The 57,671-nt window shown below is 43.4% G+C and carries 38 protein-coding genes, 2 tRNA genes and 2 pseudogenes (1 of these 42 only partly in view); 18 read left to right on the forward strand and 24 right to left on the reverse strand.

All coding sequences use genetic code 11. From position 1 onward, the window contains the following. The 7 genes from HMPREF9007_RS0125045 to HMPREF9007_RS11720 all read right to left on the reverse strand — a co-directional run. On the reverse strand, positions 1-586 hold a 586-nt coding region (locus HMPREF9007_RS0125045; protein ID WP_277754672.1), incomplete at its 3' end, for an AAA family ATPase. A 35-nt stretch (positions 587-621) separates the two neighbouring features. Continuing rightward, positions 622-2,661, reverse strand: coding sequence for a hypothetical protein (locus HMPREF9007_RS11740; protein ID WP_004325642.1), 2,040 nt, complete (start codon positions 2,659-2,661; stop codon positions 622-624). A 14-nt stretch (positions 2,662-2,675) separates the two neighbouring features. Continuing rightward, on the reverse strand, positions 2,676-2,897 hold the full coding sequence (locus HMPREF9007_RS11735; protein ID WP_008761793.1) for a hypothetical protein: 222 nt from the start codon (positions 2,895-2,897) through the stop codon (positions 2,676-2,678). Continuing rightward, positions 2,887-3,087, reverse strand: a complete 201-nt coding sequence (locus tag HMPREF9007_RS11730) for a hypothetical protein (RefSeq protein ID WP_004325641.1) — start codon at positions 3,085-3,087, stop codon at positions 2,887-2,889. The genes HMPREF9007_RS11735 and HMPREF9007_RS11730 overlap by 11 nt, the downstream gene beginning before the upstream one ends. Before the next feature lie 28 nt (positions 3,088-3,115). Then, a tRNA-OTHER gene (locus HMPREF9007_RS0125050) sits at positions 3,116-3,198 on the reverse strand. 7 nt (positions 3,199-3,205) lie between these two features. Continuing rightward, positions 3,206-3,400: a hypothetical protein gene (locus HMPREF9007_RS11725; RefSeq protein ID WP_008761794.1), complete on the reverse strand. Its 195-nt coding sequence runs from the start codon at positions 3,398-3,400 to the stop codon at positions 3,206-3,208. Continuing rightward, complete coding sequence (locus HMPREF9007_RS11720) at positions 3,400-3,612, reverse strand: hypothetical protein (protein ID WP_004325639.1); 213 nt, start codon at positions 3,610-3,612, stop codon at positions 3,400-3,402. The genes HMPREF9007_RS11725 and HMPREF9007_RS11720 overlap by 1 nt, the downstream gene beginning before the upstream one ends. Positions 3,613-3,740: 128 nt before the next feature. Between HMPREF9007_RS11720 and HMPREF9007_RS11715 the strand changes: the two genes are divergently transcribed. Beyond that, positions 3,741-4,277: a hypothetical protein gene (locus HMPREF9007_RS11715; protein ID WP_004325638.1), complete on the forward strand. Its 537-nt coding sequence runs from the start codon at positions 3,741-3,743 to the stop codon at positions 4,275-4,277. A 411-nt stretch (positions 4,278-4,688) separates the two neighbouring features. On the opposite strand, the gene HMPREF9007_RS11710 is transcribed toward HMPREF9007_RS11715, so the two are convergent. Next, positions 4,689-4,901, reverse strand: a complete 213-nt coding sequence (locus HMPREF9007_RS11710) for a hypothetical protein (RefSeq protein WP_004325635.1) — start codon at positions 4,899-4,901, stop codon at positions 4,689-4,691. 913 nt (positions 4,902-5,814) lie between these two features. On the opposite strand from HMPREF9007_RS11710, the pseudogene xyl3A reads away from it, so the two are divergent. Then, a pseudogene (xyl3A, locus tag HMPREF9007_RS11705) lies at positions 5,815-8,405 on the forward strand (xylan 1,4-beta-xylosidase). 296 nt (positions 8,406-8,701) lie between these two features. On the opposite strand, the gene HMPREF9007_RS11700 reads toward xyl3A, so the two are convergent. The 5 genes from HMPREF9007_RS11700 to HMPREF9007_RS11680 all read right to left on the reverse strand — a co-directional run bounded on the left by HMPREF9007_RS11700 (position 8,702) and on the right by HMPREF9007_RS11680 (position 18,334). After that, entirely contained in the window at positions 8,702-9,892 is a 1,191-nt protein-coding gene (locus HMPREF9007_RS11700; protein WP_008761795.1) for a hypothetical protein, read from the reverse strand. A 36-nt stretch (positions 9,893-9,928) separates the two neighbouring features. Further along, complete coding sequence (locus HMPREF9007_RS11695; protein WP_032850418.1) at positions 9,929-10,807, reverse strand: M15 family metallopeptidase; 879 nt, start codon at positions 10,805-10,807, stop codon at positions 9,929-9,931. 286 nt (positions 10,808-11,093) lie between these two features. Then, entirely contained in the window at positions 11,094-13,997 is a 2,904-nt protein-coding gene (locus HMPREF9007_RS11690) for a DUF6493 family protein (RefSeq protein WP_008761797.1), read from the reverse strand. Positions 13,998-14,144: 147 nt separating this feature from the next. After that, positions 14,145-16,991 carry a DUF6493 family protein gene (locus HMPREF9007_RS11685; RefSeq protein WP_008761798.1) on the reverse strand — a complete coding sequence of 949 codons (2,847 nt, stop codon included), beginning with the start codon at positions 16,989-16,991 and terminating at the stop codon, positions 14,145-14,147. Next, positions 16,979-18,334, reverse strand: a complete 1,356-nt coding sequence (locus tag HMPREF9007_RS11680) for an SWIM zinc finger family protein (protein ID WP_008761799.1) — start codon at positions 18,332-18,334, stop codon at positions 16,979-16,981. The genes HMPREF9007_RS11685 and HMPREF9007_RS11680 overlap by 13 nt, the downstream gene beginning before the upstream one ends. 1,187 nt (positions 18,335-19,521) lie before the next feature. Here HMPREF9007_RS11680 and HMPREF9007_RS11675 point away from each other — a divergent pair. The 7 genes from HMPREF9007_RS11675 (at position 19,522) to HMPREF9007_RS11645 (ending at position 28,467) form a co-directional block, all read left to right on the forward strand. After that, positions 19,522-21,021, forward strand: coding sequence for a phage integrase SAM-like domain-containing protein (locus HMPREF9007_RS11675; protein ID WP_008761800.1), 1,500 nt, complete (start codon positions 19,522-19,524; stop codon positions 21,019-21,021). Positions 21,022-21,197: 176 nt separating this feature from the next. Then, positions 21,198-22,490: an ATP-binding protein gene (locus HMPREF9007_RS11670; RefSeq protein ID WP_032850419.1), complete on the forward strand. Its 1,293-nt coding sequence runs from the start codon at positions 21,198-21,200 to the stop codon at positions 22,488-22,490. A gap of 32 nt (positions 22,491-22,522) precedes the next feature. Continuing rightward, positions 22,523-23,920, forward strand: coding sequence for a DUF6043 family protein (locus HMPREF9007_RS11665; RefSeq protein WP_277754673.1), 1,398 nt, complete (start codon positions 22,523-22,525; stop codon positions 23,918-23,920). A gap of 141 nt (positions 23,921-24,061) precedes the next feature. After that, a complete protein-coding gene (locus tag HMPREF9007_RS11660; protein ID WP_008761803.1) occupies positions 24,062-24,367 on the forward strand; it encodes a helix-turn-helix domain-containing protein in 306 nt (101 codons plus the stop codon). A 16-nt stretch (positions 24,368-24,383) separates the two neighbouring features. After that, positions 24,384-25,577: a primase-helicase family protein gene (locus HMPREF9007_RS11655; protein ID WP_032850463.1), complete on the forward strand. Its 1,194-nt coding sequence runs from the start codon at positions 24,384-24,386 to the stop codon at positions 25,575-25,577. A gap of 172 nt (positions 25,578-25,749) precedes the next feature. After that, entirely contained in the window at positions 25,750-26,586 is an 837-nt protein-coding gene (locus HMPREF9007_RS11650; protein ID WP_277754674.1) for a toprim domain-containing protein, read from the forward strand. A 351-nt stretch (positions 26,587-26,937) separates the two neighbouring features. Further along, entirely contained in the window at positions 26,938-28,467 is a 1,530-nt protein-coding gene (locus HMPREF9007_RS11645; protein WP_008761806.1) for a mobilization protein, read from the forward strand. Positions 28,468-29,399: 932 nt separating this feature from the next. On the opposite strand, the gene HMPREF9007_RS11640 is transcribed toward HMPREF9007_RS11645, so the two are convergent. The 8 genes and pseudogenes from HMPREF9007_RS11640 to HMPREF9007_RS11610 form a co-directional block, all read right to left on the reverse strand. Further along, positions 29,400-31,154 carry a RagB/SusD family nutrient uptake outer membrane protein gene (locus HMPREF9007_RS11640; protein ID WP_032850421.1) on the reverse strand — a complete coding sequence of 585 codons (1,755 nt, stop codon included), beginning with the start codon at positions 31,152-31,154 and terminating at the stop codon, positions 29,400-29,402. A 23-nt stretch (positions 31,155-31,177) separates the two neighbouring features. Further along, on the reverse strand, positions 31,178-34,450 hold the full coding sequence (locus tag HMPREF9007_RS11635; protein WP_008761808.1) for a TonB-dependent receptor: 3,273 nt from the start codon (positions 34,448-34,450) through the stop codon (positions 31,178-31,180). 188 nt (positions 34,451-34,638) lie between these two features. After that, a pseudogene (locus tag HMPREF9007_RS0125060) lies at positions 34,639-34,881 on the reverse strand (hypothetical protein); the annotation flags it as partial. Between the two features lie 334 nt (positions 34,882-35,215). After that, positions 35,216-35,289: transfer RNA gene (locus HMPREF9007_RS11630), tRNA-Ile, on the reverse strand. A gap of 93 nt (positions 35,290-35,382) precedes the next feature. After that, on the reverse strand, positions 35,383-35,694 hold the full coding sequence (locus HMPREF9007_RS11625; RefSeq protein ID WP_008761809.1) for a DUF4491 family protein: 312 nt from the start codon (positions 35,692-35,694) through the stop codon (positions 35,383-35,385). A gap of 4 nt (positions 35,695-35,698) precedes the next feature. Continuing rightward, positions 35,699-36,163, reverse strand: coding sequence for an Lrp/AsnC ligand binding domain-containing protein (locus HMPREF9007_RS11620; RefSeq protein ID WP_005928359.1), 465 nt, complete (start codon positions 36,161-36,163; stop codon positions 35,699-35,701). Between the two features lie 160 nt (positions 36,164-36,323). Next, positions 36,324-37,199 (reverse strand): FKBP-type peptidyl-prolyl cis-trans isomerase, encoded by an 876-nt coding sequence (locus tag HMPREF9007_RS11615; protein WP_008761810.1) that lies wholly within the window; start codon positions 37,197-37,199, stop codon positions 36,324-36,326. A gap of 20 nt (positions 37,200-37,219) precedes the next feature. Beyond that, entirely contained in the window at positions 37,220-37,804 is a 585-nt protein-coding gene (locus tag HMPREF9007_RS11610) for an FKBP-type peptidyl-prolyl cis-trans isomerase (protein WP_008761811.1), read from the reverse strand. A 471-nt stretch (positions 37,805-38,275) separates the two neighbouring features. Between HMPREF9007_RS11610 and HMPREF9007_RS11605 the strand changes: the two genes are divergently transcribed. Then, entirely contained in the window at positions 38,276-38,980 is a 705-nt protein-coding gene (locus HMPREF9007_RS11605) for an NAD-dependent deacylase (protein WP_008761812.1), read from the forward strand. Here the strand turns inward: HMPREF9007_RS11605 and HMPREF9007_RS11600 are convergent. The 3 genes from HMPREF9007_RS11600 to HMPREF9007_RS11590 form a co-directional block, all read right to left on the reverse strand. Next, entirely contained in the window at positions 38,964-39,182 is a 219-nt protein-coding gene (locus HMPREF9007_RS11600) for a hypothetical protein (RefSeq protein ID WP_008761813.1), read from the reverse strand. The genes HMPREF9007_RS11605 and HMPREF9007_RS11600 overlap by 17 nt on opposite strands. Positions 39,183-39,196: 14 nt before the next feature. Further along, a complete protein-coding gene (locus tag HMPREF9007_RS11595; RefSeq protein ID WP_008761814.1) occupies positions 39,197-39,547 on the reverse strand; it encodes an AraC family transcriptional regulator in 351 nt (116 codons plus the stop codon). Between the two features lie 72 nt (positions 39,548-39,619). Beyond that, positions 39,620-40,393, reverse strand: coding sequence for a class I SAM-dependent methyltransferase (locus HMPREF9007_RS11590; protein ID WP_008761815.1), 774 nt, complete (start codon positions 40,391-40,393; stop codon positions 39,620-39,622). A 425-nt stretch (positions 40,394-40,818) separates the two neighbouring features. Here HMPREF9007_RS11590 and HMPREF9007_RS11585 point away from each other — a divergent pair, with 425 nt between their 5' ends. The 8 genes from HMPREF9007_RS11585 to HMPREF9007_RS11550 all read left to right on the forward strand — a co-directional run. After that, entirely contained in the window at positions 40,819-44,859 is a 4,041-nt protein-coding gene (locus tag HMPREF9007_RS11585; protein WP_008761816.1) for an ATP-binding protein, read from the forward strand. A gap of 370 nt (positions 44,860-45,229) precedes the next feature. Continuing rightward, positions 45,230-46,660, forward strand: a complete 1,431-nt coding sequence (locus HMPREF9007_RS11580; RefSeq protein WP_008761818.1) for an alpha-L-fucosidase — start codon at positions 45,230-45,232, stop codon at positions 46,658-46,660. A 19-nt stretch (positions 46,661-46,679) separates the two neighbouring features. After that, on the forward strand, positions 46,680-48,788 hold the full coding sequence (locus HMPREF9007_RS11575; RefSeq protein ID WP_008761819.1) for a glycoside hydrolase family 2 TIM barrel-domain containing protein: 2,109 nt from the start codon (positions 46,680-46,682) through the stop codon (positions 48,786-48,788). A gap of 126 nt (positions 48,789-48,914) precedes the next feature. Next, entirely contained in the window at positions 48,915-52,073 is a 3,159-nt protein-coding gene (locus HMPREF9007_RS11570; protein ID WP_008761820.1) for a TonB-dependent receptor, read from the forward strand. Positions 52,074-52,084: 11 nt separating this feature from the next. Beyond that, the gene (locus HMPREF9007_RS11565; RefSeq protein ID WP_008761821.1) at positions 52,085-54,031 is read left to right on the forward strand and encodes a RagB/SusD family nutrient uptake outer membrane protein; all 1,947 of its coding nucleotides are present in this window, start codon (positions 52,085-52,087) and stop codon (positions 54,029-54,031) included. A 23-nt stretch (positions 54,032-54,054) separates the two neighbouring features. Next, positions 54,055-55,302: a DUF5126 domain-containing protein gene (locus HMPREF9007_RS11560; protein WP_008761822.1), complete on the forward strand. Its 1,248-nt coding sequence runs from the start codon at positions 54,055-54,057 to the stop codon at positions 55,300-55,302. Positions 55,303-55,325: 23 nt separating this feature from the next. Then, positions 55,326-55,997, forward strand: a complete 672-nt coding sequence (locus HMPREF9007_RS11555) for a DUF4998 domain-containing protein (protein ID WP_008761823.1) — start codon at positions 55,326-55,328, stop codon at positions 55,995-55,997. A gap of 139 nt (positions 55,998-56,136) precedes the next feature. Further along, positions 56,137-57,671 carry the 5' portion of a polysaccharide lyase 8 family protein gene (locus tag HMPREF9007_RS11550; protein WP_008761824.1) on the forward strand. Its footprint extends 625 nt past the window's final position, so only the first 1,535 of its 2,160 coding nucleotides appear in the window; it begins with the start codon at positions 56,137-56,139; the stop codon falls past the right edge of the window.

Below are 57,671 nucleotides of genomic sequence, written 5' to 3' on the forward strand. Positions count from 1 at the left end.
TCTCCTCCAGTTTGTTGTACAGGCTGATGAAGTAGTGGAACACCGGTTCGGTCAGCTTGTCCGCCTCGTCGAACACCAGCAGGGGCGCGTCCATCTGGATGATATCATCCAAAATAAGTCCCCACACCTCACGGATATTATACCCTTCAGTCCGGATCCCGACCGTGCGGGCTATCTCGCGGACAAAGTCACCTTTCTTCATGTCCTCGGAGCAGAGAATATAGAAAACCTCCTTATGCTCATGAAGGTAAACACGGGCGGTGGTACTCTTGCCACAACCGGCCTCACCAGTCACCCATGTGACATTGCGCCAGCGCTGCGCATCGGAGAGCACAGCCGTGATCTCCTGGTAAGCGCCAGTCTCCACGATCTGCCAACCGGTAGCGCTTACACCACCGACCTGCGAGGCGACATTACGGAACATCTCGTCACTGATATTCTCATAACGCCCGTTCAGGATATTGCTCACAGTACCCACACTGACTCCCTTCAGACTACCCGCGGCCTTCGTCTGGCTCGGATACTTCGCCACGTAAGCCCGGAGGCTCTCACTGATGGCGTTCTTCTCTTTCATTGTAATTTCCATAATCAATATTTTTTATCTTGTTATAAATCTGTTCCTTATAATTTCCCGACCACCTTGCGGATGCTCACTTCCTTCTTCTCAAAGCTGTCCCATGTCACGTTGCTGATGACTTTCATGTCACGGCCTATGGAAGGACGGGGCGGCTGGCTGTATTTTCTCGTGCGGCGGTCAATCTGGCGTTGCGCCTCCTTTCCGAGACCTTTCAGGTCAGGAGTACGCAAACCGTTCTGTTCCGGTGCGACACCATGCTCATACTCGATATCTTTGGCGACGACCTGACGGTTTATACGCTCATTGACGACGGCCTCCTGCTGGGTGCGGATGAAACGTTTTTCGGCTTCCGTCTGCTCCTGCTGGGCACGGTGGATCATCAGCGGGAACGAGGCCACACACTCGAAACGCATCGCACCGCCCTTGTCCTTGTAAAGCAACCGTACGCTGCTCATGTCATAGGGATCGTACTGGACATAGAACTTCTTGTAGGTATTACGCCGGCGCCATTCCAGGTCAGGCTCACCGGGAGCGGAGAAAACCTCGTAAGGGTATTTCTTTCCCTGTACCGTGATCTCGATACCGCTGGCGGTGAACAGCGACGGTTTATCGGTTGTGTACCAGAACATCTCCACCATATCAGGAACGCTGACCGGATCGGTGCCCTCGTTCACGCTGGTATTGTACATCTCAATACGGGGGATGCCAGTGGCCGGGTGCTTCATTGAGTTCCACTGCTCACGGGCAGCGGCATACTGTTCCTTCAGTTCCTCCAATGTGGGAAGGGAGTCGATATTCGCATTGATGAATTCCAAATTCGGACAGCTTGTCTCTCTCTTTGCCGTAATGTTCTGCCCGGTGAAACCGAAACGTTTCTTCAATACCTGGCTCTGGAAGCGGTAAAAGATGTTCTCGATCGTCTTAGATTCGCCATTATACGGAGCTGTCGGGCGGTGGATACGGCTGATCTTCGAGAAAAGCCCCAGCGCCGCGTTCTTCTTGTGGCCGCCCTGGTTGTCGCACACGATCTCGTAGGGTTTGTGCCGGCTCGTCTGGATAGCCATGCGGAAAGCATGGTACTGGGCGATATAGTCCTCGTTGTCGCTGATGTAATAGCCAAGAAGCACCTCGCTGTAGGCGTCCACCACCTCGTACACGCTTGTAGTGCACTTGTTTCCGTTCTCATCACGGTAGTAGAGGTTCAGCTTCGTGCCGTCGCCATACCAGAGGCTGTCACGACGGCCCGGAAGGATGGTCCGGTGCTTGCGGTCATAACGCTGGTGCGCCTTCATTTCCCCATAGACCGCATCATACCACAGAGGTTCGACACGTGGGCTGTTGAACCATTCGCGGAGGCTACGGGGACTCTTCAGAGGCTTCCAGCCACGTTCCGGAGCGACACGGTTGTACTCCTCGAAGATCTCCATGTCAGTATAAACCGGAACGCGGCTGCGTTTCAATGCTACAAGGTAACGCCCGCCGTCCTCCTCGATCTTCAGCGTGTTGCTGTTGCCGTATTTACCGCTCACAAGCACACCGTAGTTGTCGGGACGGAACTTGTTTATCAGGGCTTTCAAACGCCCCACACTGCCCGGAAGGCTGTGCCCGTACACCGGACGCCATTCCTCACTCGTGACAAGCAGAAGCTCCCAAAGGTTACGGCGGAAACCGGTCAGCTTGTTATTGGATGAACTCAAGCGTTTGAACTCTTCCATCAGCGCGTTCAGTACCGAGGCATTCCAAGTGTATTCCTTCTTCACATCTACGGGAAGAGCGACCATCTCACCGTTCTTGTCGTAGCGGTACTCCTCAAAAAAGCGTTCGGCCTTCTCGTCTTTCTTCACTATGTTACGAATCATTTCCTGTCTCATTTGTTTCTCGGGTTCGCCATGACGCTCAACCCAACGTTTCTTGTATTTCTCGGGAAGGGAGGAATAGGCATACAAGGCGTGGCCGCCTTCACCACCGCCACGGGAAACGACGTCAAGTTTATCCCGGGACAACTGGCTGTTCAAAGTACCTTTGGGCATTATATCCAGTAACTCCGTGTAAGTTACACACAATATATTATCAAAGTATTCCATCTCCCGTTCTGTTATTAGTCCTCCAAATCATTCAAAGGGACTTGCCTCTTCATCAGCCGCGCCGAAGCCCCGAAGTTCAGCACCACGAGAAGCTCCAGCAGCGGGTGGTCAAAGACCAGGGAAAGCAGGATCCCGAAACTCAGACAGAAGTAAAGCACGCAAAGACGCTGCTTCCAGTTCAAGTGTATAAACCAGCGCAGCTGGTCACCGAACAATGCTATCAACTCATTTTTCATCGCTTTCCTTCTTCTGAGGGTTACCACCTACCTTGGTTCCACCGCGCTCGATAGCGAGCTTGCGGATGGAACGGGCCAACTTGCTGTTCTTGCGGAATGCAAGGGAGTGGGAAACCATTTCCCGGGAACAACCCAGTAAACCGGCTATTTTACCCACCTCGCTGTATTCTACGACTATTCTCTCTTTCATAATTCGCTGATAAGTTAAATTATTGTAGCGGGCGGTCACGGACTCGAACCGCGGACCATAGCCTCTCCCTTGCGGGAATTTGGCGTGTTCTACCAACTGAACTAACCGCCCCGGAAATCTATCGGAGTTCTTGTATGGCATCCTCCGGAACACATATCACAGTCCAAACCTGGCCATCTTTCATATAATCGACATTATATTCCCGCACGAACGTACAAATGTTATAGTCCCAGTCGCGGATTACACCATCAATGACTTCACCGTTCCTCTTGGTGATTCTCACACTTTGTCCCTTTTTAAATTTTGCTTCCATTATATCTTCGTTTTAAGTATATCAATATCAATTACATCCAACACGTTAGATGTTCTTAGGCTATTCACGATAAGGGTGGCTAATACTATACTGTTTTCTGCCATCCACCTCTTTGCTTGCCTGACAGCCACTTCTTTGCTGTACCCATCCGGAATAAAAGCCCCCAGGTCATTATAACTCCGATCTGTCAATTCAAAATAATACCGTTTCATAACCTTCTATTTTTCTTCTTTTTATATTTCTCATTGTCACCTCAAGCCTTTTTTGTAGCTTTGGGGCGGTGTTCACACTTTGAACACGTTGCAAATATACAAACATGTTTTCAATAAACAAAAATAAAATGGGAGAAAGTGAAAACATTTTTTCAATAAAACATTTACCAGCCGTAAATGAAAGAGTAAAACAGTTGGTCGATTTCTATGCTAATGGCAGCGTAAAGCGCTTTAGCGAGATGATTCATCTATCAAGTTCTCAAAAACTTAATAGAGTATTTAATCTGGATAAAAGGAATAATGAATATCCAGAGGTTAGTAGTGACATCCTCCTCTCAATTGCAAACATGTTTGCAGATATAAATACAGAATGGCTTCTAACTGGTAGGGGAGAGATGACAAAAACGAACCGACCAACATCGACAGAACACATACAAACAAACTGTGTTTCTAAAAATAAAGATAATGAAAAACCCGGTGATAACCAAGGTCTTTCTCCTGAAATATTCGACAAACTTCTATCTACTATAAAAGAACAGCAGATAACAATAAAAGAACAGGCAGAAGAAATAGGAATACTCAAACAAACAATCGTACAACTCAAACAGGAAAGCGCGGGGCGTGTTTCAGATGCAAGCAATTCTACAGTTGCCGATGCCGTCTAAGATGCGTTTTGTGGGGTAAAGGGGGTGAAAAGTAGTAAAATGCTGATTTTTAAAGCAATGAATTAAAATATAGGGGAGTAAATATATATTATCAAAATTACATTCACTCCCCTCAATAATCTGAAACAAGCAAAAAACACGGTACGAAAATAGCGTTTATACATACCATTCACAAAAAAAAACAGCAAAAATGAATAAGCAAACGAATAAGCTATCGAAACGTTTCGTTTTTGTAATGGCTAAAATGAATAACCTAATGAATAAGCAAGTGAATAACCTCTCCATTTTTCCAACCGTTCAAACCATTCAAATAAAAAGTAACTTCCTATGATATACTATTTGAATGTGGATCGACACGAATACAACAAAAAAAGCCGCAAAAAGCGGCTTTATGGACGTTTTAAGGCTGTTTCAGCCCTTTCTGGTAGTCTTTATCAGGTGTGACTGGATAATCATCGCACATTTCGTGTATTTTACGGCTCCATCGGTCAAACCGGCATGTAACAGGCTGCTTTTGGTGATGCCGACCTGGCCTTCGGTCAAAGTATCAAATATGGCAGAAATACTGCCGAAATAGAAGTTCTTCTTCTCATAAATCAGGTGCACATGGATAACTTTAGTCATAATATATGGCATTTATTTTATTGCAAATATACCAAATATATCGTATATGGAATAATTTAGATAAAATAAAAGTGGAAATACGTCATGCACTCCCCTACTCTACTTGCATAAACCGGTCCGTTTGACTATCTTTGTACATGAGAGCTGATCAGAAAAGGCTTATGAAGAACAATCGGTGATAGCACTCCCGAAATCTCCCCTATCCCACCTTCAATGTAAAGCATTTCATTTGAACGGCGTTCAAACGGGGCTCAAATGTAAGCCCAATGTAAAGCGATGTAAACGCTTCGTTTTTGCAGCCCATTCTCCCCTACTCCACCCTAACACTTTGACAACCAAAGCAATCAGCCATTTTCAGGCCGACCACATATTGACACGCTTCGTTTTTCCCCCCTTAAAAGATAAGGTGAAACGAGGCTGGGAGATTCTATTGTCGCTTCTTTCATTTTAGTTATAAAAATAAGACATTCCTTCTTTCTCATTATTTAATAGTGTCGGAATAGACTTATCCTCTTTCTTGCTGTTCTTAGCAGGCTGTTACTTTATCTGTATTTTCAATAGCCTCTTTTCTTTTCAGATAGACTTTCTGAAGTAGTCAGATTATTAATGATGTAATAGAAACTCATGTACTTTTGGCTATAATCAAGTTTTGAGACTGACAGTAATAAGCTTTGATTCGCAAAAAATATTTAGTAATAAAAATAGTTGGAAAAAAGTTTGGTATGGCAGCTTTTTTTGCACTACATTTATCATTCATCGCTGTTTCAAGTTAGGCGTTTCCATTTGAACAGATAAATCCGACAGCATTCCCCGATCATAGTTATTGTATTTGAAAACAATGATTAGAATGTAGTTTTTCGATGTGGAATTGCAAGGTAACATAATAAATAAAGCTTTAATTAATTTGGACAAAATGAAAAAAGTACTGTTAACTTTAAGTTTGAGTATCGTTGCGTCGATGGGCAGTTTCGCGCAGAATGAACCCTATAAGAATCCGAAACTTGCTCCGGAAGAGCGTGCGGAAGACTTAATAGGGAGATTAACCTTGAAAGAAAAAGTAGGATTGATGAAAAACTCTTCTTTTGCGGTAGAACGGCTAGGGGTTGCTCCCTATAATTGGTGGAGCGAGGCTTTGCATGGTGTTGCCCGCAATGGACTGGCTACAGTGTTTCCGATAACTATGGGTATGGCATCTACCTTTGATGATGAAGCAATTGAAAGAGTGTATGTTGCCGTCAGTGATGAAGGACGTGCTAAATTCCACGATGCACATCGCCGTAACCGCTATGGATATGGAAATGAAGGGCTTACTTTCTGGAATCCGAATGTGAATATTTTCCGTGATCCGCGTTGGGGAAGGGGACAGGAGACTTTCGGCGAAGACCCTTATCTGACCACCCGTATGGGAGTAGCTGTAGTAAAGGGAATGCAGGGACCGGCAGATGCCGAATATGACAAGGCTCATGCGTGTGTCAAGCATTATGCAGTGCATAGTGGTCCTGAGGCGAAACGTCACTCTTTTGATGTAGAAGATCTCTCTCCCCGTGATTTATGGGAGACGTACCTTCCGGCTTTCAAGGCTTTGGTGCAGGAGGCAGACGTGAAGGAAGTGATGTGCGCTTATCAACGTCTGGAAGGAGAGCCCTGTTGTGGTAGCAACCGGTTGTTAACGCAAATATTGAGGGATGAATGGGGCTATAAACATTTGGTTGTAAGTGATTGCGGTGCTATTGATGATTTCTTTGTGAAAGGCCGCCATGAGACACATAAAGATGCTGCGGATGCCAGTGCTTCTGCTGTGATCAATGGAACTGACCTTGAATGTGGTTCGATATATTCGCATTTGGAGGAAGCTGTGAAGCAGGGATTAATTACAGAAGAACGTATAGACACAAGTTTGCGCCGTTTGTTGAAAGCCCGTTTTGCTTTGGGCGAGATGGATCCGGACTCTATCGTTCCCTGGAGCAAAATTAGTATAGATACTGTGGATTGTGATTTGCACAAACAGATGGCGTTGGATCTGGCACGTAAATCTATGGTATTGCTTCACAATAATGGTGTGCTTCCATTGGCAAAAACAGGGGCACGTATCGCAGTGATGGGACCGAATGCGGTTGATTCGGTGATGCAATGGGGAAACTACGAAGGAGTACCTTCGCATACCTATACCATTTTGGAGGGAATACGCAATAAGGTTGGTTACGTTCCTTACGAAAAAGGATGTGAATTATTGGAGAATCAGGTTTTTGATTCTTACTTCAATGAGATTTCCAACAAGGGATATCATGGTTTAACCGCCACTTACTGGAATAATATGAACATGAGCGGTGATGTGGCTGCTACGGAGCAATACACTTCTCCGATTAATCTGAGTAACGGTGGTCATACGGTATTTGCTACAGGAGTCGGATTATACAATTTCACAGCAATATATGAAGGTACTTTCTGTCCGAAAAAGGATGGTAATTATACATTAATTATTGAGGAGATGATGGTTATCGGGTATATGTGAATGGCAGTAAGGTAATTGATTATTGGGGAGAACATGCCAGTGCAAAAAGAGAATATACATTGAAAGCTACAGCAGGGCAGGACTATAAAATAAAAATAGAGTATATGCAGGCAGGTGCAGAGGCTTTGTTGAAGTTTGATTTAGGTATTTATCGGCAGATCCCTGCTACAACAGTTGTTGATAAAGTAAAAGACACGGATATTGTCATTTTTGTAGGTGGTATTTCGCCGGATCTGGAAGGAGAAGAAAAGCATTTTGTTAATTGTCCCGGATTTGCTGGCGGTGACCGTACTTCAATTGAACTACCGCAAGTGCAGCGTGATATCCTGAAAGCATTGAAGAAAGCGGGTAAGAAGGTGGTGTTTGTCAACTGTTCCGGATCGGCGGTTGCATTGGTTCCTGAGATGGAGTCTTGTGATGCTATCTTGCAGGCATGGTATCCTGGGCAGGCTGGCGGACTGGCTGTGGCGGACGTTCTGTTCGGAGATTTTAATCCGAGTGGAAAGCTACCCGTTACTTTTTATAAGAATACGGACCAGTTGCCGGATTTTGAAGATTACAGTATGAAGAACCGTACCTATAGATATATGACGGAAGTTCCTTTGTTTCCTTTTGGATACGGATTGAGTTATACTACTTTCGATATTTCTAAAGGACGTTTGAATAAGAAAATTATATCTGCCGGACAGGATTTGAATTTTAAAGTCAATGTGAAGAATACAGGGAAGTATGATGGAGCTGAAGTTATTCAGGTGTATGTCCGCAAAGTAGATGATGCGGAAGGGCCGATAAAGAGTTTGCGCGCTTTCCGTCGGGTACCGCTGAAGGCGGGAGAGACTTGTGTTGTATCTATTGATCTTTTGCCAACTACATTTGAGTTCTTTGATCCGACTACAAATACTATGCGTATTATGCCCGGAAAATATGAAATCATGTATGGCAATAGTTCGGATATACCTTCGGGGAATAAATTGAGTGTAACACTTCGGTAATAATATTACTCATTAATGGGGGTGTCAAAAGTCAGTAGCAATAGCTTGTGTATTCACCTACCACCTCTCCCTGCAGGTACTCCTCCTTCCCGAAGGAGGAGATTTAAGATACTGCCGACTTTTTTGTCAGCCCCAGTTTCGTTACTTTTGACTTTTTACACTCTCATTTATTTTTCGGGAAATTCAGTCTGGGATTTTAAGGACAGCTGAGTGATCCTTATCCTTTTTTATCGTTCCTGTTTCATATACTGATGTAATGGTGCAGGAAGGGGCTGTGTTGTAATGCTATTACAGACTCAGGCTTTCTCACAGCGGATCAGTACTTTTTGTCCGTTGTTTAAGGTGCTGGCAAACAGATAGGTATCTCCACCTTCCGACAATTTGATTCGTTTACGGAGTTCGGCAACCGTAGCCGGAAAGTTACGTACTGTGATATTTGCTTTTTTCAAGTCTCCGAGACTTTCTTTTAGTTCTTTTTTATTAAGGCTGCACTGGCTGGTGATGTGGAAGGCTCTGCCGGGGAAGTTTTCAATTAACGCATCAGAAGTATAAAGATGACTGTTAGGATGCAGCTTTTTAACAGGAAATGCGGAGGCGATGCTGCGGAAAGCTCCGGCTTTCAGGAGTGAAGCGTTCGGCTCATAGAGATAATTTTCCAGTGTGTCGGTATAGTTGCATTCGCTGCACTGCTCCTGTTCGCGGGTGAATACGAAATGCTGTTCTTCCTGCGTCCCCCTGGTAGGGAGGTTTACGCAATGGATGGATATTTCTTCTGCCGATGCTTGTCCGAGTATCAGTAGTAACTCTTTGCATTCATTATTGGCAGATATGATGTGGACTTCCTGTACGTGTTGTAACTCTTTCAATGCCAATGACAAGTCCAGCATGGGCGAGAGTTTGACCATGACCTGTCCTGCTTTGTTCAGTAAGAGTTCTTCCAGTTCGGCTACATCGGGCTCACAGTCCGAGATGGCAACCGTCTTTCCTCCGTGCTCGTTGCGGCGGGCAGGATCGAGGAAGATGCAGTCTACCGGAGACATGGCTTGCAGATAACTCACTCCGTCCTCGTTCTTTACGTTGATATGGTTTAAGTTCAGGATGGGAAAGTTGTGTGCTGCTATCTCGCAGAGTTCCTGCTGACGTTCTACGTAGGTGGCGGATTTGAATTTGGCAGCAAGGAAAGCGCAGTCTATTCCGAATCCTCCGGTCAGGTCTGTCAGGGAGTTACCTTTTAAAAGGGTTGCTTTGTAGCGGGCGGTGACTTCTGACGAACATTGCTCCAGTGACAGGTGCTTCGGGTACCATATATCATCCGTATCTCTCCATGATGGAATCTTTTCGGCGGCAACCTGCCTTCCTGCTATCTGTGTGATGGCGGTCGGCATATCTACGTTCGGGTATTTCCGGGCTTGCAGGGCCAGAGCACGTACATCATCCGTCTGATGTTCGCGGATAAAGAGCTGGGTTTCGGGGGAGATTTGCATCATAGGTTGTTTATATTCGGCGTTATATGGTGGACTTGTTTATGGTATTACGTTGTATTTCTTCCGGGCTTCTTCTCGGCTGCAGAAGTTGAAATGCCACCATTCGCTGGGCAATGCACGGAATCCGGCGGCTTTCATTACTTTCCTCAATAATATCCGGTTCTGACGTTCCGTTTCGGTGATTTTTCCGTTGCGTATCAGTTCGCCTTCTTCGGTGATGTGCGCTTCTACTCCAAGATGATCGACCTTTGTGCCCATAGGCAACGGTCGCCCCAGCGAGTCCTGAATGCTGATGTCTACCGCCAGGCCGTAATTATGAAGTCCGCCTCCACGGTTGGGGTTGGAGATATATCTGTATTTGGAAGTTCCTTTGACCACATCCCACATTTTTCTCTGTACGGACATCGGACGTGCAGCGTCGTAAATAATGAGACTGTAAGATGGATGCAGTGCCTTCAGTGCTTCTTGTGCTTTTAAGAGGGCATATGCCGCATGAGGATGCAGATAGGCTTCGGACAGGTCGTCATAAAGAATTTCTCCGGTGAAGTTATCCGCTTTTGTGTACATTAGGCTGATGGCGATGCTGTTGTCCAGCTCCGCTATATTTATTAGCCCCAGAGAATCCATGTAAAGAGCCATCGGGCTTTTCTGATGTTTTGGAATCAGTGTGCTGGCGGATTCATTTTTCTGCGAGGGGGATGTATAAATAGAATCTGCATCAATGGAGTCCGCATGAGCAAGGGATGTACAGTCGGATGCTGTACCTTCGGGGCTTGTATCTCCGGGTCCTGCGCACATAGAGTCTGTGCACGTTGTTTCGGTCTCTGCAGATGTCTTTGTCTCCTTATGCCCTGATGCACAGGAATACCCTGCCAGCAGAAAGCAAAAGACAGATAAACTATATTTCAGCATCATCATTACTCCTTTGGGTTTTGTGTGCCAAAGATACTTCTTTTTGAATTTAGCACCAATAAAAAGCCTTTTTTACGCTGTTTGTTGGATCTATATATCCTGCGCGTTGGACATATATGCCCTGCGTATTGGATATATATCCCCTGTACGTTGGACATATATATCCTGTATGTTAGGTAACTATGCCCTGCATGAACAGTAACTATACCCTATATGCAAATATAGTCTGAATACCGGCGAGCCTATGCTGCGTCAGACTTTTGACACCCTCTTCTGTGATTTATCCGGATTTTCAGCGGTTGATACTGGCTATTACTTTTTTCAGATTGGCCGTATTCTTCCATATTTCAAGTAGTTGCAGAATACGTTCATCCGTTACTTTGCTGTTATTGACAGACAGCAGTTCCGAATATATTTCCAGCAGCTTCTTCAGTTCCTTGACAGGCTGTTCCGGAAGTTCGGCAATCAGTGATGTAAGCAGCAGCTCCAGTTCCCGGTTGTGCAGTGGGCTGACGTTTATCATTTGCTGTTGTATCAAGTCGGTAAGTCTTTTCAGAGGTCCCCATCCGGTACGTTGGTGTGAACCCAGTATCCTGCCGATACGTGCACTGTCTATACATCCTGTGCTGACACGGTCCGTCCATATTCCGGCGGCATAAGAACGGGAAGTCTTGTCGGCTACCAGCATACAACTCGCTTCCAGCAGATAAGAGGTCTCATGCCATTCGTGCCTTAATTGGTGAAGTGCCTCTATAGTGGCTTGGGTGATACCAACTTCTCTCACTTCATTTAGCATCGGATCATAAATGGCACAGCGGATGCACCATACAAACAATGGCTCCGGTGTATTGGGAGCTAGCCATACAAGGCGGGGCAGATCGTTTTGTATATCGTCATAACGTTCTATCTGTGAATACATTTCCACCAGTAGCGGATGCGGGTCATACGAGTGATAATTCACTCTCTCATCATACTTTCCTTTGTTGACGATGTGGATGTTCTCTCCTTCCGGAACATTGAAACTAAGGGTTGAAGATGTCCAGTTGACCACTTTGTTGTGATAATCAGTATATGAATGAGGCGTTTGGAAAGTCCACCATGAGAAGTTTCCCGTCAGAAATTCGCGTGAGCTTTTGCTATAAGAGAAATCTTTAAATTCAGTATAAACCGTCTCCGGTGATTTGATCAATCCTGCTGTCATCCACCATGAAGGGTGGGCGAAGGGAGCTTGTGGAACTGCATCTTTTGCTCCCATCAAGAAGGAAAACAAATTTTGGTATTCCCCTTCCAATTCCTGAAGGACAGTCGGAAGGTCTTGCGAGGGATAGTCATTCAATGCCATCCTCGACAGGGCTATCTGCATATCCATATCGTCCGGATCGGCATTGGCCTGCTGATATTGTCCGAGTCTTTTTATCAGAACTATGGGGTCAATAAATGTAGGCGTATGCGTAGGAGTGGATAGCATGGGAAGTCGGTTCTCGTTGCTTTCCAAAAGGTCTAATGTCCGGCACAGTAATTGTTTGTGAATAGGTAATTCCGTTCTTTTATTACTCTTCTGGCGGATGGTTATTTTCTGCAGATTGCGATATCTCCACTGACCTTTCTGAAGTTCGTCTTTCTGCACCATTTTCTCGTGCAGGGTGCTCAGTTCTTTTGCTTCTATGGGGAAACGCTTGATTAATAGTTTTGCATAGTCGATAAGGAACGTTGCCATCATAGAATCCGATATTCCGTTGCGTGAACTTCCGCCATTGATAAGTAACTTATAGGCACGTTGAAGAACAGGTGTCCATTGGCTGATATGTTTCGCTTCCAGTTGCTCATTCCATTCTACCAACGCATTCAGGAAAAGGTCGAAGTGGTATAGCTCATTGGAATCTAGTATTTGGCTGGCCAGAAATATCAGGTCTTCGATGGAAGTAATTTCCTGTATCCGGTTGTCTTCCCGAAGGATGGGTGGCATCGGTTCATAGTCGAAGGAGGCGACATTTGCCTGCTCGTCAAGAGTAGTCAGCAAGACTTTATCGGTAGATAAAGCATCTGAAACATTGTCTTTCAGATAAGCTGCCAACTCTTTTTTAGTGCTGGTCAGCATTGTTTCTGCATAAGCAGAGAGTGCTTCTTTCAATGTGGGCGACTCTGTTTCTCCAAATGTTTGAATCAGTTTCACTATCTTGTTCTGAGTAGATTCGTCGCGACTCATCAACCCTTGTGCGGCAGCGCAACAGATGGTATCACGATATTCTTTTTTCTCTTTCGCCAGTTTGCTGAGAACTCCCAGCGTGTTTTGATGGACAGCTTTTACGTCCGAAGCGAAGAGGACAGCGGTCTGATCCAGAAAATCATCTGTCAGGAACCGGGGATGGCTGCACAGATTCTTCAGAAGACCGAGAATGATATTGATTGGACGGCTATGGGGAGAAGATAGTGCGGCAAACATTTCCGGCTGCAATGTCAGTTGTTCTTCAACGCTGGGATTGAGTGCCGTAAACATACCGGCAAACCAGCTGCACAGGTTCTTGTTGAAGTTCCGGTTGATTGCCAGCAAAGACTCTTTCAGTACACGCATACGGTCTAACTTTCCATTCTCGGTGAAGTGTTGGAATGTATAATAAGGATATCCTTTGGCCGGATTGGCGTGCCAGTTTTGCCCGCAGTCATATTCAAACAAATACCAGATGTGCTCGTTGATTGTAATATCCCGCTTTTCTAATACGGGGGTAGTGTGGATATAGTTAACCAGATAACCTGCTATCGTCTGCGGAGAGGGGGAAACGGTGAGAATACCCCTTTCTATCCAGTCCATCAATATCTCGTAGTCCATATTGTAAAAACCGCCGAACTCCTTACCTTCACCTTCAACGAAATAACTGTCCAGCCACGTGGGAATATGCCATGCGGCTATCTCGTTCAGATGCGCTGTGTTTATCCCCCATTCGTGTTTGCGAAATTCCTTGAGAGGAAAAATCACAAGGGCGGCAAGATCAATAATGTGATGCTGTCCCGACGTGGCACGCGTACCGTATGTCCTTTCTTCCAACTGGACAAACTTATTATAGTATTCTTCCAACTGACTGAGGCAAGGGATGAGGCTCTCCCGCTCCTCCTGTGCCAGTTTCTGCAGAAAAGGAATGATCTTCTGCCCTTGCTCTTTTTCTACTATCTCGGTAAGCTGTGTTTCTAGTGCAGTCATGGTTATAATTTTGATTGAAGGATATATGATAACAATATCCGTGTTTATAAATTAGTCTACTTTAAATCAATTAAGATCACCTGAAATGATAAAAAACTGATACCAAGCAATATTACCTATTACTTATTACCTGATACCTATCACCTATCACCTGCCTAATGCAGTAACTACTTTTTTCAGATTAGCATTCTTTTTCCACATTTCCAGGCGCTCGCGGACTTTGTCGTCAGTTACGCAATGACCGTTCATGCGAAGCACTTCCGCGTAGAGTTCGAGTAACTGTTTTTGTCCGGTGACCGGATTGTCGGGCAATCCGCCGATCAATACAGTGAGTAACTCTTCCAGTTGTTGATTGTGAAAGGCGCTTCGTTTGTATATGCTTTCATACACTTCTGTGGTGAAGCGTTTTAGCGGAACAATGCCCATATTGATAATTCGTGCTACTATTTCTCCTAGCCGGTGATTGTCTATTCTGTTGTTAGCGATGCCTTCCACCCATAGCTCCGCAGCGTATGAACGGACGGTTTTGTCAACAAAAAGCAGGCCTCCGCCCAGCAACAGTAAACTCATCTCCCGAAGCGGACAGTGAAAAGACAATAACATACGTAAAGCATTGGCTACACTGCGTTTGCTCTCTTCCTGCGGTGAACCGAAATCCATGTAGCAGTTAATGATTTGTGCAACCAGTGGTTCCGGTTGGTTGGGGAAGAAGCTGAACAGACGTTCCATATAGTCGGAATCGCCTATATTGTATCTGCTGTTGATGACCAGATGTTCTTGCCAAAGCTGGTGGCTGTTGTGTTCTGCATACTCATGCCACTTGTAGAAATCGAGCTGGAGCAGACGTGTATCTGCTGCATATTGATTTTCTTTCTGTGCCGGTTCTTTCCAGCCGTAATTTCCTGTTAGGTAATTGTGGGGCAGCGTGTTGCAGGAGAAGTTTTTGAATGCTTCAAATTCTGTATCCGGCTCTTTCACCAGTCCGGCTGCAAGCCAGGCAGATGGATGATTGTACGGTGGTTTGGGCTGCGTCTCTTTATCTAATAAAAAGAGACAAAGATGCAGATATTCATTATTTAATAATTGTCGGGCGACAGCAATGGCTTCTTCCTTGTCTTCTAAAGCGCAGCGTGCTATGGCCAGCTGAAAGTCCCATGAACAAGGCTTTACATTCGCTTCCTGATAAACGGCGAGCCGTCGTATAAGTTCGGTGCTCTGGATGTATGCCGGGCTATGTGTCGGAGTAGAGAGTAAAGGTAATGAGTCGCCTTTTTGGATTTTATGGATTACTTCCAGCCACAATTGTTTGATAGGTTCAAAACAGGTCCTATTGCTGTAAGTTGGCTGCCAGTCTGCAAGACGCTTGAAAGCACGTTCGTCGTAGGCTCCTCTGTTTGCGTCTATCCCTTTAAGTCTTTCTTCCAGACGGGTGAAGAGCTTACTTAGGAATCCTTGGTTGGCAGTGTCTTTTTGTGTCCATAAACGTTGATATTCCAGCAGGAAAGTGGCAAGAAAGTTCTCGTATACCGCCCAACTATTGATAATGATGTTGGCTGCCCGTTGGAATACAGGCTCCATCCGGCTGAAATCTTCTTCATCCAACTGAGGATGGAAGGCGATGAGGGCGGCAATCGCTGTGTCTGTTTCCCAACTTTCATTCATGTCGAACAGGCGGCTGAGCTGGAACAGAAAATCCTCTTTATTGGCAGGAAACGGGATGCGGTTGTCTTCCCGACAAATACGAACCTTTTCTTGGAAGGTTGTTTCGGGAAGGCCGGCTTCTTCCGCAGGCTGCTTCATGAAAGAAACAAGTATATCCTGTACGCTCTGGAACATCTCGGATTGGTAAGATAGCAATGTCTCTTGCAATGTAGAAGAGGATGCGTCTCCGTATTTTGATATAAAGCTGGCAGCTTTCTTTTGCAGGCTTTCATCTTTCTTCAGGAATAGTTGGCAGAGTGGGATGCAACATGCTTCTTTCATTTCGGGGTGCCCGGTAACGATCTGCTCAAAAATGGAATAAATAGTGAGCAATGAGTTTTTGGGGCTGGAAAAGAAAAGAGTAGTCGCACGCTCGATAAACTCCTGATAGTGGAACCCGCCTTCGGAGGCAATCTTTTTTAGTTGTTGTAACATCACATTCACCGGTTTGGTGTATGGAGAGGTGAACACTTGCATGATTTCCTCTTGCAGGGATATGAGTTCTTCCGCCCTTGGCTGCAATTCTTCAAAGAGTCCGGCAAACCAATTTACCATGTCTTTTTTAAAACTTCGGTTGAAGGTGGAAAGTGTCGCTCGCAGAAGTCGGTTTCTGTCCAGATGTCCGTCGAGCGAGAAACGATAGAAAGCGGCGCTAAAGCTTTCATCCCGTGAGGTGGTCCCTTCTTTATAGGCTGTTTGGGCACGGTCATTATGATAACCAATGGATGATTCCTGTTCGAAAAGATACCAAATGTGTTCTTTTAGGGTGATTTCTCTTTTTAACAGTAAATCGCTGTTAAAAGTGTCTTTCCCTTTAGGAAGGGAAGATCTGATACAGATGTAACCGGGCAATATTTGTGCGATACGTTTTGGAGAGAGTTCTTGCATATAGCCCATATCTATCAGCTGCATGAGCTGTTCGTAGGATATATTGAAATTCAAGTAACTTTCCGCATCATTTATATACTCTGCCAGCCAGCTGGGAGTATAAAGAGAAAGCAATTTGCAAAGTAAGTTGAAGTCTATGTGGTATCCCAGGTCCATTTCTCGTTTGTTGCCACATACGAACTGTACGGCACCCAGAAAGCGTGCCCGGTGATGATCGCAAAAAGTTTCACTAAACTTGCCTTTTATCCATTGCAGTTCCCGGATGGTGGGCAGGAATTTTCTCCGTTCTTTCACTGAAAGTTCTAACAACCTTTTGATAAAAGGTATCAATATCTTTTCTTCTTTCTCCGGAGTATCCACATAAGTTTTGGATAATTTCTCCAACTCGCGTTTCAGTTCTTCCATTGTACAAGTTTCTTTACTGCCAAAATATGTTTGCAGGCTCCCCGTTCTCCCTGATTGCCGCTAAACCAGGTACAGGTGCAACGTTCTTTTTCACTTTCCCTGTCCAAAATAACCGTATGTCTTACTCCTCCGCTCCCAGCGACACGTGCTTCTGTCCGGTTTCCGTCATTTGATATAATTTCCACTTTCTCTTCTTCCAATAGCTTCTCGGCAGCCATCATACGCGGATTGAGACTCAGGATGCGCTCTGTCTTAAAAGGCAGGCGACGATAAAAGAAACTATTCTCATCCAAGTCGAATCCCAGTAACCCCATAGCTGCCAGTCGTGCAGACAGAGAATCCACCTTATCGAGATCAATGTGCTCCTCAATAGCGAAAAGAGTGGGGTTGAACTGCTGGTTGGCGTAACTGTATTTATCCATCGCTTCTATCCATTTCTCCGGTACGTCTTCAAGCAGAGCGTCCAATGCCGCACCTTCTCCTGAGAATCCGCGCCAACATTCCCTCGACAGGGAAAGGCTGAAACGAACCGGACCGAAATAGAGTTGCCAGATGGTCGATTGCATTGTCGGATGAACAAAGACTCTCAGCTCGTCGGCAAATGGCAACAGGGGTTCGAGCAGGCGCAGACGATGTACTCCTCCGATACAAACGGCATTCAGACTTTTCACCGGTGAAAAGGCCGGTTTTTGTCCGCGCATCACCAAATAATAGTCACATTTCACGGTTCCTTTGGGGAGTGTCTGAAAGAGTTGCAAAGTCTGTATGCGATTGAAAGAATACATCCGTTCGGCAACAGACTGGTAAATCTGTACCGTGGTCAGCCCCTTTATCCATTTTACGGGCAGCGGTACTTTGCGTTCTATTACTTTTTCACCTTTATTGTAAAGCCCTACCTTCTTAGGTCCGACTGACATCACTACTTTTTCTTGTTTGCTGATGCTTCCCAATGCAGAAATCATACCGGCATTGAAGTCAACATTCGTTGTTCCGTTCTCCAGAAACTCTCCGTCGTGTCCATCGGGCAGTACGTCGACTCTGGCATATACGCCTGCACAATTCGAAAATCCTTCGAAGCGTAAACGTTCATTTCCTGCCGTTACAATCGGGTCTTTCAGCATGGAAAGCTGGGCAGGAGTCAGATTAAAACTGGATTGTACTACGTTGGACAACGCAATGAGGCAGCGTGCCGTCATATAAGGTTGTGTCAACTTCCCCCAAAAGAAACAGGGAGCTTCTTTCTTTTCTATTTCACTGTATTTTGCCAGAAATAATTCGTCCTGATCAGACGAACGTTGTAACACAGACGGAGCAGCGTATTGATATGAAATAGTATCGGTCATAGATAAATATATAAGTGCTTGTTGGACATTTCCCAAATATAGAAATTAAATCTCAGAATGGAAACTTGTTGAGTAGTTTACTCTGTTTGTGATGCTGGGATTGTGATTTTATAAAGTGAAATATTTTAGGTTGTTTGCTTCGCTTTTGCGTTTTGAATGCGAAAGTCAGTGTTCGCTTTTATGGATTGTTTTTTGTTTCAGTATAAATGATTGTTTATTGTATATTGCTGATAAATAAAGAGTTATTTGATTATTAAAAATTATTCTTAATAGTTTTAGATAGATCTTTATATCTAAATAAATTATTTTTTATAACTACAATTATATAGATTTTTTATATGTAATGGAGAAATAATATTTTTGCGGTGAAATATTACTTTCACATTAGAGAGAACTAATAAGTGTTATGAAATATAGATTAAGAAAAGGAAGCTGTTTGTGAAAATCGCTCCAATATTGTTTGTTTTGTTTGTGTTATCCCATTTTGGTGCCAAGAGTGGTTTTCAAAATGGGATTTTTTTGGGGGCTGACTAAAAAGTCGGTAGTATCTTAAATCTCCTCCTTCGGGAAGGAGGAGTACCCGCAGGGGGAGGTGGTAGGTGAATACGCAATTCTTTCATTCATAGTAAAATAGATACAACCTTGTTTTGCCTACCACTTCGGCTTTCAGCCACCCCTCCTTCCCGAAGGGAGGGGAATTGGAGATACTATTGCTTTTTTAGCCCCCCAAAAATTGATGATACTATTGACTTTTTAGTCAGTCCCTATCTAGGGTTTCTTTAATGATGCCCGTTTTATTTACCTCTTCCGTATCTTTAAAATCATAATTTTGTGGGAACTAGTATATTCTCATATACTTTGGCATGGAATAAATTCTCTGAAAGGAGGCGAAAATTAGAGGAAGCAATAGATTCGGTTCCGATGTCGGATATAAAAAAAGGTTGTAACAACTTGTGTTACAACCTTTTTTTGTGGACCAGCCTGGGCTTGAACCAGGGACCTCCAGATTATGAGTCTTTTTGTGAGATGTTTTATATAATTACATGGAATGTAAACGTATTGATAATCAGTGGATATTGAATTTTGCAGTTTGCAGGGAAATACATATATTTGCAATAGTTTTCGTGCGAAAAGGTCACCTGAAGGTCACCAAATCACAGAAAATCTCACTTGTAAATTAATGCATTATGAAGGAAGAAAACACTATTAAGGTCACCCAAAAAGCAAATAAGGAGCTAAAGACCACTTCAAGAGGTGAAAAATGCCTTGCAAAGTTTACCGCTGCAAATGGCAATGTGTATGGTTCGTTGACTCTTGACATACGAAAAGCAGGAGATTACTCGCAACCGCTTCCTGTTGCTGTGCGTGTATGTCATGCCGGGCAGAAAGTTTTTCTTCGTTTGGGCAAAACATATACAATGGAAGAATGGTTGGCTCTCTGCGATTATGAGAAAAGTGGTCGTCGTATTCAATTGACAGAGAGAAACGACATGAAGAATCTGATGGATAGAGTGGAGCTTATAGCCAATCAGCTTATTTCAGAAAACAACTTCTCTCTTCGTAAACTACAAGACAGATTTCAAGGCAGAAGGGATGACGACAGCACCATTATTACGGTGTGGGATTCATATATCCAATCTAAGACCAATGAGGGCAAAGCTGGTTCAGCTCGTTGTAGCAAGGATGTGCGCAACCGCTTTGTAAAGGACTTGGGAACAGACGTATCCTTTGCTGATATTAACAGGGAGTTTATCATGAAGTGGGTAAGAATCATGAAAAAGAACGAACTGAGTACCACCACTATTGCCATCGCGCTTCGTAGCCTAAGAACCATTATCAATATGTGTATTTCCAATGGTTTGATGAAAGGAGATACAAAGGAAATGTTCAAAGATACTGGTTACAATAAAGCCCAAAGTCGCAAGCATGAGTTTCTTGATGTGGCTACCATGCGTAAACTTTATGACTTTTGGAAAGCAGGCGAGGCAAAAGACAAGGACGGAAACGAGTTGTTTCTTGGGCGAGAGAAACATGCCATATTTCGCGACCTTGGATTATTCCTCTTTATGTATTTAGGCGATGGACAGAACCTTGCCGATACTCTCCGACTTACTTATGACGAACTATACTATGCCACTCATGGCAAACAACTGCGCTTTCTTCGGCACAAGACTCGTGAGCGAAACGAGAGTGCCAGCGAAGTGATATTTCCCGTTACCCCTGAAATTCAGGAGATACTTAACCGATACGGTAATGTCCCTAAACTCGGAAGGCGAGTATTTCCCATAATGAATGAGCTTCTTTCGCCTGAGCAAGAAATATGGGTTATTCAACGCTACAATAGATATATACGTGAACACATGGCTAAAGTTGCCAAGTTGTTGGAAATGGAGCAAATGCCATCACCGACTTGGGCAAGGCATAGCTTTGCCACCAACCTTAATAATTCGGGAGTTGTACCTTATAAATACATAAGCGATAGCATGGGACATAGCGGTGGTGGTGACATTACTTCCAATTATATCGGTGCTTATCCTCTTGCAAAGATGCTGGAGTATAATCATTATCTACTCAATGAGAAGCCCAAGGAGGCTACTCAGGTTGTTGATAAGAAAGCTCTGCTTGAGATGCTAAAAGGTTTGAGTGAGGAGGAGCGGCTGGAGTTGATAGCTAATCTGTCTGACTAATTATAGTTGTTTACCGCAAGAATACCAAATGAATTACCGCAAAAACGCAGAATAAAACACCACAAAAATACTGAATGAAATGCCGCAAAAAAAAAGATTGAATTACCACAAAAAACACGAATTAGAAATATAATTCGCAGAAAATGTGTATCTTTGCCATTGAAAAAGTGTATTATATGAGTTATTATAAAAGAACTGCCGATGCCCTGCTGCAAGACTTACTAGATGCATTTGGGGCAGTATTGATAGAAGGTCCCAAATGGTGTGGTAAAACCACTACGGCATCTCAACTTGCCAATAGCATTTTGAGAATGCAAGACCCAAGTATGCGTGAGGAGTATTTAGCCACTGCTAAAACTAAGCCGTCCATTTTGTTAAAAGGAAATACACCCCGTCTTATTGATGAGTGGCAAGATGCTCCAATGTTGTGGGATGCGATACGAACAACTGTTGATGACCGCCAAATCCCTGGACAATTTATACTCACTGGCTCCAATGCCGTTGATAAATCTCAAATACATCATTCCGGTGCAGGGCGTATTGCTCGATTGCGTATGTTGCCTATGAGTTTGTGGGAGTCGCAAGAATCTACGGGTGAAGTTTCATTGAAAGAACTTTTCAACAATCCTGATTATGATATTGACGGTAAAATGTCCAAGATGACCGTTGAAGACCTAATCTTTGCTGCATCACGGGGTGGATGGCCAGCTTCTTTGTTGGCTCGTACCCCAAAAGCTCAATTACTTGTGGCAAAGAACTATGTCCAAACCATTTGTTCTGACGATATTTCCGGTATTGATGGCAGGAAAAGGGATGCCAAACTGACAAGTATGATACTTCGGGCGTATGCCAGAAATGTTTCGACATTGGTTAAGAAAAAGTCTCTTTTGGATGATGTAACCTCGTCCGGCGAAGTAAGTTGCCACGTAGATACATTTGATGACTATGTTGCAGCTTTGGAAAAACTGTTTGTTATCCAGAACATAAGTGCATGGTGTCCTGCCATAAGAAGTAAGACCGCTATCAGAAGTAGTGTAAAACGATGCTTCTGTGACCCCTCTATTCCGATTGCTCTTTTAGGATTATCTCCAGAGGCATTAAGTATGCAGCTTAGGACGTTTGGATTTATCTTTGAGCAGATGTGTATTCGTGACCTAAAGGCGTACACCATTGATTTAAATAGTCATGTATCTTACTACCATGACCGATACGATTTGGAAGCGGATATAGTGTTACATCTAGAAGATGGACGATTTGCTTTAATAGAGTGTAAACTTGGTAGTAGCGAAATTGACGAAGGAGCGAAACACTTACTCGAACTCAAAAGGCTCATACAGGAACACAACAAAACGGAAAAACAAGTACCTCTTCGGGAACCCGATTTGCTTATTGTTATGACTGGTGGAAGCATGGCATACACTCGTCCTGATGGAGTAAAGGTCATTCCGTTGGCATGTCTCAAGGATTAACCAATCAACATATTATTTATATGGACGATGATATGAAGGAACTTCACCATGATGACTATCCCAGTCAATCAGCAATGCAAGAATGGTTTGAAGCGAATCGGGAAATCTATTCAGACTTTAAGAGCAAAATTCAATCAGTCCTAAAGAACCCGTTATGCGATAATCACAGTGAACTGACTGATGAGGAAACAGCCACACTCCAAAGTATAATCATGGAGGCTATGACCACGGAAGAAGATGCTGTCAATAAGATGATTGATAGATTCTCTTATGCCATAAAAGATGGAAATGTGTCCGCTTGTTGTCTGTACTGCTATTTGGAACTGGATAATGGGGTTGAGGAAATAGAAAATGCCATGACCAACTTTGAGCAATCTGAGGATGCAAAATACATCAAAGATGGCATCCATGCCTATTTAGAGGACAAGAAACGTGAAACTCAGGAGACGGTCAACAAGGATTTGAATTTGCTGAGTTTGCGCCGCTGGCACTATGACCATCCCGAAGAATATCAAGATTTCACAAATCTTTTTGCCAAAGCATACGAAGGTGATATGACTTTCTTCCTTAAAGGTATTTCCTACTTGACAGAGATGTTATCACTCAATGGAATTAAAGGCATTGCAGAATTGCTTGAAAGTCTTTGCCCCGGAACAGAGAGCTACAATAAAGCCCAATTCGCAAGCAACCATCAGCAAGTCCATGAGAAACTGACAGCCTTGTTCGATTCTACATTTAATCAAGAGGCTACAAAACAGAGGTTACTGCATAACAATCCTTTCATGTGCAGTGCGTTCTACTGGATGATATTTGACGATGGTTTTGTTAAAGTGGCAGATTTACTTTCTAAAACAATGATGGATGAGAACTCCTCCGTCTGGCAGAAAGGCTTTGGAGGACAATTCGTAAGGTCTTTAATGCTTACCAGCCTTGACAAAGCGGCTTATACCAAAGGCGCATGGAAGTCTATGGGTAAAAATGGTATGGCAAAAGAAGTGGTCAGCTCCACCTTGCAAGAATCCAAAGGTCGGCGTGGACGCAAGCAAGCCTGTGTCCTGCTCGAAGAAATGCTTATACAACCTCATGCGGAACTTCTCGCCAATGAGATACAGATAATACTTACCGAATGGATGGAAACAAATGGTACAGATTCCGTTCTTGCCTATATCTTTGCTGCGTTGGCTAATGGTGGCTTGCTTAATGACTCTTATAATTACCGAACTTTCCATACTGCCATTTTGGAGAAGTTTCCGTCTCTTGGATTCAAATCGGGTTTTGATTGGGCAGAAGCCCTTTATAATGCTATTATCAATGAACGTGGCTATGATTATAATTTGAACTTATCAGAAAGAGCTATTCAATCAGGAAAGAAACAAGCAAAGTTGATAGGCATAAGACTACACACTTTGCTTTCCCCTGATGTATATTGATTCCATCATAAACGCTTGATTAGTTAAAAAGAAACGCTGTTCCGTTAAAAGCACCTCGGCAGAAATCGACACGATTTTTACCGAGGTGTTTTCTTTGTATTCCATAGTAATTTCGCAGCATAATCATTTAAACAACATATTATGCAAGGAAATTTTATCATGTTACAGAAGGATGATCTCAAGCAGATTGTTTCCGAATTGGTAGAAGAGTTGGTAGGAAAGAAGCCCCAACCCGATTTAACATCAGAAGAGAGTGACGAATACTATACGCGCGACCAAGTATGTGAATGTCTTCACATCACCTACACCACTTTGTGGCGTATGCAGAAAGAGGGCATTATCATTGTTCGCAAATTAGGTGGGCGTAACCTTTACTCAAAGAGGGAGATTACCTTGCTTGTGAAATCGAAAGTACAGGGTCACGGTTGTAGTGAATTGAATGTATAATCCCAAGAGAAATAATATGGAAGAATTATACATTCGGGTAGGCACCACTATATATAAGGTAGTGCAGCAGCCTTTGGCCGATGGTACAACGGTCATTCGACGAATACAATGGAGCTTTGGTACAATCCGGCAAGACTACGGCAAAGACAACATTCCGCCTATCATAAAGTATAATGGCTTTTGTACGGTGCCGAGCCATACTAACTATCAAAAGGAAATCGCTGGCTTCTATAACCTCTATGAACCAATCGACCACGTCCCGGAAGAAGGTGATTTCCCCGATATTGAGAAATTGCTGCATCACATCTTTGAGGAGCAATACGAATTAGGGCTGGACTATATGCAATTACTCTATACGCAGCCCACACAAAAACTGCCCATACTCCTATTGGTATCAGAGGAGCGTAATACAGGCAAGACAACATTTCTGAATTTCCTCAAAAGTATCTTTCAGGATAATGCCACCTTTAATACAAATGAAGATTTTAGAAGCCAATTTAATGCAGATTGGGCAGGTAAACTTCTTATTGTTGTAGATGAAGTACTACTGAGCCGTAGGGAAGACTCCGAACGATTGAAAAATCTCAGCACTGCCCAAACTTACAAAGTGGAAGCAAAAGGAAAAGACAGACAGGAGGTGAACTTCTTTGCCAAATTCGTACTCTGTTCCAATAACGAACTCTATCCCGTTATCATAGATCCGGGAGAAAATCGCTATTGGGTACGCAAAATCCGTCCGCTCGAAAGTGATGACACCAATTTCTTGCTGAAACTCAAAGAACAGATACCGGCATTCCTCTACCATTTACAGCATCGTCCCCTATCCACCATCAAGGAAGGGCGTATGTGGTTCAACCCTGCTCTCATTAGGACTGAAGCTCTTGACCGCATCATTCAGTGTAACCGCAATCATACGGAGTTGGACATGGTGGAACTGATACGCGATATTATGGAAACGCAGCATGTGGACAAGTTTTCTTTTATTCCCCAAGATTTGATTCCTCTATTGACAATGAACGGTGTTAAGGTGGAGCAATGGCAAATACGAAAAGTGGTTAAAGATGTCTGGCGGCTTGTTCCGGCACACAATGCGCTTACATATCTCACTTACCAGTGCGATTATAGTAAACCGGGACGAGTTTCATCTATCAACAGGGTTGGGCGTTTCTATACGGTGACCAAAGATTTCATAGATTCTTTAGGAATGTAACCTTATGTTGATTCGTTGAATTGTTGAGAATAATAAATTAATCTTTGATATTCAAACAAATACAATTCAACAACATCTCAACAAAAGGCATAACTGGGCAAAAGAGAAAGCTATTTTTCTTTTCACCAGCCATTTCTCTCAACAACTCAACATTTCAACAATTCAATCTCGTATGATGACTATACAAGAAGTAAAGACAATCCAAATATCCGACTTCCTCGCAGACAAAGGATATAAGCCTATCAATAAGAAAGGATATAAGTGGTGGTACTTGTCGCCACTGCATACTGAACAAACCGCTTCATTCAAAGTTGATTTGAACAAAAACTTGTGGTACGATTTCGGATTGGGCAAGGGAGGCAACATCATTGATTTGGCTATGGCTCTGTTTCACACGCAAAACATTTCAGAAGTATTGCACAGAATGAACCATTCAATTATCATGCCAGCACCACCTGTCAAATTAGTTAGTTCCAGTGAGACAACTCCATTTAAGGATGTTGAAGTAAAAGAACTGGCGCATCCTGCTCTACTGAATTACCTTTTATCAAGAGGGATTGATTCGGTTATGGCCAAAAGTCAGTGCTTGGAAATACACTACAAAAGTTGTGGCAAGAACTATTTTGCCATTGGATTCAGGAATGATGCTGGTGGCTACGAACTACGTAACCCATACTTCAAAGGCTGTATAGCCCCGAAAGCAATAACCACCATAATAAACCACGAAGCAAAGTGTCACGTATTTGAAGGGTTCATCGACTACCTTTCCTATCTCACTCTTTATGGCAAATGCGATGCAGTGGTGCTCAACTCTATCGTAAACATCCCACATGCCCTGTTCGTCCTTAATGGCTATTCAGATATATACTGCCATCTGGATAATGACAAAGCCGGACAGATGGGGACTCAACAGATAGTAACGGCATTGGGCAACAGGTGTACCGATGCGGCAAAGGAATATGATGGATATAAAGACTTCAATGAATATTTAATGAGCAAACTAACATAAGGGAAAAAAGAACCTGCTCTGCAGTTAGTGACAGAGGCTTAGGTGCGTGAATGACAGGGCTTGCCCTGATATAGCCCACTATAACTACACGCTTCGCTTTCGTAGTTGTGGGCTCTCCCGAGGGGCTGGGCGTTGCCCCGTCCCACTTAGGACGCTGCCCTAAGAACCCGGCAAGGACTGTCAGCCCTATGCAACCCGCCCAAAGAGTGACCCTCTCTTTGGAAACTCCGCTCAGTGGCTTCCACCCCTGAGAACCCCGAGCAGGAAGTGACCTTCTCCCTGCACCCTCCGATTAGGACTCTGCCCTAATTACTCGATATTGGTAAACAACAGCATAATAAATCAACCCCTATGGCACAAAAGACATCTATCAACATTAAGCCTTGCAATACAGGCAGCAGTGAAGAACATAACAAGCGGAAAGCTGAATACCTTGCCCATATCAATAAAGAAAGGCTCTATATCCGCACCGACCTCATGGCTTCAAACGAAGCATGGGTAGCACCTGAATTGGGCAACAGTTCATTAACTGACCGCTACAATCAGATTGCCCGAATGGTCAAGGAAAAGACTGGTCGGGCGATGCAGACCAAAGAGCGTGAGAAGGTGAACAAGAAGACTGGTAAGGTGACCATCGTGCGTGGCAGCACTCCTCTCAAAGAGGGTGTGGTCGTAATCAATGAAAGCACCTCAATGGAACAGTTGCAGCATTTCTGTGAGGTGTGTAAAGAGCGTTGGGGCATCACACCCCTGCAAGTGTTCATCCACCGTGATGAGGGGCATTACAGCAACCCACAAGACCCTGCCACTTGGAAGCCCAATCTTCATGCCCATATCGTATGGGATTGGATGAACCACGAAACAGGCAAGTCCTGTAAACTGAACGTGAAAGCCATGAGTGAGATGCAGACGCTTTTGGCTGAGTGCTTGGAAATGGAAAGGGGCATCTCAAAAGAGCTTACAGGCAAGACGCATTTGGAGCGAACGGACTTCATCATAGCCAAGCAGAAGCAGGAAGCGGAACAAGCCAAAGCGGAAAAGAAAGCCGCTCTTTGTGCCAAAGAGGAAGCCGAAGCCGAGCGCAATTCTTTGGAGGTTGAAAACAAGGCTAAGGCTAAACGGAGTGCGGCTCTTGACAACGAGATAGCCGACAAGCAGAAAAAACGTGATGAAATCCGTAAGAACACTGTGGACGGTATTTTGGATAGTGTTGGCAGTCTGGTCGGTATTGGCAAGGCAGCCACCCTTGAAAAGAAGTATAAGCAGCTTGCACAGGAATATGATTGTCTTAAAAAGGCATTCAAGCCTACTGTCATCAAGGAGGTGGAGAAGCAGACAAAGGTACTGGCTTCTGAAAAGCAGAAAGCCGAAGCGGAACGTGATAATGCCATAGCGCAAAGTCGGTCTCTTGCCACAGAACGCGACAGGGCTATCAAGAAGCTTAATAGCCAAAACGAGAATGTGCAACTGCATATCAATAATGCGGTCAGGCTTGCCAATGCGGAGAAAGACAAGACCATTAAGCGATTACAGGGTGAGCTGAATTTACGCAAGCAGGTTTTGGCTATCCTTGCCGATATGCTCTATGCTTCCAGCGAGGTGTTCAAGCGTGCCATTGATGCAATAGTTCACTATGGTACGGACAAATTCAAGTCCATCTTTGGCAATGATGAAGCTGCCGACATCAAGAGTGTGATGCAGAATTATGGCGAGACCAAAGAGCAGCATCAGACTATTGGTACATGGCTATGTGACTATGCTAATGACCGACAGCCGTTTGACAAACTGAAACATCGGCAAACCTGCAAAGAGGTTGCTGATGTCGCTAATGGGGCGTATGATTGGAAAATCGAACGAACGCAACAAAAAATACAGAGATGATTTTTGGCAATAGTTACAATGATTTGTTATATGCATCTATAAAGATTTTTAACAAGTCCATAGAGTTTCCTATTGATTCGTATGCATTATCAATTACATTATAACTTGCCTTTAACGTATTCATTTCACTTTCAGAAAAGGATACGTTATAACTTTGAGGACGAAAAACGTTTTCTTAGCTTCAATGAGTTCAGAAATTGATTGTTTTTTGTCCTGGCATGACTTATAATATCGTTGATATGCATAACCTAATTGGGGGTCAATCTGAAAACCCTGTGGGTGATAAGCATGAATTCTGAGTTACAATGCTGGTATCCAATCAGGTGTTCGTACGACGTACTTGATTTATAATACTTTGGAAGAATGTATGTTTTCAGCATTGCAGACTTCAGATGTTTCCCGAATATTATACCCACATACTTTTTGACTTAATCACAAACAAAGGGAAGAATAAGCTGTTCCATAGGGTCGGCCAAGGTCTTTTAAACGGAAGATTATTACAGACTCCGGCAGTGGACTATACGGTCCACCGTAGCAGACTGTACGGTCCACTGCAACGGACTATACAGTCCGCTGCCGGAGACTGTAGTAATCCTACGAACAGACAGGCATAATCAAAAGGATGAAAACGCTTGTTCCGGCTAATGAAACGGCTTAGGGAGCTCAAAGACGTATGCAGAGGTCGAAAACCGAAGGAGACAACATCAGGAGACAGGTGTTTGATTGATATGTTAAATCCCCAAGAATAATGACTGCCCCTGTGGGTATGTGGAAAGTCTGTACCTGTATTTTGAACAGAAAAAGAAACTGCAAAAAGTTACTTTGATATCTCACGGTATCATTTCACTTTATGCAGTTTCTTTTCTAAATTAGGGCGAACGCTTCCACCCTGTTCTCATTGTTCTTAAAAAATCACAGTATGTTTCATTACGTCATTCTCCCCATCCCGGGTTCTGAGTAATATTTGGGTTAATCAGCATCACATTCTTTGAAATAGGATTCAGGAAGCGCTTGTCGTTGTCGCTCCATACGCGACCGGCATCGTGCAAGTCTTTCTTATACGGGCGCACATAGGTCTTGCCCTCGTATTCCACCATGTCACGGCCTGTCTCGCCACCGAAGGTGCCGTCTACATAGAGTGCTTTCACCTTGTCAGTAACGCGCATACCCAATACGGTCTTGGGATTGGAGAGCAGCTTCACGCCCTTCCAGCGGATGAGGTCGTCATAACGGAAGCCTTCGGCAGCTAACTCGATGCGGCGTTCGCGGCGAATCTCATGTAGCAGTGGGGCTACGCTATAGCCATAGTCGGGCCAGTTGGGGTCGGTGAAGCCCACTTCCATAGTGAGGTGAGGCATCTCCACACGGTCGCGCAGCTGGTTAATGGTCTGGTCGAGCACGTCCTGAGTCATCTCTCCTAGTTCATACTTAGCTTCAGCATAATTGAGCAGCACTTCGGCATAGCGATAGACGAACCAGTCGAACGTAGAGGCGTTGGCTACCCACTGGGTGGGATCGGCCGATGAATACTTCACGTTGGCATAGCCAGTCACACTTCCAGAGGCCGACACATTGGGAGCTGATGCAGTGGGGTCATTCACACTCTCGTTGACTTCTACGGTACCGTCGAGCTGGATGGTGAAGGGCCGGTGTACATTGTCAATCATGTTGTACATACGCGGGTCGCGACCTATCATCTCCTGGTCGAGGGTCTCGTCGCCTTCATATAAGGGGCTGATAGCGATGGGCTTGCCATCCTTACAGAGGAAGGATTCGGCAAAGTCCTTCGAGAAGCCCATGCCCTGATTACGTCCCAAGCCGTGCATCAGCGTACCGTCTACATATGAGCGGTAGAGGATGGCTTCCTTGTTGGCGCTGAGGTCTTCCTGTACGAACTGGTTCTGGTAGTAGAGGGGATAGTCAGCAAAGGCTTTCTGCCCGCAGCCTGCGTCGGCTCCCTTTACGATTTCGTAACGGCCGGTGGTCATCACTGCCAGTGCGTTGGCGGCTGCCTTCTGCAGCAGTTCCTGGCTTGATGGGGTGCCGCCTACGTTATGATACTTTTTGAAGGTACCGTAGTATAGGCAGACGCGGCTCAGCTCGGTGCGGGCGGCATCTTTGTGGAGGGCACCTTCGACAGCGGCGTTCTTTTCAGGTAGCCACTGGATAGCGAATTCCAGGTCCTCAATTACTTTGCCCAACACTAAGTCACGGCTGTCGCGTGGCTTGAAAAGTTCTTCTTCGTCGGTATCGCTCAGGTCTCTCTCATACCAGGGCACATCACCATAGGATTTGATTTTTCCGAAATAATCGAGTGCACGGAAGAAGCGGATTACAGCCACCTGAGCATTGATGTCGGCTTCGGTACCCGACACACGCTGGTAGCGAGCCATGAAGAAGTTCAGATTGCGTACGTTGGTCCAGTTCCAGTCACCGGCTTGGTCCACTACATATTCATTGTACAACCAAGCATCGTAGCTGCTGGGCACTCGGTTATCGCTCTGCGAGTCGCCACTCGAACTGGGCGAACTCAAGTTGCCATAAAAGCGGTTGGCATAGCCGCGGAGGTCATCCACCGATGTCCAATAGGACTCATCTGTAAAACTGTCAAGCGGTTTCAAGTTGATGACATCGTCACAAGCGGTGAACCCCAGCAAGCCGGATAGGAATAAGTATTTCAGTTTCATAGTAATTCTCATTTTTTAAGTGATTAGAAAGTCAAGTTCAAACCCAAAGCCACCTTCTTGGTAATGGGATAGGTTAGGCTGTTTATCGTTTCAGGATCATAACCGTCCATCAGGTCGGTGAACGTAAACAGGTTTTCACCGGTTACATAGAGTCTCAGTTTGGTGAGTCCCAACTTGGCCAGTACGCTTTTAGGCAGGTTGTATCCCAAAGTGATATTCTTCATGCGCAAGTAGGAACCGTCCTGCATATAACGTGTGCTTTTCTCGCGGTTCACCCATTTGTTCCAGTTGGGAGCGGGATAGTACGCATCGGTGTTCTCCGGTGTCCAGTAGTCCAATTGAGGTTTGTTGGGGGTTTGCCATTGGTTGTTGTTAAGACTCCAGAACTGTCCGTCGTTTATGAATAAATCGCGCTTGCCGATACCTTGGAAGAATACTTCGAGGTCGAAATTTTTGTATTCGGCACCTAATGTCACGCCAAACTGATAGCGTGGAGTATCATTACCGATGATGGTCTTGTCGGTACCTTCCTTGTCGTAGATAGTTTCCTGTCCCCAGGCCAGCTTGCCATCGCCGCTCACGTCGACGTACTTCACATCACCAGGTCCGTAGTCGGTAGCCTGCAGTCCGGTTTGTGACAGGTAATTGTCTACTTCTTCTTGTGTCTGGAAGAGTCCGTCGGCCACCAAGCCCCAGATTTCACCAATTTTGCGGCCTACGTAGTAGTCGGAAATCTTGCCAGCCTTGTTGCCGTTGTATTCGGTAATCTCCGACTGATAGTCAGACAGGGCTAATTTAGTCCAGTAGGAGAATCCATTTTCGAGGCGGTCCTGCCAGCCCAACGAGAGTTCCCAACCTACGGTTTTCATCGAACCGTTGTTCACCTTACCCAGGGAAGCTCCCAATACGGAAGGCAGTTCGTTGGCCGGAGTCAGCATATCCTTAGTGTCACGGCGATACCAGTCGAATGAACCGGTGAGTCGGTTGTTGAACAAACCGAAATCCACACCCACGTTCACTTGATTCACGGTTTCCCAAGTCAGTGAACCGGGTACCAGTGTACCGTAAGGATTCACAATCTGAGGCTTGCTACCATTCAACAGATAACCCAAGCTACCGGTGCCGTAAGTGGCCAAATAGGGGAAATAGACATCGCTGCCCACGGCCTGGTTACCCAGCGAACCATAGGACACGCGTACTTTCAGGTCGTTCCACCAGTTGGTCATCGGTTCCCAGAATTTCTCTTGAGCCACGCGCCATGCCACTGAGAACGAGGGGAAGAAGCCGAAGCGGTCGCTTTTCGGGAACTTCGAAGAACCGTCGTAACGGCCGTTGAATTCGAACAGGTAGCGTTCGTCGTAGTTATAGTTGAAGCGTACAAAATAGCCCTGTGTGCCCCAATGGGGCTCGGACGAACCCATGTTCTTGTCATCGCCAGTAGCTAAGTCAAGGTCGGGGATAGACGTGGAAATGAGTTTGTTGCGATAGGCGTAAAACGACTTCATATGCTTGTATTCTTGGTTATACCCCACCATCACCTTGAAGTTGTGCTTGTTCCACAGCCGCTTGGTGTATTCGGCAAACAGGTTGAGCGAGTTGTAGTAGTCCTCATTGTTGCTATATTGTGCATAGCTGGGGTTGGTCCATGGGTAGTAGAGCTCAGTACCGGCCACGGCGCGGTATTCGTAGTAGTTCTTACCCACGGCCTGATCGCCACGATTATAGAAATTGAACGTGTAGTCGGCATTGATCACCAGTCCTTCGAGGGGAGTAATCTGTACGGCACCGGTTATCCACAAGTCATTCTTCTTGGTCTGTGTGGTACCTCCAAGGCGCGATACAGAGAAAGGGTTGGTGTAGCCACCCTGACCAGCATAATAGTCGGTGCGGTTTTCCTCTACATACTCCAGTCCGCCGCTGGTCACGATACCCATGTTGGGATCGTTAATGGGTGCTGCACCGGGTTTGCGCACCAGTCGGCCAGTGTGTGAGTGAGTGATAGGCATCAGCGGGCTCAAGTCAGCCTTTAACATACCGCCGTAACCGCCTACTCCAGCATTGCCACTACCCGTGGGATGGTTCTCCTTGGTATAAGTATGCATTACCTTGGCCGATACCTTCAGCCAGTCAGTAACCTGTGAGGAGAGGTTCAAGTTGACGTTGTACTTCTTGTAGCTATCGTCGGTCATGGCCAAAATACCCTTTTGATCGGCGAAGCCCATAGAAACATAGTAAGTGGTTTTTTCGGTACCACCGTTCATCGAGATGTTGTATTGTTGTGAGAAGTTAGTCTTGTACAACTCGTCGAACCAGTTTGTGCTGCCGCAATACTGCCATTGACTAGCGTCGAGCGACTCATCGAAGAACTCGGTATATTTATAAGTACCATCCAAGTAGGCTTGTGCATACTGCCACAATTGCGGACTGGCCATAGAACCCGAACCACCCGAGTTATGGAAAGCATCGTCGCGCATGGTCAGGTACTCGATGGAGGTTACGCCATCCACCCTTACTGCCGGACTCGACCAATAACCGCTAGCATTGAACGAAATCTGGGGTTTGGCACCTTTTTTGCCGTTCTTGGTGGTAATCAAGATAACTCCATAGGCGGCACGTGCGCCATAGATGGCAGCCGAAGCGGCATCCTTCAATACCGAAATGGAAGCAATATCTTCGGGGTTTACCAAGTTGGGGTCCATCTGCACGTTGTCCACCAATACCAGCGGCGAGCCGCCGTTGATGGAGGTGTTACCACGCACGTTGAAACTGGAACCAGCACCCGGCGCACCTGATACGGATACATTGAGGTTTGGTACCACGCCCTGCAAACCCTGTCCGATGTTGGTCAACGGGCGGCTTTCGAGCACATTGCCATCCACAGCAGCCACTGCACCGGTCAGGTTCACCTTCTTCTGTGTGCCGTAACCTACCACCACCACTTCTTCGAGTGCTTGAGTATCATCTTTCAGGATAACATTGAGCGGCTTTCCATTATACACAATCTCTTGGGTAATGTAGCCCACAAACGAGATTTGAATCACATCTCCCTTTCTGACATTAGATAAGATGAAATTGCCATCAATGCCCGTAATGGTACCATTGGTAGTTCCTTTTACCACCACTGATGCGCCAATGACAGTTTCGCCCAACGCGTCTTTTACAATACCTTGACAAGTACCACTTTGCTGAGTGATTCTTACCTCATCGGTTTGCCTTTCAGAAGTTGCATTTGCCGTGCCTACCGAAAATGCAACCAAGAGTAATAGGACTCCTACTTTTTTGCGTCTGATTAACATAATAGTATTATTATAAGGTTAAAATTAAGGTGTCAATTGTAAATTACAAGTTGTAATTTCAATCGATTGTGCAAATATAAATAATATTTTAAAAACAAGTGCTAAGTAATATTTAAAAAAGCAATCAAACATTGAAATGTTTTAGTTAAAAAATGTTTCCTTAAAACACTGATGAGATTACATACCATTCAGTCAACGTCGTAGTCTATCATGTATTCATCGTTGATAAGCGAGTAGTAGTAACCATTGACACAATTCCGGTATTCCTTGATGAATCCTGCTGTCATATCACCGTTTTCGCGTGGTTCGCACCATAGCGTACCATCATAGTCGCAAAAATCAAAACGTCCGGAGTGAAACCCTTCCCCTTACTTCAGTCCCTTTCCGAAAAGAGACATCTCCCAACTGCCACAATACTTTTCGATCGTAGAAGCCGGATGCACTTTTGCCGTCGATATCTGCTCAAAATTCAGGGATTGTACATTACGGTGACACAAGTCTACACGTATATACGCATAAGCCTGCACGTATATATTCTTTGTTTCCAACGGCTTACAAATATATTTAATGGGAAATCCTGTTTTCAACTTGAAGTGTGCATCATGTTTCGCAATATCAAGTCCGCAATAGGATAAAAATTCTCTGTAATCCCATGAAATTTCAAAAGGTCACCACTACATAGTTTCGCTTCAAAAAGGTCACCTGAAGGTCACCGATAAAAGAAAAAGCACCTACAGAAACTCTGTAAGTGCTTGATTCTTAAAGTGGACCAGCTAGGGCTTGAACCTAGGACCTCCAGATTATGAGTCTGTTGCTCTAACCAACTGAGCTACAAGTCCGGTGTATCCGTTTACTGGATGCGGTGACAAAAGTAGTATTTTCTATTGAAATATGCAAGTCCTAACAATAAAAAACTACAATACTTTCTCTTCTCAGAACTTATATTTGCGTTTCGGGTTCTTGGGGAACCAGCCTTTTTTCACCCGGTCTTCCTGCTCAAAGACCTCTTTGATGGTCCAAAACGAGGAGAAGGCAAATACCCCTAACAGAGAAGACAGAATGACATTGTCGACGCTCAGTGATGCCGCGACGCCTGCCATGCCTAGTATCAGGAATATCCACCAGCATTTGGTACCCCAATAATATTCGGCCTTTACCACGACAGGGTGAAAAAGGCCGATAATCAAAAAGGTACAAATTCCGATAAATAACCCGGCAAGGTGATATTCATTCAGGAATTCCATTCTGTTATTTTTCTACGCGGATAGGAATTTCTTTTTTGATACTCTGTTCCAGAGAAATCAGTGTTTCTGTAGCAACCACACCCGGTATTTCTTGCATTTTGTTATTCAGCAAGTCCATCAGATGTTCGTTGTCGCATGCGTAGAGTTTGGTCAGCATGGTATAAGGACCGGTAGTGAAATGACATTCCACAATTTCCGGAATCTTTTGCAACTCGGCCACCACTGATTTGTACATAGAACCTTTTTCCAGTTTGATTCCCACGTATGTACAAGTTCTGTAACCTAGTGATTTCGGGTTTACGTGATAGCCTGAGCCTACGATGACGCCCAAGTCAATCAGTCTTTGTACGCGTTGATGGATAGCTGCACGTGACACTCCGCATTCGGCTGCTACGTCTTTGAAAGGGATGCGGGCATTCTGTGAAATAATCTCTAGAATCTGCCTGTCGAGGTTGTCTATTTTTTCCATAATAATAAATTATAATTTCCTGTTGTTATCAAATAGTAAGCAAATATAGAGATTTATTTTAATTATTCTTCTTTTACGGGAAAAAAAATAGGAAAAAGCAAAAAAAAGGAGTGCAAAGACTTTGCACCCCTTTCCTTTTTCTATTTAGAAAGATACTTTCTTATTTCTTATCTTTTTCGATACCTACCAACTCAACTTCGAAAATCAGAGTAGAGAACGGTTTGATCTGTCCTGATTCTCTTGAACCGTAAGCGAGTTCTTGCGGGATGTAAAGTTCCCATTTAGAACCTACAGGCATCATAGTCAGAGCTTCTGTCCAGCCTTTGATTACTTGGTTGGCACGGAAAGTAGCAGGCTCGTTACGTTTGTAAGAGCTGTCGAATTCTGTACCGTCGATCAAAGTACCTTTATAGTTCACTTTCACTTTGCAAGTGTCAGCAGGGATTTCACCTTTACCTTCAGTGATTACTTTGTACTGCAATCCGCTTTCAGTAGTTTTCACACCTTCTTTTGTTTTGTTTTCAGCAAGGAATTTTTCACCGGCAGCTTTATTGTCAGCGTATTTTTCTTCCATAGCTTTCGCTTTGATAGTTTCCATAGCTGTGCGAGTATATTCCTGAGCAGCTTCCATAGTCATCACGCCACCTTTTTCCAGTGTACCTGCGATGAAACCAGCCATGAAGTTGTCTTTGCTGATCGTTTTGGTAGAGTCACCAGCGAACAGTTCCTGGTTGATACCTTTCATCATCTGGTTGCTGATCTGCTGACCGATCTGAAGACCTGCCATGTAAGCGATGTCTTTCTTGCTGGTCTTGTTTGCACCTTCGTTCAAACCTTTGATGAATTCTGCCATGTAAGCAGTATCAACGTCCAGACGACCTGTCAGATAGCCTTTCAGACCTTGAGTCTGAGCCATACCGATAGAGTAAGACAGTGAGTCGATGTCTGTTTTCAGATTTGCTTTAGGAGCTTGAGCTGTACAAGAAGCAAGACTTGCAGCAGCGGCGATTGCCATAAAAATACTAACTTTTTTCATTTTGCTTTGAAATTTTTTATTTATAATACTTCGAGTAATTCTACTTCAAATACCAATGTGCTGTGGGGAGGAATCATTTCTCCGGCACCTCTGGCGCCATAAGCAAGGTCGGACGGAATATAGAGTTTCCATTTGGAACCTTCGGGCATCAGTTGCAATGCTTCCACCCATCCCGGGATTACCTGATTGACGCCGAATACAGCCGGTTCTCCGCGCTTGATAGAGCTGTCGAACAGTGTACCGTCGATCAGTGTGCCTTCGTAGTGGCATTTTACCTGATCGGTAGCTTTCGCTTTTTTGCCTGTGCCTTCGTTGATCACTTCGTATTGCAGTCCGCTGGGCAGCGTAACCACGCCCGGCTTTTTCTTATTTTCTTCGAGGAAAGCTTTTCCTTGTTCGATGGCGGCAGCGCCCATCTTAGCTTCCAGTTCTTCGAAATACTTGTTCACTATTTCGCGGGCTTCCTGATGGCTGATAGCCGTCTGATTACCTTCCAATACATCTTTAATTGCTTGTGCAAAGTCATCTACGGCGATGCCTTTTGCACCCATGCTTAATAAGTTTTGACCGATTCCGAGGCCAATAGCGTAACTGAATTTATCCATATAATGTTTTTGTTGAAGATTGAAGCATGTCACCTTCATGGTTTTAGCTTTCAATCAATTGCAAATTTATGAATCGCAAAAGTACACGTTTTATTTGAATGATTTAGCATTTAGTATTTAAAAATTCTTATATCCGTGAAAGTTAGTCTCTTTTCTTTAAGGAATTAATTCCTTCATTCCTAAGATTTAATCTTTGTGTTCTTACTGTTTAAGTTCGTTTATGCTGGAATTTATTCGTCTGACAGCTGTTGAACTTGCGTCTGACAACTGTTGATTTTTCGTCTGACAACTGTCAGACGAAAGAAACACATCTGTCAGACGAATAGTTTTTCGCATGACCGGCAGTAAGCCTTCGTATGGGCAGCATTAAATTCTTGTATCTGTCTGATTAGATTATGCGGGCGGAAGTTTTCCTTTATTCAATGATTCTGATTACATTTGTATATCTTTTAATAATAAGGAGGAGCGGTTATGAAGAATCTGGTAGTATTGACAGGTGCGGGCATGAGTGCCGAAAGTGGAATCAGCACATTTCGTGATGCGGGCGGTTTGTGGGATAAATATCCTGTGGAGCAGGTAGCTACTCCCGAAGGATACCAGCGTGATCCTGCATTGGTGATTAACTTCTATAATGCACGAAGGAAACAATTGCTGGAAGTGAAGCCGAATCGCGGACATGAACTGCTGGCGGAGCTGGAAAAGAATTTCAATGTGACGGTTATCACACAGAATGTAGATAATCTGCACGAACGGGCAGGAAGCAGCCATATCATTCACTTGCATGGTGAGTTGACAAAGGTCTGTTCCAGCAGAGACCCGTATAACCCTCATTATATAAAGGAACTGAAGCCGGAAGAGTATGAAGTGAAAATGGGGGATAAGGCTGGTGACGGAACTCAGTTGCGTCCTTTTATTGTCTGGTTCGGAGAGGCGGTGCCGGAGATTGAGACAGCTGTCCGATATGTAGAAAAGGCGGATATATTCGTTATCATCGGCACATCGCTCAATGTATATCCTGCGGCAGGTTTGCTGCATTATGTACCGAGAGGAGCAGAGGTGTATCTGATAGACCCGAAGCCGGTGGATACACATACTTCCCGTTCGATACATGTCCTTCGGAAAGGAGCTTCTGAAGGGGTGGAGGAACTGAAACAACTGCTTATTCCAGCTCCGTAGCAAAGATATGACTATTCCGGAGTGTTTCCGAAATCTCGAGTGCGGTGATATTGCTGCACTCGATTCTTAATACCTTCTCCCAGTCCTCGAAATCTACATTCCATCGGGTGATTTGCGGGAACTTTGCCAGGAGACTTCCGACGAGCTTGATGTCGCGTCTCTTCGTGATGGAGGTCCGAAAAATTAGAATCTGATTTTCCATGTCTTTTTAGGTGTTTATTCCTGTGAACGAAATTCACGGATAGTGATATTGAAATGTTGTTTAAAGTTGCGGCTGAGGAGTGATAAACTGCTGAAACCACAACGACCGGCAATTTCGGTCGCAGACAGTTGCCTGTCATTCTGTAGTAGCAGCGCTGCTTTTTCAATCCGGGTGCGTTTGATGTATTCCGTTGGTGTTTCGCCCGTCAGAAACGTGAAAACGCGATGAAAGTGGAAAGGAGAAAAGCACGCGATTCCTGCCATCTTATGCAATGATAGAGGTTGGTCTATGTTTTGATGAATATATTCGGTCACTTTGTCGATCCGTAATTTATATTCCTGCCTATTTATTTCTTTCGTTTCCATTTTAATGCAAAATAAAGAATAATAAGAGCCGGAGAGTTGTCCTATCTTGCCAACTTCTCCGGCAGATAATGATTATCTTTTTTGTCCTATATAGAATACGTAGCCATAGTAATCTTTATATTTACTATACAGACTTCGTTCGTACTGCTGACCTTTCATGAAATCCATTGCAGTTTTATTTCCCGCGTGTTCTTTCATGAATGTCTCCCGTACTTCATCTTGTGGGGCAAAATAATGTTCTGTCCAGCAGTTCTCCGGTAGGATGAAATGGGCTATCGGAGTATATCCGGCCCTTTCCATCTTGTCAATACATGTCGGGATCACGCTGATTTCCGGATAGGCGTCCATCCAGAAGTCTTCTATTTCCGCAGGGCGTTCCGAAGTGAACCAGGATGCTTCGCTCACTGCGATGAAACCGCCTTTTTTCAGGTATTTGTTCCATTCGTTCATCCCACGTTCGAATCCTATATTGTAGATTGCTCCTTCCGACCAGATCAGGTCGAGTTCCTCGTTCTGAAACGGGAGATTGTCCATTGATCCGGTGATTCCTTTTACTCTGTCAGCGCAATTGGCTTTCACCGCATTCTCATTGAATATTTCGATAAAATCGGGAAAGAGGTCTATGCCCGTAATCTGTCCTTTCACGTAGTCAGCCAGAAACAGTGTCTGACCGCCTGTGCCGCAGCCGATATCGGCAATCTTAGCATCATCGGTCAGTTCGTTGATGAAACTTACAGCTTTGCGTGTGGCTTCCGGACTTCCGGGACCTTGACGTTTCAGCAGCTTGAAGTAGTTACATATGAAAGAGAAATCGAAATCATGTATAGATGTATTATTGTTACTCATTGCTTTTAATGTTTTAGGTGTACGTCAAATGGAGGCATACGGGGATGCATAAAACCATTTGAGCCTACAATAGTTGTTATTTTTTAGAAAATAGAAATCAACTCTGACATGAATATGCCGGAGAAAATGTAAGGGATAATCTGTAATGAGAGGAAGACTTACAGATTATTTACAGAACGAGATCCTTGCGGAATGTAAATGTGATTAACATCCAATTATTCTTTTTAGTTTGTGGCAAAGATATGGTTTTAACCTAAAAACACCATTGATTTTTCCTTGAAAAAATACTGTGGGACTGTATTTTAGCAAGAATCGTCAAATGAATAAACTGCATTTCGGCTGGAAGGGTATAAATTAAAGAGATTCTTAACCAATAATTATGTTTTTTTTGTATTTTTGCTACCCGCAATATAATTATGTGTAAAATGTGGCGAAGAACAATAACCTTTCTCTTAAGTCTTTTATCTATGGTGGTGGCGGAAGCCACTAATCATTATTTTAAGCATTTGGGAGTATCTGATGGATTATCTCAGGTGTGTATCCCATCAATTTATCAGGATGAGTTAGGGGCAGTCTGGCTGGGAACTACTGAGGGACTGAATAGATACAACGGTAAGGATGTAAAAGTATTCCAGCCTTCGGAAAGTAATCATGGACTGACTAATAATGAGATTAACGAATTATGTGGAGATAAGAACGGAAGAATGTATATTCGTTCGGGAAACGATCTGATTAAACTGGATATTTATACGGAGCAATTCACTTGTCTGCGACAGAAAGGTGTGTATGGACTGTTTTGTAAGAAAGATACACTTTGGGTGAGTTGTGCAGACGGCATTTATTATTATACGGGACAGGGTACAGAGCTGACGTTCTTTGCTCGTGTGCAGAAAGGTTTTGTGGGAAGAGCACTCTATGTAGACAGAGAGACTGTATGGGTGGTTACCAGAAAATACTTGGTCGCAATATCACGTGAAGACCCTCTTCGGCAAGAGATTTTACTTACCCTTGATAAGGGTAATTGTATTTTGGGTGATAGTTCCGGAAATATATGGGTGGGAGCCTGGAACGGATTATACCGTGTTTCTCCCGATCGGGAGACAACCGCTTATGTTAGTCATTCGGGAATGGGGGAATTATCCGATAATCAGGTCCGATGCGTGCTGGAAGATGATTTTAAGCATATTTGGGTAGGTACGTTCAAGGGAATCGATTGTTACGATCCGATTACTGATACGTGGAGTCATTATACGCGTTATGGAAGTTCTTCGAATTCTTTAAGCCATACTTCTATTCTCTCTCTTCATAAAGATATGCAAGGTAATATTTGGGTCGGGACTTATTATGGAGGAGTGAATGTATTCAATCCCGATAAGAATAATCATAGCTTTTATTGTGCCGAACCTTTACGTGAAGACTGCCTCAGCTTTCCGGTAGTCGGTAAAATGACTGAAGATAGTGCAGGAAATGTGTGGATCTGTACTGAAGGTGGAGGGCTGAATTGTTATCATGGGGATACTGGCGTTTTCTCCCGATATATGTATCAAAAAGGAGATCAAGGTACATTAGGGAGTAATAATGTCAAGTCGGTTTTTTATAGAAAGGAGAACAATCGATTGTATGCGGGGACTCATTTAGGAGGATTGTTCGTTCTGGATTTAAAATCGAACAAGGGACACACTCTCCATCATGTTACCGGTGACCCTGCCTCGTTGCCTCATGAGATTGTGAACGATATTCAGGAGTATAAGGATGGCATTGCGATGTTGACACAAGGTGGTCCGGTGTTTTTTGATCCGGTGACCGAGAAATTCTCACCGCTTACGGATGATCCGTCTGTCCAGAAATTGATCAGTCGGGAATATGCTTTTGAAACGTTTCTGATCGATAGCCGGCAGCGTATGTGGCTTGCTGTTGGTGGCGGAGGGATAGTGTGCGTCAATTTATCTTCTTCAAAAGTGACTCAATATTTGGCGGATAGCGAGAAAGACACGTTGACGGTAGGAAGATACAAAACCGTGCATATTTTTGAAGATAATAAAGGAGATATTTATTTTAGTACAATTGGTGCGGGGATATTCAAGTATCAGGAGAAACAGGATACTTTCAAGTCTTACGGAACTACCAATGGAGTACTTCCGAGTAATTATTGTTATTATATCTGCGAGTCTGCCAGGGATAATTGTCTGCTTGTTTTGCATGGGAAAGGGCTTTCTATCTTTGATCGTGAAAAAGAGGTTACAGAAGAGACTTATCACTTGTTTCGTCAGACTTATAATTTGGGGTCCGCTTTATATCGAAGCAAAAATGGGATTATTTATATCAGTGGTACCAATGGATTGGCTATGTTTCAAGAGCGGTCCTTTTATGAATCTCAGGTCAAAAGCTTCTTGAATTTTGATAAATTGTTTATTTTCAATGACGAAATAGCTCCTGGTGATGAGTCCGGCATCCTGACTGAGATATTGGCGAAAACGTCGGATATCTTTTTAAGCTATCAGCAGAATAACGTAACAGTGGAATTTGCTACTTTTAATTATAATAGTGACCGTAATCGTTTGTTTGAATATTATCTGGATGGCTTCGATAAGGTGTGGACCCAGACTTCGGGCACTACGGTTACTTACACCAATCTGCCTCCCGGAGACTATACGCTCAAAGTCCGTTCGATGGAAAATAAGGAGAGTTTGAAAGATGCAATCTGCTTGAATATACATGTTTCCGCTCCTTTTTATGCTACCATATGGGCATATCTGTTTTATGTCCTTTGTCTGACTGCATTGATGGTCGCATTTGTTCGTTTTAAAACACGGCAGGCGGCTCTGAGGTCTTCATTGGAGTTTGAGCGAAAAGAAAAAGAGAGGATTGAAGAACTCAATCAGGTAAAATTGCGCTTCTTTACTAATATTTCTCATGAATTTCGTACTCCATTAACGCTTATTCTGGGGCAAATTGAAGTATTGATGCAAATGGATTTGGGCACAACCGTTTATAATCGTATTCAGCGTATATATAAAAACGCCTGGCATATGCGGAATTTGATCTCCGAGTTGCTCGATTTTCGCAAACAGGAGCAGGGTTATTTGAAACTCAGGGTCGAAGAACAGAATTTGGTTACTTTTACTCGTCAGATTTATATGTGTTTTTATGAATATGCACAAAAAAAGGAGATCACATATCGCTTTGATTCTGTAGAAGAAACGATTTCTGTCTGGTTTGACCCAATACAGTTACAGAAAGTGATTTTTAATTTATTGTCGAATGCTTTTAAGTATACATCCAATAAGGGAAATATAACTGTAGAAGTAAGGAAAGTTGCTTCACAGGCCGTAGTTTCAGTGTGTGATACGGGTATTGGGATTCCGGTTGAACATATTTCGAAGATATTCGACCGGTTCTATCAGACGGAGAATGCCTCTTCTTCCTCCTCTTTTACTTTGGGGACAGGCATCGGATTGGCGTTGGCAAAAGGAATTATGAATATGCATCATGGAAAGATTGAGGTAGAAAGTACTGTTGGTGAGGGTACTAAGTTTATCTTGTCTCTGCCTTTAGGAAACCGACATTTCAGTGATGAAGAGATGGCTGTGACGGAAGGTCGGGAGTCACTGATTATTCCGGAAACTTCTGTATCTTCTTATGGACAGTTGATGGCGGAAGAGATAAAAGAACCTGAATTGCAGAAAAATATAGATGAAGAAGATAAGCCTACGATTCTTTTGGTAGATGATAATACCGAACTATTGTCCATGCTGGAAGATATATTCTTACCGATGTATAATGTATATACTGCGTGTAATGGACGCGAAGGACTGGAGATGGCGCAACAGATACAACCGGACCTGATAGTAAGTGATGTGATTATGCCTGAGATGTCAGGCAAGGACTTGTGTTATAAAATCAAGACTAATGTAGAGCTTTCTCATATTTCTGTCGTTCTGTTGACAGCACAGACTTCTGTGGAATATGTTGTAGAAGGTTTGATGTTCGGAGCGGATGATTATATAACGAAGCCGTTCAATATAAAGGTATTGGTGGCCCGTTGCAATAACTTGATAAAAAACAAGAAACGTCTGATTGCACATTATGCGGGTAAGGTCATTACGGAATCTCCTGTAGCGGAAGCTATTAACGAGAAAGATAAAGAACTGCTGACGAAATGTGTAAATATTGTCAGGGAGAATTTTGAGAACCCTGATTTTGATGTTACTGCGCTTGCTTCAGAATTGTGTATGGGACGCAGCAAATTATATATGCAGTTTAAACAAATGACCGGGTTGACTCCGAATGAGTTCATCTTGAAAGTGAAGCTGGATGAAGCTATGTCTTTGCTGACAGAGCATCCGGAACTAAATATAACAGAGATTTCCGTTCGGCTCGGCTTTTCTTCTCCCCGTTATTTCAGCAAATCCTTTAAAGCCTTCTTCGGGATTGCTCCGCAAGGAGTCAGGAGTAAAAAGGAATAGCTGTGTCATTACCTGACTTCTCAAGTATTAATATCCGGCATATCAGCTATTAATATCCGACAATTCAGTTGTTAATACCTGATATGTCAGCTGTTAATACCTGACAAACCAGGTATTAATCCCCCCAATGTCTGCCTATAGGTTGCTATACGTTGGATAACATCATTTGTGCAGAAAAAGAAGGGCGATGTATCCAAATCTTCCATTATAGGTGACCAAATCTTCCATGTGGATGCAGAAATGTTCTTTTTGCAAAATTTGTGTTTATGGATGTCATATAGGTCTCCTATTTTTGCAATGCTTTCATTCTGTTTTAATACATAGAATCAAAGACAATAAAATAAGTATGAAAAACACAATAATTTATCGCATGAAAAGCAGATTAATAACATTACTCTTATTATTGATTACTGTCAGTTCTGTAACGTTTGCTCAAGAAGCAAAGAAGGAAATTCCTTTGAAATATGGAGCTACGAATGAAGGTAAACGGCAAGACCCTGCCATGCAGAAGTTCCGTGACAACCGTCTGGGTGCTTTCATCCACTGGGGACTGTATGCTATCCCCGGGGGAGAATGGAACGGAAAAGTATATGGCGGAGCTGCCGAATGGCTGAAAAGCTGGGCAAAAGTACCTGCTGATGAATGGCTGAAACTGATGGACCAATGGAACCCTACGAAATTCGATGCAAAGAAATGGGCAAAGATGGCCAAAGAAATGGGTACTAAGTATGTCAAGATTACAACGAAACATCATGAAGGTTTCTGTCTGTGGCCTAGTAAGTATACTAAATATACTGTAGCAAATACCCCGTATAAGCGTGATATATTAGGCGAGTTGGTGAAAGCCTATAATGACGAAGGAATTGATGTACACTTCTATTTCTCAGTGATGGACTGGAGTAATCCGGATTATCGTTATGATATAAAATCAAAAGAAGATAGCATCGCCTTCAGCCGTTTCCTTGAATTTACCGACAATCAACTGAAAGAACTGGCAACACGTTACCCGACCGTTAAAGATTTCTGGTTTGATGGTACGTGGGATGCCAGCATTAAAAAGAATGGTTGGTGGACAGCTCATGCAGAGCAAATGTTGAAGGAACTCGTTCCGGGTGTTGCCATCAATAGCCGCTTGCGTGCTGATGACAAAGGAAAGCGTCATTTTGATAGCAATGGTCGTCTGATGGGTGACTACGAATCCGGTTACGAACGCCGCTTGCCCGATCCGGTGAAAGATCTCAAAGTTACACAGTGGGACTGGGAAGCCTGTATGACTATACCCGAAAATCAATGGGGATATCACAAAGACTGGTCATTGAGCTATGTGAAAACTCCGATTGAGGTCATTGACCGCATTGTACACGCTGTTTCGATGGGTGGCAACATGGTTGTCAACTTCGGGCCTCAGGCAGATGGTGATTTCCGTCCCGAAGAGAAAGCAATGGCTACAGCGATTGGTAAGTGGATGAATCGTTACGGAAAAGCTGTTTATGCTTGCGATTATGCCGGATTTGAAAAACAAGACTGGGGATATTATACACATGGTAAAAACGATGAAGTTTATATGGTAGTATTCAATCAGCCTTATAGTGAACGGTTGATTGTAAAGACTCCGAAAGGCATTACAGTAGAAAAAGCCACTTTGCTGACTACCGGTGAAGATATCACTGTTGTTGAGACAACCCGCAATGAATATAACGTATCTGTTCCTAAAAAGAATCCGGGTGAACCTTATGTAATTCAGCTTAAAGTTCGTGCAGCCAAAGGAACAAAAAGTATTTATCGAGATGCTTTAACATAAATGATAAAGAAACGATTCTATGAAGTTTAAATATATACTCATTTTATCAGCGCTTATCGGGCAGATTCTTTCACTCTCTGCCCGGGAAGTGACCTCTTTCAATGAAGGATGGCTATTCAAACGCGGGCCTTTTTCACAGGACCCGGTGAAGGTCGCTGCTCAATGGAATGCGGACTGGGAAACTGTAAACTTGCCTCATACCTGGAACGCTAAAGATATGCAGGTAAAAGCTGATGCTTTCTATGAAGGAGTTGGTTATTACAGGAAAACACAATTCTTTGGCAATGAGTTGAAAGGGAAGCGTGTATTTCTTCGCTTTGAAGGTGTGGGCGCCAACACAGAAGTGTATGTCAACGGTAAACTTGTCGGAATGCACCGGGGAGCATACAGCGCCTTTGCTTTTGAAATTGGAACCGCATTGAAACTGGGAGCTGAGAATGAGATAATGGTAAAGGCGGATAATGCTTCACGTCCTGATGTGATTCCGGTAAATCACAATCTTTTTGGGGTTTACGGAGGTATCTATCGTCCGGTATGGCTGATTATTACTGAACAGAATAACATTACAGTTACCGATTGTGCCTCTCCGGGTGTATATATTACTCAAAGGAATGTATCGAAACGCTCTGCCGATATCACAGTGAAAGTGAAGCTGGACAATGGAAGTCTTACTCCTGCTGACTTGGTACTCGAAAATACCATTTATACGCAGAATGGCAAGAAGGTCACTTCCCATCGCCTTCCTTTGGTACTCACTCCGCAGGGAACACAGACTTACATTTCTACCTTCAAACTGAATAAACCGCATCTGTGGCAGGGACGTAAGGACCCTTATTTATATAAGGTTATTTCCCGCTTACTGGCGGACGGAAAAGTAATTGATGAGGTGGTACAGCCATTGGGTGTTCGTAGATATGAGATTGTGCCAGGCAAAGGTTTCTACTTGAATGGTGAGAAATACCCGATGTATGGGGTAACCCGTCATCAGGATTGGTGGGGATTGGGTAGTGCGCTTACCAACAAAGAACATGATTTCGACTTGGCTCAGATTATGGATATCGGAGCGACTACTGTCCGTTTCGCCCACTATCAACAGTCGGATTACCTGTATTCCCGTTGCGATTCTTTGGGATTGGTCATCTGGGCAGAGATTCCTTTTGTGAATCGGGTGACAGGATATGAAGCCGAAAATGCACAGTCTCAGCTTCGTGAACTGATTCGTCAAAGTTTCAATCACCCTTCCATTTATGTATGGGGATTGCACAATGAAGTATACCAGCCCCACGAATATACGGCAGGACTGACACAGACTCTGCATAATCTGGCCAAGACAGAGGATCCTGACCGCTACACTGTATCTGTAAATGGTTATGGCCATGCAGAGCATCCGGTCAATCAAAATGCGGATATTCAGGGAATGAACCGCTACTTCGGATGGTATGAGAAAAAGTTGCAGGATATCGAGCCTTGGGTAAAAGGGCTGGAGGAGAAATACCCGTGGCAGAAACTGATGTTGACGGAATATGGTGCTGATGCAAATCTGGACCATCAGACAGAATATCTGGGTGATGCTCTGAACTGGGGAAAGTCTTTCTATCCGGAAACTTTTCAGACCAAGACGCATGAATACCAATGGAGTGTCATTGCAAAGCATCCCTATATCATCGCTTCTTATCTTTGGAATATGTTTGACTTTGGTGTACCGATGTGGAGCCGTGGCGGTGTACCTGCCCGTAACTTGAAGGGGTTGATCACTTTTGACCGGAAAATCAAAAAGGACTCCTATTACTGGTATAAAGCTAACTGGAGTAAAGATCCCGTACTCTACCTGACCCAGCGTCGCAACATCGACCGCGAACGAAAATATACTTCCGTCACTGTTTATTCTAACATAGGTACACCGCAAGTGTATCTTAATGGAAAAGAACTGACGGGTATACGCCAAGGCTACACGGATGTGCACTATGTCTTGGATGATGTAACCTTGGAACAAGGTAAGAATACAATTAAAACCGTTGCAACATATAATGGAAAAGAATACACTGACGAGATTGAATGGAACTATACCGGCGAAAAGAAGCGAAGTGCCGATTGGAGTGAAAACAAAGAAGAGCACGCAGGTTGGTAATCGGATACGTTTCTGTATGTAATCTGAAAAATGTTGAATCTAAAATATAAAAGCCTATGAATGAAATGAGAAAGAATCTCTTTTAAATGGAAAACAAGTATTTATCATTAACTAATCTAATAATTTATGAAAATTGAAAAGTTTTATTTGTTTCTGCTAGCTTGCTTTGTCGCGATAGGAGCATATTCGCAAGATGGGCAACAGAAAATGACTGGTGATGAAAAGAGTCAGCAGCAAAGTGATGCAAAAGTTAAGATTACCGGGCAGGTCTTTGATGAGAGCGGTGAAGGAATACCTGGAGCGAATGTTACTCTTAAAAGTAATCCCACCAGTGGAACTGTCACAGATCTGGATGGTAAGTTTATTTTGATGGCTTCTCCTCAAAAGGATGTGCTGGTAGTCAGCTTTATTGGATATAACACACAAGAATTTCCACTGAAAGGGAAAACAAACGTTACCATCCAACTCTCACAAAACGTAAATGAACTGGATGCAGTGGAAATTGTGGCATTCGGAACACAAAAGAAGGAGAGTGTGATTGGTTCTATCACTACACTTTCGCCAAAGAGCCTGAGAGTGCCGAGCAGTAATATGACAACTGCATTGGCAGGTCAGGTAGCCGGTATTATTTCTTATCAGACATCAGGAGAGCCGGGGGATGATGATGCTAGTTTCTTTGTACGTGGTATCGCATCTTTTGGATTTAACACCAGTCCTTTGATTCTGATTGATAACATTGAATCTACAAGTACGGACTTAGGGCGTTTGAATCCCGATGATATCGAAAGTTTTTCAATCATGAAAGATGCCATGGCAACGGCCCTTTACGGTTCGAGAGGAGCTAATGGCGTCGTTCTAGTAAAGACAAAAGAGGGAGAGAGAGGAAAAACTAAGTTTGATGTAAGAATAGAGGGAAGTAATTCTCGTCCGACCAGTAATATTGAGTTGGCAGACCCTGTCACTTACATGAAATTGCATAATGAAGCCATCTTAACACGTGATCCTTCCGCCCCTGTCATGTATAGTGATGATAAAATAGACAGAACCGTTCCGGGATCTGGTTCTATCATTTATCCTACAAATGACTGGAGAAGGCAACTAATGAAGAACTCGACCTGGAATGGAAGAGCCAACATGAGCATCAGTGGCGGAGGAAATTCGGCTACGTATTACGTGTCTCTGCGATATACCAAAGACCAGGGTTTGCTCAACGTAGACGGCAAGAACAACTTCAACAACAATATCAATCTTCAGACTTATCAGATGAGGGCTAATGTCAACATCAATGTGACAAAAACGACCCAGGTAAGAGTAAACTTAAGTGGAATCTTTGACACTTATGAAGGCCCTATTTATTCAGGATCAGAAGTTTACGGAATGGTCATGAAGTCCAATCCTGTACTTTTTCCCGCTGTATATCCTACCGATGAACAACATAAATATATCAAACACATTCTTTTTGGAAACAGCGATGACGGAAGTTATCTCAACCCCTATGCTGAACTGGTAAAAGGATATAAGGAATATGAGAATACGACTCTTCTTGCTACATTAGGTATTACACAGGACTTAAACTTTATCACCAAAGGTTTGAAATTTGAAGGTTTCTTCAACGTTTCTCGTAAGTCACATTATAAACAGACTAGACAATATAAGCCATATTACTATGCTTTAAGTTCTTATGATTTCATGACAGAGAAATATTCTATCGAAAACATCAATCCTGACTCCGGAACGGAATACCTTGATTTTAGTCCCGGTGACAAGACTGTCAACAATGTAATGACAATCGAAACGAGAACCAGTTATAATCAGACTTTCGGTGATCATTCCGTAGGTGGTCTTATCGTTACTCAGTATATCGACAGTAAGAATCCAAACTACAAAACTTTGCAGGAGAGCTTGCCTTCAAGAAATATGGGTGTGTCGGGACGTTTTACTTATGCCTATAGTGACCGCTATTTCACGGAGTTCAATTTTGGATACAATGCTTCCGAACGCTTTGATAAGAAACACAGATGGGGATTCTTTCCGTCCGTCGGTGGTGGCTGGATGATTTCGAACGAACCATTCTTCCAACCGCTCAGTTCAAAAATTACGAAATTGAAACTAAGAGCCTCATACGGTTTGGTGGGAAATGATAAGATTGGCAGAGTCGATGAACGTTTCTTATATCTGTCTAATGTGAATATGAATGCAGGTGGAGCATCTTTCGGGTATGAAAACAAATATAGCAGACCGGGCGTAAATGTTTCACGTTATGCTAATCCTGCCATTGGATGGGAAAAATCCCGTAAAGCTAATTTCGCATTGGAAGCTTCTTTCTACGGATTTGACCTGATAGCTGAATATTTCACAGAACATCGTACTGACATATTACAGAAAAGAGCCAGTATTCCGGCCGTAATGGGATATCAGGAAGCCGTATATGCTAACATTGGCGAGACCAAAGGACACGGTGTGGATCTTGATTTGAAATATCAAAAGAGCCTTAACAAAAACGCTTTCTTGATAGTACGCGGAAACTTAACCTATGCGCATAGTGAATATCTGAAATATGAAGATAACACGTATGATAAGGAATGGTGGAAATACAAAATAGGCTACTCGCCCAACCAGAAGTGGGGATACATTGCGGAAGGGCTATTTATAGACGATGCGGAAGTGGCCAACTCTCCTGTACAGTTTGGTGATTATAAAGCCGGAGATATCAAATACCGGGATATGAATGGAGATGGAGTAATTAATTCATTGGATCAAGTTCCTATTGGACATCCGACTAGTCCGGAAATCAACTATGGCTTTGGATCAACATTTAGCTATAAAGGTTTTGACATCAATTTCCAGTTCCACGGCTCGGCGCAGTCTTCTTTCTGGATTGATTATGATAAGATGTCTCCATTCTTTAAAGATCCGGATATGAAGCAGAAAACTAATAATCAACTAGTGAAATTTATTGCAAATAGCTATTGGTCGGAAAGTAACCGCAATCGTTATGCAACATGGCCCAGATTGTCAACCACTTCTGTTGCCAACAATAAAGAACTGAGTACATGGTTCATGAGAGACGGTTCCTTCTTACGACTGAAATTGGTTGAACTGGGATATACAGTACCTCAAAAAATTGTGAGCAAATGGGGTATGTCCAATCTGAGGCTCTATATGTCTTCTACCAATCTTTTTGTTTTGAGTAAGTTCAAGGATTGGGATGTGGAATTGGCAGGTAATGGTCTTAATTATCCGTTACAACGTGTATTCAATATTGGTGTAAATGTAAGTTTCTAAAAAGAATGGTTATGAAAAAAATCAAAATATGTATATTGTCATGTTTGTCGGTGTTTATATTGACATCATGTGAACTGAATATCGTCCCGGATAACATACCGACCATTGAAGACCATGCTTTCGCCTTGAGAAAAGAAGCGGAAAAAGTCTTGTTTACTTGCTACAGGTATATGCCTAGTGACGGAAGTCTCAAAAATAATGTAGCTTTGCTTGGTGCCGGTGATTTTTGTATTTCCGATGTTTTCCGGAGCTATTTGGGAACCAGCGCCTGGTATATAGCCCAAGGATTGCAAAAGTCCGATTCACCATATTGTGCTCAATGGGGACATTTATATGAGGGAATTGCTTATTGTAATATTCTGATTGAGAATATACATACTACACCGGATATGGATGATAGCGAGAAAAACAGATGGATCGGTGAAGTGGAATTTTTGAAAGCTTATTATCATTTCTATCTGATCAGGATGTATGGACCGATTCCTATTATGGATCGATATGTTCCGGTAAGTAGTAGTACGGAGGAAATGCATCCTTATCGGGAGACATTGGACAGTTGTTTCAATTATGTGACAGAAACTTTGGACAAGGTGATTGCTAATCCGGATGTTCCGGCTAAAATAGAGAATGAAGCTGAAGAACTGGGACGAGTGACCGTAGGTATGGCTAAAGCATTGAAAGCGAAAGTTCTGGTAACCGCTGCAAGTCCATTGTTCAATGGAAATATGGATTATGAAGTAATTGCAGATAATAGAGGTGTGAAAATCTTTAATCCGGTTAAAACGGAAGAGGAGAAGAAGCAGAAATGGGTAAAGGCTGCCGAAGCGTGTAAAGAAGCCATTACTTATCTCGAAGATTTGGGATTCGGTTTATATTATTTTGATGATCCCACTGTGGTCATGACAGAGTCCGACAAGCTGATGATGAATCTGCGAGGTGCTGTCACTGAGAAGTGGAACAAAGAAGTGGTATGGGCAAACTCTCAGTCATGGGTCGGTTCGGGTTCTTATGACAACTATCAGATACAGGCAATGCCGCGTGACTTGGTTCCCGGCAGAAATGCTAAGAATGCTACGAACAGAACCAATCTGGGTGTTTCTCTTGGACTGACTAACTCATTTTATACTAAACATGGGGTTCCTATAGAAGAAGATAAGACATGGGATTATGCTAATAGATTTGAAGTGCAGGCTCCCACGCCGGTGGAAGCTGAGCCCGGATATGAGAATACTATTATGCTGAATTATAAAACGGGAACAGTCAAATTGAATCTGGAACGTGAACACAGATATTATGCCAGCTTAGGCTTTGACGGCGGTATTTGGTTCGGACAAGGAAAGACGGGACTTTCGGGCTTGTATTCAGTGAATGCGCGTAAAGGAGGAAATGTGTCTCCCATTCCGGCAGATCACTCTCAGAACCTGACTGGTATTTGGCCTAAGAAAGTGGTTAACTACAAGACGGTCATGTCCGATGCGGCTTCCGGATTTACATCGGTCACTTATCCGTTCCCTGTTATCCGTATGGCTGATTTGTATTTGATGTATGCCGAAGCTTTAAATGAAAAAGGAGAGGATTATGCTACGGTATTGCCATGGATCGATATGGTGAGAGAACGTTCGGGACTTAAAGGCGTAAAAGAAAGTTGGGACCAATATGTAGGAAACAGCAAGTATGCTACTCAGACTGGTCTACGACAAATCATCATGCAGGAGCGTCGTATTGAGTTAGCATTTGAAGGACATTATTTTTGGGATGTCCGTCGGTGGAAAACTGCGACAACAGAATTGACACAGCCATTGACCGGTTGGAAAGTCCGTTATGGAGAAACTGATGTAGATTATTATAGTGAGAACTTAGTGCTTGTCCGGGATTTCACTCCCAAAATGTATTTCTGGCCTATTGATATCGGTGAGTTGAGAAAAGATCCTAACTTAGTTCAAAATTATGGTTGGTAAGTAATTAAAGTGACATTTGATTTATGAAAAAGATAATATACAGTAGCCTTTTAGTACTAGCCATCACATTGCTGCCTAGTGCTTGCGATAACGATAGTGATATGAATTCTCCCCATGGAAGTACGACTCCGCCTGAACAGGTAGTATTGAATGGTGTCAAAAATCTGCCGGGAAAGTCTATAATCTATTTTACACAGCCCAGTGATAAGAATTTTCTTTATATGAAGGCTGTATATATGACAGAGATAGGAGAACGTTCGACCAATGCTTCGTATTTTGCCGACTCTGTAGTGGTGGAAGGATTTGAAAAAGCTGGTGAATATAATGTGAAGTTGTATTCTGTAAGTCCGGGTGAAGCCTATTCTGAACCTCTGGAAGTAAAAATAAATCCGGAAGAGCCACCTTATATCACTGCTTATAAGCAGATGGAAATAAAACCGGATTTTGCCGGTATCCGGATAAAGACATCCAACACCAGCAATGAGACTCTTACTTTTTATGTGTACCGGAAGGATGCTACAGGAAAATGGACGGAAGCTGGAGCTTTATATACCAAAAAGCAAGAGATTAATGAGCCCATACGTGGTATGGAAGCTGTTCCTTCAGAATTTAGTGTGGTGGTGAAGGATAGGTGGGGACATCTTTCTGAAAGTAAGGAGATATCTCTGACTCCATATTATGAAGAGGAAGTAGATAAGAAAAAAATGGGATACTTGGCTATTGGCGAATACAAAGGTTATCTGGCACCGAATGCTAATACCCCAAAGAATCTGTATGACGGAATTATTGGAAGCAATAATACTTTCATGACCCTCACAACAGCGGGATATGATTTTACCAAGCCGAGTTCGGTGACACTGGACTTAGGGAAGAAGTTTAAGCTCAGCCGTATGATTGTCTATGGAAGAAGGAATGGAACTGATTATTCATCTATATTTGACGGTCTGTATCCGAAAGAAATAGAAATTTGGGGACGAAATGATAATAATGTAACCAAGTTTGATCCGGAAAATGATGAAGGATGGGTACGGTTATATCAAGGAGTATTGCCCAGAGCCGACGGTTCTGTTATTCCGGCGGCTATTGTCCCGTTAACTGATGCTGATAAGGAACTGGCAAGAGACGGCAATGAACTCGAATTTTCCGTAGATCTGGATGCATATAGATATGTGACGTTTGTTTGTATCAAGAATTATAATGTAGGAACATCTCGTATCAATGTGGCAGAACTTACTTTCTTTGGAACACCGGAGGATAAAATAATACAGTAATTGCTATATAAAAGACAAATATTATGAAGAAATTTATATTTATATCAGTCAGCATCTTGATATTTTGTTCCATTATATCTTGCGAGTCAATGGATGCGACTTATAAGGACTTTGTTAAGGATGGTCCAATCATGTATCTTACACGATTATCGAAAGATTCAATAACCGTGCGTAATGGGTGGGAAAGAGTGTTGATTTCATTTCCGATAGTGAAAGACGGGAGATCTACAAAGATTGCTCTTGCATTGAATCAAAGTGATACTGTCAGATATGAGTTGGCCAAAAATAAGAGGACGGATATTCTTTTAGAGAATATGCGGGAGGGGTCTATCATTTTTTCCGCCTGGCTGGAAGATGATGAGTTGAATAAATCATTGGCTACAGACTTTACAGGAACCATTTATGGGGCACAGTACCAGAGCTATCTGTTAAATCGTTCCATTGTTTCTAAGAGTATGCAGAGTGGTAATCTGGTCATCAAATATTCCATGTTGCTGGACAGCACATTAGTGGCATCCAGGCTAACTTGGAACAAGGGAGGAGAAGAAACAACAAAAATTTCTTATTATAATAAGGAAGGACAGGACGTTTTAGAAGATTTTACAGGCGATTCTTTTATAATGGAAACCTTGTATGCTCCGCAGGAAAACGTATTGGATAAAATCTGGTCGAAACCTGTTAAATATACGAAGTAGCCTGAGTGGTCGGCCTGATTGTATTTTAAGGATGAGAAGGTGTGTCAAAAGTAACTAAGCTCTCCTCCTTCAAGAAGGGAATTTAGTTACTTTTGACATACCCCCTTATTCTCCAAATGATAAACATGCATATATGAAAATGATACATTATAAAATCATAATTCTATTATTGCTGGCATGGAGTCCTTGGGATTTGGTTTTACCTTGCCCCTCTATTTGTACGTCTGGCTTGCAGAATGATGATTTTGATATTCTAATGAAGAAGATTCGGGATGGGGTTGCAGAAAATCCGAATATTGATAAAGCTCTGGAGCTGTATGATGACGTCCAAGGATGTTTTATAGATATAGATTATGCCCGCCGGGATCGTACTAACTGGATGCCACTTATTCATGTGGATCGGTTGTATGACTTTGTATTTGCTTATACTCATCCAAAGAATTCCTATTATCAGAATGAAGATTTGTATCATAAGATAGTAAAGGGCTTGGAGTATTGGCAGCATCGTAATCCACATTGTAATAACTGGTGGTATAATCAGATTGCTGAGCCGCAGAAACTCGGTATTCTGCTTATTCAGATGCGTGTTGGTAAAAGGCAGATTCCGGAAGTATTGGAGACAAAGGTCTTGCAACGTATGCGGAAGGACGGCGGACATCCTGCCAGATGGACTGGAGCCAACCGGACGGATATTGCTTTACATTGGATTTATAGAGCTTGCCTTCAGAAGAATGATGTTGACTTGAAAACGGCTGTTGAGAATGTTTATAGTCCTCTATCATATACTGTGAAAGAAGGATTTCAGCATGACAACAGCTATTTTCAGCATGGCGTGCAGCTTTATATCGGTGGTTATGGAGACGAAATACTGAAAGGAGTAACACAGGTAGCTCTATATACTAAAGGAACGAAATATGCATTGGATGATGAGAGAATACAATTTCTGAGGCATTTTATGTGCGGCACTTATTATCAGGTTATACGTGGACAATACATGCTTTTCGATGTATTGGGAAGAGGAGTGAGCCGTAATAATGCTACCCAAAAGAGTCATGCCGCCTTGTTTGCCAAACGAATGCTGGAGCTCGACCCGGCACATATTGATGAATACAATGCGATTATAGCCAGATTGGAAGGCAAGAAGTCCGCCAACTATGGAATAAAGCCGTTACACACTCATTATTTCAGAGGAGACTATGCTCTTCATGTCCGTCCCCACTATACATTTGACGTTCGTATGGTTTCCAATCGTACCATGCGATGCGAATATGGGAATGGTGAAAATCTGAAAACCTATTTTATGTCCGACGGATGTACAAACATCGTGACCGAAGGGGACGAGTACGCCCGCATCTTTCCGGTATGGAACTGGAATCGTATTCCTGGAGTGACTGCTCCTCAACTGGATACCATTCCACGAACTGTAATTGATTGGCAAACGAAGGGAACTTCCGTATTTGCAGGAGGAGTCTCTGATAGTCTTTATGGCGTATCTGTTTATTCATATCTTGATACCTATGCTGATATAAATACCGCAGCTAAAAAGTCCTGGTTCTTTTTCGATGATGAAATCATTTGTTTGGGAGCGGGGATTAATTCCACAGCCGGTGTGCCGGTATGTACTACTATCAATCAATGTTTGCTTTCGAAAAAGGAGGTCATATTGTCACAAAG

This window comes from Bacteroides sp. 1_1_14, from assembly GCF_000162515.1.
Classification (GTDB): Bacteria; Bacteroidota; Bacteroidia; order Bacteroidales; family Bacteroidaceae; genus Bacteroides; species Bacteroides thetaiotaomicron.

Bases quoted from the DNA above. Each gene is read 5' to 3' on its own strand.
- HMPREF9007_RS11590 (WP_008761815.1), bottom strand. From the start codon at position 40,393: ATGAGTAACAATAATACATCTATACATGATTTCGATTTCTCTTTCATA.
- HMPREF9007_RS11735 (WP_008761793.1), bottom strand. From the start codon at position 2,897: ATGAAAAATGAGTTGATAGCATTGTTCGGTGACCAGCTGCGCTGGTTT.
- HMPREF9007_RS11675 (WP_008761800.1), top strand. From the start codon at position 19,522: ATGAAGGAAGAAAACACTATTAAGGTCACCCAAAAAGCAAATAAGGAG.
- HMPREF9007_RS11625 (WP_008761809.1), bottom strand. From the start codon at position 35,694: ATGGAATTCCTGAATGAATATCACCTTGCCGGGTTATTTATCGGAATT.
- HMPREF9007_RS11670 (WP_032850419.1), top strand. From the start codon at position 21,198: ATGAGTTATTATAAAAGAACTGCCGATGCCCTGCTGCAAGACTTACTA.
- HMPREF9007_RS11730 (WP_004325641.1), bottom strand. From the start codon at position 3,087: ATGAAAGAGAGAATAGTCGTAGAATACAGCGAGGTGGGTAAAATAGCC.
- HMPREF9007_RS11615 (WP_008761810.1), bottom strand. From the start codon at position 37,199: ATGAAAAAAGTTAGTATTTTTATGGCAATCGCCGCTGCTGCAAGTCTT.
- HMPREF9007_RS11555 (WP_008761823.1), top strand. From the start codon at position 55,326: ATGAAGAAATTTATATTTATATCAGTCAGCATCTTGATATTTTGTTCC.
- HMPREF9007_RS11660 (WP_008761803.1), top strand. From the start codon at position 24,062: ATGCAAGGAAATTTTATCATGTTACAGAAGGATGATCTCAAGCAGATT.
- HMPREF9007_RS11570 (WP_008761820.1), top strand. From the start codon at position 48,915: ATGAAAATTGAAAAGTTTTATTTGTTTCTGCTAGCTTGCTTTGTCGCG.
- HMPREF9007_RS11565 (WP_008761821.1), top strand. From the start codon at position 52,085: ATGAAAAAAATCAAAATATGTATATTGTCATGTTTGTCGGTGTTTATA.
- HMPREF9007_RS11700 (WP_008761795.1), bottom strand. From the start codon at position 9,892: ATGATGCAAATCTCCCCCGAAACCCAGCTCTTTATCCGCGAACATCAG.
- HMPREF9007_RS11690 (WP_008761797.1), bottom strand. From the start codon at position 13,997: ATGACTGCACTAGAAACACAGCTTACCGAGATAGTAGAAAAAGAGCAA.
- HMPREF9007_RS11640 (WP_032850421.1), bottom strand. From the start codon at position 31,154: ATGAAACTGAAATACTTATTCCTATCCGGCTTGCTGGGGTTCACCGCT.
- HMPREF9007_RS11605 (WP_008761812.1), top strand. From the start codon at position 38,276: ATGAAGAATCTGGTAGTATTGACAGGTGCGGGCATGAGTGCCGAAAGT.
- HMPREF9007_RS11580 (WP_008761818.1), top strand. From the start codon at position 45,230: ATGAAAAGCAGATTAATAACATTACTCTTATTATTGATTACTGTCAGT.
- HMPREF9007_RS11575 (WP_008761819.1), top strand. From the start codon at position 46,680: ATGAAGTTTAAATATATACTCATTTTATCAGCGCTTATCGGGCAGATT.
- HMPREF9007_RS11620 (WP_005928359.1), bottom strand. From the start codon at position 36,163: ATGGAAAAAATAGACAACCTCGACAGGCAGATTCTAGAGATTATTTCA.
- HMPREF9007_RS11710 (WP_004325635.1), bottom strand. From the start codon at position 4,901: ATGACTAAAGTTATCCATGTGCACCTGATTTATGAGAAGAAGAACTTC.
- HMPREF9007_RS11650 (WP_277754674.1), top strand. From the start codon at position 25,750: ATGATGACTATACAAGAAGTAAAGACAATCCAAATATCCGACTTCCTC.
- HMPREF9007_RS11695 (WP_032850418.1), bottom strand. From the start codon at position 10,807: ATGATGATGCTGAAATATAGTTTATCTGTCTTTTGCTTTCTGCTGGCA.
- HMPREF9007_RS11635 (WP_008761808.1), bottom strand. From the start codon at position 34,450: ATGTTAATCAGACGCAAAAAAGTAGGAGTCCTATTACTCTTGGTTGCA.
- HMPREF9007_RS11665 (WP_277754673.1), top strand. From the start codon at position 22,523: ATGAAGGAACTTCACCATGATGACTATCCCAGTCAATCAGCAATGCAA.
- HMPREF9007_RS11680 (WP_008761799.1), bottom strand. From the start codon at position 18,334: ATGACCGATACTATTTCATATCAATACGCTGCTCCGTCTGTGTTACAA.
- HMPREF9007_RS11560 (WP_008761822.1), top strand. From the start codon at position 54,055: ATGAAAAAGATAATATACAGTAGCCTTTTAGTACTAGCCATCACATTG.
- HMPREF9007_RS11720 (WP_004325639.1), bottom strand. From the start codon at position 3,612: ATGAAACGGTATTATTTTGAATTGACAGATCGGAGTTATAATGACCTG.
- HMPREF9007_RS11585 (WP_008761816.1), top strand. From the start codon at position 40,819: ATGTGGCGAAGAACAATAACCTTTCTCTTAAGTCTTTTATCTATGGTG.
- HMPREF9007_RS11740 (WP_004325642.1), bottom strand. From the start codon at position 2,661: ATGGAATACTTTGATAATATATTGTGTGTAACTTACACGGAGTTACTG.
- HMPREF9007_RS11655 (WP_032850463.1), top strand. From the start codon at position 24,384: ATGGAAGAATTATACATTCGGGTAGGCACCACTATATATAAGGTAGTG.
- HMPREF9007_RS11645 (WP_008761806.1), top strand. From the start codon at position 26,938: ATGGCACAAAAGACATCTATCAACATTAAGCCTTGCAATACAGGCAGC.
- HMPREF9007_RS11715 (WP_004325638.1), top strand. From the start codon at position 3,741: ATGGGAGAAAGTGAAAACATTTTTTCAATAAAACATTTACCAGCCGTA.
- HMPREF9007_RS11610 (WP_008761811.1), bottom strand. From the start codon at position 37,804: ATGGATAAATTCAGTTACGCTATTGGCCTCGGAATCGGTCAAAACTTA.
- HMPREF9007_RS11595 (WP_008761814.1), bottom strand. From the start codon at position 39,547: ATGGAAACGAAAGAAATAAATAGGCAGGAATATAAATTACGGATCGAC.
- HMPREF9007_RS11600 (WP_008761813.1), bottom strand. From the start codon at position 39,182: ATGGAAAATCAGATTCTAATTTTTCGGACCTCCATCACGAAGAGACGC.
- HMPREF9007_RS11685 (WP_008761798.1), bottom strand. From the start codon at position 16,991: ATGGAAGAACTGAAACGCGAGTTGGAGAAATTATCCAAAACTTATGTG.
- HMPREF9007_RS11725 (WP_008761794.1), bottom strand. From the start codon at position 3,400: ATGGAAGCAAAATTTAAAAAGGGACAAAGTGTGAGAATCACCAAGAGG.